Consider the following 57,533-nt stretch of genomic DNA (forward strand, 5'->3'; position numbering starts at 1 on the left):
GCGCACAGAGCGCGGTCAGCAGCAGATAGATGAACCAGAGCGCCTTGGCCGTTTCGGCGATGCGCGGCGTCACCTTGGTATCCTTTACCGGCCCCGGGATCTCGGCACGATAGAGCTGCATGCCCCCGATACCCAGCAGTGGCAGAATGGCCACCGCCAGTACGATGATCCCCATCCCCCCCAGCCACTGCAGCAGCTGGCGGTAGAACAGAAACGCCTTGGGCAGGTTATCGAGCCCGGTCAGTACCGTTGCCCCTGTGGTGGTCAGGCCGGAAAAAGATTCGAAGAAGGCCTCCGAGACCGACATGTCCGGCACATCGCTCATGATGAAGGGCACAGCCCCCACACTGCCCAACACGGTCCAGAACAGCACCACAATCAGAAAGCCCTCTTTCGAGCGCATCTCCTTCTTGTGGTAGCGATTGGGAAACCAGAGCACCACGCCGAGCAGCAGGGCGATCAGAAAAGAGCTGACGAACTCGGCACCACCACCATCCCGATAGCCAAAGGCCACCAGTGCAGGCAACAGCATGGTCGAGCTGAACAGCGCAACCAGCAGGCCAACAATGCGAATAATGCTCAGAATGTGCATTACAGCTCCCTTTCCCCAATTAAAGAGCGATGGATTCTAGCCATCTAAGGGGCTGAGGGATACCCGCCCATGAGTCCGGTCGGTCAATTCACGGTCCACCTGAGCCCAAACCGAGGACTCCCACGCCACCTGCAAGGTGACCTGCTGACCGTAATCCGCCGCCAGCAATTCGCCATTGTGACTGCTGATCAGCGACTCGACCGTCCCCATGTCACCGTAATCGCAGTGAATAAGAGAGGGAGTGCGTGGCACCTTGAGCAGGGTGGGCAGTTGCTTGAGGGCGGCACCGACGCCGCCCCCATAGGCTTTGACCAGTCCACCGGTACCAAGCTGGATGCCGCCGTAGTAACGCACCACCACGGCGCAGATTTCACCGAGCCCCGAGCCCATCAACTGGGCCAGGATCGGCTTGCCCGCGGTACCGGACGGTTCGCCGTCATCGCTGAAGCCATAAACCTGACTATCTTGCGGCGCGCCCGCCACAAACGCCCAGCAGTGATGGCGAGCGGCCGGATGTTGGCGTTTGATCTCGTTGACCCACCCCTTGGCCGCCTCGACGGTCGGGGTGTGGGCGATCAGGGTAATGAAGCGACTCTTCTTTATCTCTTCGGTCAACTCCAGCGGGACAGCCGGAATGGAGTACGCTGCCGCCATCAGAGCCCTGCTTGTCTGGTCATGTTCTCCACCCCGTTGGCGTGCAGCACTATGTTGTCTTCGATGCGGATGCCGCCAAATGGTCGCAACGCCTCCACCTTGTTCCAGTTGACCCGTTTGCCCTGTTCGCCCTGACGCAGCGGCTCCAGCAAACTGTTGATGAAGTAGAGCCCCGGCTCGATGGTGAACACCTGACCCACCTCCATCACCCGGGTACAGCGCAGATAGGGAAACAGCTCGGGCGCCGCCAGATGGGTGCCGCGCTCATCCTGCATGAAACCGCCCGCATCGTGCACCTGCAAACCGAGGAAGTGGCCGAGGCCGTGAGGGAAGAAGACGTTGGTCACCCCGGTGTTGATCATCTCGTCCACCGACATATCCACCAACTCGGTCGCTTGCAGCAGGCGCGCCAGCTTGTGGTGCATCTGCAGATGCAGCTCGCTGTAGCGACGACCCGGTTTGATCTCCTTGATGATCTCCTGCTGCTGCTCGTCGAGGGCTGCAATCAGATCGGCAAACTCACCGCGCCGCCACGCCCAGGTACGGGTGATGTCGGAGGCATAACCATGAAAATCGACGCCGGCATCGATCAGGAAGGAGTGGCGCTCCGCATCGGGCACCCGCAAGGCGGACAAATGGGTGTAGTGAAGGATGGCCGCATTGCGGTTGATGGCGACGATATTGCCGTAGGGTGCCTCATTGGCCCCCTGCCCGACCGCCTTCATGTAGGCCAGATTGATCTCGAACTCGCTCGCCCCCGCCATAAAAGAGTCCTTGGCGGCGATATGGCCGCGAACCCCGATCCGGTTCGCCTCGCGCAGACACTCCAGCTCGTAGGGGGTCTTGTAGGCACGGTGATAGTGCAGGTAGTTGAGCACCGCCTCCGGATTGGGCTGGGTCAGCCCCAGCAGTTCAGCCACTTCCAGATGGCCACCCAGATAGGCCCACTCCTGCTTGTTGGCAGGTAGATGGTCGGCCACCTGTTCCGGCCGGGTCAGGAAACGGATATCGAAGAACTCGACCCAGAAGGCATTGGGCAGATCCGCCACTTTGTGCCAGAAATCCACCGGGCGGTAGAACAGCAGGATTGGTTTGTTCACCCCGTCCACCAGCAGCCAGCAGTGGGGATTGTCCAGTACCGGCAACCAGGCCTTGAAGTGGGGGTTTACCTTGAACGGGTAATCCTGATCATCGAGGAAGATGCGGTGAGTCTGGCCGGAGTGGATGGCCAGTCCGCTGAGCCCCTGTTGTTGCAGAATGTCGCGGGTGCGCTGCTGCAAGGTATCGAGGTGCTGGGCAAAAAGTTGGCTGTAGCTGCTCATGGCGTCCTGCTCCGAGGTGAATGTGATTGCAGCATAACATCAAGCGCTTGGCGGCTCGACCCGTCAAGCTGCCGCTTCGTGAGGTAACGCATACGTTACAAACGTGTTTGTTATCAACACAAAACCAATTATTAACAAATCAAAAACAATTCAATACACTGCCGGTAGATACATGAAGTCAGGGATTACTCATGGACAACCTCTGCCTGTGGCAACCGGATCCGCTCGGGATGCAGCAATCCAACCTCTACCGTTTTATGGCGGAGGTGAACCGTTTCCACGGCTTGCAGTTGCAGAACTACCCGCAGCTTTATCAATGGTCGGTGGAGAAGACCACCCGTTTCTGGCCGCTGGTATGGCAGCACTGCGGCGTCAAGGGCGAGCTCGGCAACATAGTGGCGGAGAACCGTCAGGATATGCAGCGCACCCGCTGGTTTCCCGACAGCCGTCTCAACTTCGCCGAAAACCTGCTGCGCCGCCAGGACGAGAGCCCGGCCATCATCTCCCGCATCGAAGGTAGCCCAAGCCGCATCCTGAGCTGGGGTGAACTGGGGGAACAGGTTGCCCGGCTGGCGCAGTGGCTGCGCAATCAGGGGATTGGTCGTGGCGATGTGGTTGCCGCCTATCTGCCCAATATCCCGGAAACCGTGGTAGCCATGCTGGCAACCACCAGTCTGGGGGCGATCTGGACATCCACCAGCCCCGACTTTGGCGAGGCCAGCGTGGTAGAGCGCTTCGGCCAGACCCGGCCGCGGGTGCTGTTTGCGGTGGATGGCTATCGCTACAACGGCAAAGCTATCGACATTCAACAGAAGGTCGCCAGCGTGGTGAGCCAGATCGGCAGCATAGAGCAAACGGTGATGATCCCCCTGCTCGGCAACCCGCTGCAGCTTGGCCACAACTGGCAACAACTGCTGGCGAGCCAGCACGATGCCCAGCTCACCTTCGAGCCGATGGCTTTCAATGACCCGCTCTATATCCTCTACTCCTCCGGCACCACCGGCAAACCCAAGTGCATCGTGCACGGCATCGGCGGCACCCTGCTGCAACACCTGAAAGAGCATCAGCTGCACTGCGACATCAAGCCGGGGGAACGGATCTTCTACTTCACCACCTGCGGCTGGATGATGTGGAACTGGCTGGTGAGCGCCCTCGCCTCCGGCGCCACCCTGGTGCTCTATGACGGCTCGCCGTTTTACCCGGATGGCAACGTGCTGTGGGATCTCGCCCGTGACGAGCAGGTCAGCTTGTTCGGCACTTCGGCCAAGTATCTCGATGCGTTGCATAAACAAGGCTATGCCCCTATCAAGACCCACGACTTGCCGCACTTGCGGATGATCTGCAGCACCGGCTCCGTGTTGTCGCCGGAGGGGTTCGACTACGTCTACCAGCAGATCAAGCAGGATGTGCAGCTCAGCTCCATCTCAGGCGGCACCGACATCTGCTCCTGCTTCGTCATCGGCAATCCCCTCAGCCCTGTCTATCGCGGCGAGAGTCAGGGGCGCGGCCTCGGTCTCGCGGTGCAGGTATTCAACGAAGCGGGTCAGCCGGTGCAGGGGGAGAAAGGCGAGCTGGTCTGCACCAAGCCGTTCCCGGCTCAGCCCATCTACTTCTGGGGCGACGAAAATGGCGACAAATACCACGCCGCCTACTTCGAACGGTTCGACAACATCTGGTGTCACGGCGACTGGATCGAGCTGACCCCGACCGGCGGCATTCTGTTCTATGGCCGCTCCGACGCCACCCTCAACCCGGGCGGCGTGCGCATCGGCACCAGCGAGATTTACCGCTATGTCGAGCAGCTGGACGAGGTGGAGGAGAGCATTGTCATCGGCCAGCAGTGGCAGCAGGACGAGCGGGTGGTGCTGTTCGTCAAGCTCAAGGCGGGTTACAGGCTGGACGAACCGCTGCGCGAGCGCATTCGTCAGCAAATAAAGCAACACTGCACCGCCCGCCACGTGCCCGCCCGCATCCTGCAGGTGGATGCCATCCCCCGCACCAAGTCCGGCAAGATCGTCGAACTGGCGGTGCGGGAAGTGGTACACAATCGGCCCGTCAACAACACCCACGCCCTCGCCGACCCCGAGGTGCTTAACCAGTATCGCAACCGGCCGGAACTGGCCAGTTGATAACAAACTCATATTCATCCGAGGCGCCACAAGGCGCCTCTCTTTTGCCCGTTTTGTGATGAGGAGCTTTTACTCGAGAACTGTTAAACAAATGTTTTAAATAGGTGTTGAAAATGTCTCCTTTTGGATCAATAGTGAGCCTCGCCCCCTGCTGGGGATTAAGGAGCACCACTCCCCACTGAGTGGGAACAAGGAGACACTCTCATGATCTACCAAGGCGAAACCCTGTCGGTCAGCTACCTCGAAAACGGCATTGCCGAACTGAGGTTTGATGCCCCGGGTTCATCAACAAGCTGGATCGCGCTACCCTGCTCTCCCTGAGCGAAGCGATCGCCGCATTACAACAAGAACGTGAACTAAAAGGTCTGATCCTCACCTCCGGCAAAGACGCCTTTATCGTCGGTGCCGACATTACCGAATTCCTGGAACTGTTCGATCTGCCGCAAGAAGATCTGCTCGGCTGGCTGAAAAAGGCCAACGACATCTTCAATGCCATCGAAGATCTGCCGGTTCCGACCCTCTCCGCCATCAAGGGCCACGCTCTGGGCGGCGGCTGCGAGACCATTCTCTCCACCGACTTCCGTCTGGCCGACACCAGCGCCAAAATCGGCCTGCCCGAGACCAAACTCGGCATCATGCCGGGCTTTGGCGGCACCGTCCGTCTGCCGAGGGTGATCGGCGCTGACAACGCGCTCGAGTGGATCACCACCGGCAAGGATTACCGTGCCGATGACGCCCTCAAGGTGGGCGCCATTGACGCCGTGGTCGCCCCGGACGCACTGCAGAGCGCTGCGCTGCAGATGATCAAGGACGCCATCGCGGGCAAGCTGGACTGGCAAGGCCGCCGCGCCGCCAAGAAAGCGCCGCTGCGCCTCTCCAAACTGGAAGCCATGATGAGCTTCACCACCGCCGCCGGCATGGTTGCCGCCGTGGCGGGCAAACACTATCCGGCGCCGATGACTGCGGTGAAAACCGTCGAAGCCGCTGCTGGCATGGGCCGTGACGAAGCGCTGGTCGCTGAGGCGCAGGGCTTTATCAAACTGGCCAAGACCGATGTCGCCAAGGCGCTGGTCGGCATCTTCCTGAATGATCAGCACATCAAGGCGCTGGCCAAGAAGGCGGCCAAGCAGGCGAGCAAGGCCACTGGCCATGCTGCTGTACTGGGTGCCGGCATCATGGGGGGCGGCATCGCCTACCAGTCTGCCAGCAAGGGCATTCCGGCGGTGATGAAGGACATCAATGAGAAGGCGCTGGCACTTGGCATGGGCGAAGCCACCAAGCTGCTCAACGGCCAGCTCGAGAAGGGCCGCATCGACGGCATCAAGATGGGCCAGGTGCTCTCCGCCATCACTCCGACTCTCAGCTATGACAACGTCAAGCATGTGGATGTGGTGGTCGAAGCCGTGGTCGAGAACCCGAAAGTGAAGGCCGCCGTACTGGGCGAAGTGGAAGGGATCATTGGCGAAGACGCAGTGCTCGCCAGCAACACCTCCACCATCCCAATCTCCCTGCTGGCCAAGGGGCTGAAGCGCCCGCAGAACTTCTGCGGTATGCACTTCTTCAACCCGGTGCACCGCATGCCACTGGTGGAGATCATCCGCGGCGAGCAAACCTCCGATGAAACCATCAACCGCGTGGTGGCCTATGCCGCCGCCATGGGCAAGTCCCCGGTGGTGGTCAACGACTGCCCGGGCTTCTTCGTCAACCGCGTGCTGTTCCCCTACTTCTTCGGCTTCAACAAACTGGTTGCCGATGGCGCCGACTTCGCCGCCGTCGACAAGGTGATGGAGAAAGAGTTCGGCTGGCCCATGGGCCCCGCCTACCTGCTGGACGTGGTCGGCATCGACACCGGTCACCATGCCGGTGACGTGATGGCGCAGGGCTTCCCGGCACGCATGAGCAAGGAAGGCCGCACCGCCATCGACGTGATGTACGAAGTGAACCGCTTCGGTCAGAAGAACGGCAAGGGCTTCTACGCCTACGAGCAGGACAAGAAGGGCAAGCCGAAGAAGGTGGCTGACGCCGCCAGCTACGAGCTGCTGGCCCCCATCGCCAAGCCGAAACAGGATTTCGACAAGGACGCCATCATCGCCCGCATGATGATCCCGATGATCAACGAGGTGGTGCTCTGTCTGGAAGAGGGCATTGTTGCCACGCCAGCCGAAGCCGACATCGCACTGGTCTACGGTCTGGGCTTCCCTCCCTTCCGCGGCGGCGTGTTCCGCTATCTGGACACTATCGGTCTGGATCGCTACGTGGCCATGGCCGACCAGTATGCCGACTTGGGCCCGCTCTACCGCGTCAGCGACCGCTTACGCGAGATGGCTGCCCAGGGCAAAACCTTCTACTGATTGCGGAAAGGAGATCCATTCATGAAAGACGTAGTCATTGTCGACTGTATCCGGACCCCGATGGGCCGGTCCAAGGGCGGCGCCTTCCGCAACGTGCGTGCAGAAGATCTGTCCGCGCACCTGATGAAGTCCATCCTGCTGCGCAACCCCAACCTCGACCCGAACGAGATCGAGGATATCTACTGGGGCTGCGTGCAGCAGACCCTGGAGCAGGGCTTCAACATCGCCCGCAACGCCGCGCTGCTGGCCGGTATTCCGAAGCAGGTAGGGGCGGTTACCGTCAACCGCCTGTGTGGCTCCTCCATGCAGGCGCTGCACGACGCCTCCCGCGCCATTCAGGTGGGTGATGGGGATATCTTCATCATCGGCGGCGTCGAGCACATGGGCCACGTGCCGATGAGCCACGGCGTTGACTTCCACCCCGGCATGGCCAAGTCGGTGGCGAAAGCCTCCGGCATGATGGGGTTGACCGCCGAGATGCTCGGCAAGCTGCACGGCATCAGCCGCCAGCAGCAGGACGAGTTTGCCGCCCGCTCCCATCGCCGCGCTCACGCCGCCACAGTGGAAGGGCGCTTTGCCAAGGAGATCGTCGGGCTGGAAGGCCATGACGCCAGCGGCGCCCGCTTCTTCTACGACTACGACGAGGTGATCCGTCCGGAGACCACGGTTGAAACCCTGAGCCAGCTGCGCCCGGTGTTCGACCCGGTCAACGGTACCGTCACCGCCGGCAGCTCCTCGGCCCTGTCCGATGGCGCCGCCGCCATGCTGGTGATGAGCGCGGATCGCGCCAAGGCCCTCGGCCTCACGCCGCGCGCCAAGGTACGTGCCATGGCCATCGCCGGCTGTGACGCCGCCATCATGGGTTACGGCCCGGTGCCGGCGACCCAGAAGGCGCTCAAACGTGCCGGTCTGACTGTCGGTGATATCGACCTGTTCGAGCTGAACGAGGCGTTTGCCGCCCAGTCTCTGCCTTGCGTGAAGGATCTGGGTCTGCAGGATCTGGTGGACGAGAAGGTCAACCTGAACGGCGGCGCCATTGCGCTGGGTCACCCGCTCGGCTGCTCCGGCGCCCGCATCTCCACCACCCTCATCAATCTGATGGAGGAGAAGGATGCCACCCTGGGGGTTGCCACCATGTGTATCGGTCTGGGTCAGGGCATCGCCACCGTATTTGAACGGGTGTGATAACCAGCCGGATCGACGGGATGCACTACTGAGAGTTGTCCCTTTTCGGGGCCAGTCTGACTGGCCCCTTTTCAAGTCTGTGACGATCGCCACACGGGGTGCTCGTCAGTGGTCAGAAGCTGTCTGTTGGCCGTCCCGTTTGGGTCGGCCTTTTTTCGTTTTAATCTTATCAATAGGCTGTTATTGCCTTAAACCTCACATTAGATAGGGGGCTTGCTTGCTTTTTACTCCCCCGACAGGTTCAATCTGCACAAAAAAATGGGTGGATGCACATACATATGTCAATGAGCAAACAACTGCTGATCGTCGATGACGACCAAGAGATCCGCGAGCTGCTCAATGAGTACCTGACCCGGGCGGGCTTTCAGGTATTGACGGCGGCGGAGGGCAACGAGATGCGTCAGCAACTCGCCCAGCACAGCCCGGACCTGATTATTCTGGACATCATGATGCCCGGCGAGGACGGTTTTACCCTCTGCCAGCAGATCCGTCGTGACTCCCAGGTGCCCATCATCATGCTGACCGCCGCCTCCGACGAAGCGGATCGGGTGATCGGTCTGGAACTCGGCGCCGACGACTATATCGCCAAGCCGTTCAGCCCCCGCGAACTGCAGGCCCGCATCAAGGCGCTGCTGCGCCGCGCCGAATTCCGCCAGCCGGAAAAAGAGAAAGAGCCGAGCCGCCGCCTGCGTTTTGCCGAGTGGACCCTCGACACCCTGAGCCACCAGCTGACCCATGATGATGGCAGCCTGCTGGATCTCTCCGGCAGCGACGCCATGCTGCTCGGCATGTTCCTGCAACAGCCCGGCGTGGTGCTGGATCGGGACACCATCTCGGATGCCACCCGCGGCCGCGAAAGCCTGCCGATGGAGCGCGGTATCGACGTACAGATCAGCCGTCTGCGCCAGAAGCTGGGCGACAACGGCAAGAGCCCGCGCATCATCAAGACCATTCGCGGCAGTGGCTACATGCTGATCGCCGAGGTGCACGAGCTGCCATGAGCAACAAGTGGTCCTGGGGGGCGCTGGTGCCCCGCTCCCTGTTGTCACGGATGATCCTGCTGCTGTTGCTGGCCATCCTGCTCTCCCAGACCATTCTGACCGGCATCTGGATGCAGCAGATCCAGAAGCGGGAACTGGAGGGGATGCTCAGCACCACCCGCAACCTCGCCATGTCTGCCGCTTCCACCGTCAACTTCTTCAAATCCCTGCCGCTGCAGTATCGCCATATCGCGCTGGACCAACTGCGCAACATGGGGGGCAGCCGCTTCTTCGTCTCGCTCAACGAGGAAGAGATCCACATCAACGCCATCCCCGACAGCGAACGCAAGACGCAGGTGCTGGAGGAGGTTCAGGGAGTGCTGACCCGCAAGCTCTCCGATGCCATGGCGATCAAGGTGGATTTCTCCCGACCCGATGACCTCCACGTCTTCAACAACGACACCTTGCTGGCAGATCTCCCCTCCTCCTGGGCCCGCTACACCCTGTCGCTGGAACCGCTCAATCCACCGGTGCTGGTGACCCAGATCGAGATTGAAAAGGGGGAGTGGCTCTATCTGGCGGCCCTGCTGCCCGCCCCCTACATGACCCTCGACGATACCGTGATGCCGAGCAACCAGGTGCGTTTCATCGCCCTGATGACGGTGTTCCTCTGCTTCTTCACCTTTATGCTGGTGCGCTGGCAGACCCGCCCGCTGCGCCGTCTCGCCAAGGCGGCGGTCAATCTGGGCAAGGATATCGACCAGCCTTCGCTCAAAGAGGAAGGGGCGTCGGAAATCGTGGCGGCCACCCGCGCCTTCAACATCATGCAGCACCGCATTCGCCGTTATATCGATGATCGGGAACGGCTGTTCAGCTCCATCTCCCACGACCTCAAGACCCCCATCACCCGGCTGCGACTGCGGGTCGAACTGCTCGACGACGAGGTGCAAATCGCCAAGTTCAACAAGGATCTCGACGAACTGGAGCTGATGGTGAAAGGAGCGCTGCAGACGGTCAAAGAGACCGACATTCACGAGAATATCGAGGAGATCGATATCAACGCCCTGCTTGAGCAGATGGCGGAGTCGATGAACCTGCACGACGAGCGGCTGACCATCGAAGGCCACTGCAAGTGGCCCTATCGCGGCAAGCTGCTGGCGCTCAAACGCTGCATCGGCAATCTGGTGGACAACGGCATCAAATATGGCCAGCGGGTGCGCATCATCATCATGGATGACGAGGAGATGCTGATCCTCTTCATCATGGATGAGGGCCCCGGCCTGCCGGACGATCAGTTCGAGCGCATCTTCGAACCCTATTACCGGCTCAGCACGGATCAGGCTGGCACCGGCCTCGGCCTTGGCATCGCCCGCAACATAGCCCACGCCCACGGCGGCGATCTGGTGCTGGAAAACCGTCCGCAAGGTGGCCTGCAGGCCACGCTCTCCCTACCAAGGCAGTAACCTTATGAAGTGGTTGTCTTTTTCTGTCATCGCCCTGCTCTCTGCTCCCGTTGCCGCCTCCCAGGTGGAGGTACTGCACTGGTGGACGTCCGGCGGCGAAGCGAAAGCGGTCGAAGTGCTCAAATCCGAGTGGACCAAACAGGGCAACCAATGGAACGACTTTGCAGTGCAGGGCGGCGGCGGCAAGAGTGCCATGACGGTATTGAAAAGCCGGGCACTGGCCGCCAACCCGCCCGAAGCGGCCCACCTCAAGGGCTATGAGCTCAAGGAGTGGGCCGGGCTCGGCTTTTTGCGCGATCTCAGCCCGATGGCCGAACACCTCGGTTGGTACAGCCAGATGCCGCCCATGGTGCGTGCCACCCTCAGCCAGAATGGCGCCCTGATGGCGGTGCCCACCGGCATCCACCGGGTCAACTGGCTGTGGCTCAACCGCAAGATCTTCGAGCGCAACAAGCTGACTCCACCCACCGACTGGGCCCAGTTTGTCACCGTCGCCGACCAGCTTAAAAAACGGGGCATCACCCCGCTCGCCATCGGTAACGAGCCCTGGCAGCTGGCGGTGTTGTTTGAAACAGTGGCGCTCGGTGAGGGCGGTAAAGAATTCTATCGCAAGGCGTTCCTCGAGCAGGACAGCGCCACCCTGACCGGCCCCGACATGGTGCGGGTGCTGACCCGTTTCCAGCAGCTGCGCGCCTATGTGCCGCAAAAATACGCCGGTCTGAAGTGGCATCAGGCCACCAATCTGCTGGAGAGCGGTGGCGCCGCCATGCAGGTGATGGGGGACTGGGTGAAAGGGGAGCTGAGCGCGGGCAACTACCGGCCGGGTGAGGATATCGCCTGTCTGCCGAGCCCGGGCAGCTCCGGACTGTTCAGCTACAACCTCGACTCCATCGCCATGTTCAAACAGCGGGATCCGGCCCAGCTGCAGGCGCAAGGGGATCTTGCCCAGCTGCTGATGACGCCGCAATTCCAGGCAGAGTTCAACCGGGTGAAGGGATCGATCCCGGCGCTGACCAATCCCGACATGAGCAAGTTCGACCGTTGCGCCGTCCGCTCCTATCAGGATTTCCTGCTGGCGGAAAAGCAGGACAACCTGCTGCCCAGCATGGCGGAAGGGATGGCGACGCCGACCAATATGCGGCAGGCGATCCTCGATGTGCTGAGCAACTTCTTCAACGACCCCAAGGCCAACCCGGAGCAGACGGCGCTGCATCTGGAGCGGGCGATGCGCTCGACCCGCTGATCCGGGCACATTACCAAACGGCAGAAATGACAAAGGCGGAATTGCTCCGCCTTTGTTGTTGAATCGTCATCCGATTCAGGATTGATCGTTCTCGTCCTCATCCTCGTCATAGTAATCGCTGAGCTCGATCCAGAGCCCCAACCCGACCATCACCATGGAGCCGAACCAGGTACCGGTATTCCCGATCGGACTGCCCATCACTATCATGGCGAAGGACAAGAACCCCATGCCTGCATAGGCCTGTAATCTGCCGTAGGAGACCTGCATATTCACCTCCTTGTTGAATATGGTTCAATTTTTATATTACTCGTCCGGCGCAAGCTGGATAGGGTTGAATAACATTTCGGTTACATATGCTGGTGAATGGGTCGTTTGTTTGATTATTTTTTAGCCCTGAGTATCATTGGCAGCCGAATAGGTTGAAGGTTGATAATAGATGAGTGATTTATTCTGCGGCGCAACTCACGAGTTGGACGCAATCGGGCTTCGTTGCCCGGAACCCGTTATGATGGTTCGCAAGAAAGTGCGGCTGATGGCGGATGGCGAGACCCTGCTGGTCAGTGCCGACGATCCTTCAACCACCCGCGACATCCCCAGTTTCTGCCGCTTTATGGATCACACCCTGGTCGCCAGCGAGACAGAGCAGGCCCCCTACCGCTATCTGATCCGCAAGGGTCAATAAGCCCCCGTACCGGAGCACTCCATGACAACCATTACCCGAATCGGCACCACCCAGCGTTGGTCAGACGTGGTCATCCACAATGGCACCCTCTACGTGGTGGAAGTGCCCGTCAGCGAAGAGGCCGACATCCACAAGCAGACCCGCGAAGTGCTGGCAAGCCTGCAGCGCCTGCTGGAAGCCAACGGCTCCGGCGTCGACAAAATCCTGATGGCCAACATCTATCTGAAAGACATTGGCGATATCGCCGCTTTCAACGAGCAGTGGGATGCCTGGATCCCGGCTGGCACCGCCCCCGTACGCGCCTGTGTACAAGCCCGTCTGGCCCACGAAGGCTACAAGGTCGAAGTACAGCTGACAGCGGCTGTCTAAGAGGCGCTTATCCCCCTCATCCCCGCCCCTTCTCCCACGAGGGGAGAAGGGAGCAAACAACAAGGCGTCATTGCTCGCCACGGCTCCAATAGAAAGGCCCCGCCATTACTGGCGGGGCCTTTTCGTTACCGAGACCTGAACGACTTAGGCGGTCGGGGTCAGGGTAATGGTCACGCGGCGGTTTTGGGCTTTGCCAGCGGCGGTGCTGTTGGTAGCAACCGGCTGATCCGGGCCTACGCCGGTGGTGGAGATGCGGCTACCTGCTACGCCCTGACCAATCAGCTGGGCGGCAACGGCATCGGCACGATCGCGGGAGAGCTTCATGTTCAGATCGCGGGAACCTGTGCTGTCGGTGTGACCGACCACGTTCAGGCGGGTCTTGTCGAACTCGGCAACCACCATGGCCACGCCGGAGAGGGTGTTGGCACCGGCCGCTTTCAGCTGGGAGCTGGAGCTGTCGAAGGTCACGTTGTTCGGCATGTTGAGGATCAGCTCATTGCCATTACGGGTCACGCTGACGCCGGTGCCCTGCAGCTTCTCGCGCAGCTTGGCTTCCTGCACGTCCATGTAGTAGCCGATACCGCCACCCAAGGCCGCGCCGGCAGCAACGCCGGTCAGGATGCCCTTCTTGCGGTCACCCTTGCTGGAGGAGAGCGCACCTACGGCCGCACCGGCAGCGGCGCCAGCCAGCGCGCCCCAGGCACCTTTGGAGGTCTGGGATTCACCTGTGTAGGGGTTGGTGGTACAGCCGCTCAGGGCAACGGTCAGTGCCAGAGCAGGCACCAGGATCTTGGCTCGCATGAAAAAACCTCTGTGAAAACAATCCGGCACCATGCCGGGGGCCGGATTGTAACGCGCTGGCACGCCATTGTCTGACGCAAGCCTGAACAGATGGCGAGAGTGGTGTTTTTTTGGCCAATCGGCGGGCTGTCAGCGCGGTAATTGACACTCGGCGTGGCAAGGACAGCTGACCAGATGATCGTTCACCATCCCCACCGCCTGCATAAAGGCGTAACAGATGGTGCTGCCGACGAAATTGAAGCCAAGCTTTTTGAGCGCTTTCGACATGGCATCCGACTCCGGCGAAGTCGCCGGAATATCGCCGTTGCCCTGCCGCTGGTTGACGATGGGGGCACCGCCAACAAAGCCCCACAGGTAGTCGGCGAAGTCGATCCCCTGCTCCTGCAGCGCCAGATAAGCGCGGGCATTTCTGATGATCGACTGCACCTTGAGTCGGTTGCGGATGATGCCGCTGTCCTGCATCAGCCGCTCCACATCCTGCTCATCGAACTGCGCGATGCGCACCGGATCGAAGTCGGCATAGGCGCGGTAATAGCTCTCGGTGCGCTTGAGGATGGTGATCCACGACAGCCCCGCCTGCTGGCCGTCGAGGCAGAGCTTGGCAAACAGCTCGCGAGCGTCATAGACTGGCCTGCCCCACTGTTTGTCATGGTATTCAATGTATTCCGGGTCCTTGGTCACCCAGGCGCAGCGCAGTTCCATTTCCTCTCCCTCGTTATTTCAGCGGTTTGCCCGACCCTGCCCACTCTACAGGCGGCACTGCTCACATCATATACCGGACATCCCGCCCGACCAGCCAGGGCGCAGCGCAATCCCGCGAATCCGCTGCAATTTCGCCTATTATCCGACCATGCCAGACGGTATACTCCCTCGGTTCACATTCAGCAAATCTTGCTCTGATTTTCATTTCGCGCGAAAAAAATTATGCAAAAATTCGATGTCAAAACCTTTCAGGGCCTGATCCTGCAGCTGCAGGACTATTGGTCCCGCCAGGGCTGTACCATCATTCAGCCGCTGGATATGGAAGTGGGTGCCGGTACTTCCCACCCCATGACCTGTCTGCGTGCCCTGGGCCCGGAGCCCATCGCCTGCGCTTACGTGCAACCGTCCCGCCGTCCGACTGACGGCCGCTACGGTGAAAACCCGAACCGCCTGCAGCACTACTACCAGTTCCAGGTGATCATCAAGCCTTCCCCCGACAACATTCAGGAACTCTATCTGGGCTCCCTGAAAGAGCTGGGTATGGATCCTGAAATCCACGACATCCGCTTCGTGGAAGACAACTGGGAAAACCCGACGCTGGGTGCCTGGGGTCTGGGTTGGGAAGTGTGGCTGAACGGCATGGAAGTGACCCAGTTCACCTACTTCCAGCAAGTTGGCGGCCTCGAGTGCAAGCCGGTTACCGGCGAGATCACCTACGGTCTCGAGCGTCTGGCCATGTACATTCAGGGCGTGGACAGCGTCTACGATCTGGTCTGGTCTGACGGCCCGCTGGGCAAGACCACCTACGGCGACGTGTTCCACCAGAACGAAGTGGAGCAATCCACCTACAACTTCGAACACGCCGATGTGGAGTTCCTGTTCCACTGCTTCGAGCAGTACGAGAAGGAAGCCCAGAATCTGCTGGCACTGGAAAAACCGCTGCCGCTGCCTGCCTACGAGCGCATCCTCAAAGCCGCTCACTCCTTCAACCTGCTGGATGCCCGCAAGGCCATCTCGGTCACCGAGCGTCAGCGCTACATCCTGCGCATTCGCACCCTGACCAAGGCCGTGGCAGAGGCATACTACGCCTCCCGCGAAGCGCTGGGCTTCCCTATGTGTCAGCGCAGTGAGAACAAGCAAGGTTAAGGAACGGACATGGCACAACATACATTTCTGGTAGAGATCGGTACTGCTGAGCTGCCGCCCAAAGCCCTGCGCTCCCTGGCCGAAGCCTTTGCCGACAACTTCAAAGCCGAACTGACCAAGGCCGATCTGGCCTTTGGCGACGTCGAGTGGTTTGCCTCACCGCGCCGTCTGGCGCTGAAGGTAAGCGAGCTGGCTGGCGAACAGCCGAGCAAGAGCGTCGAGAAGCGCGGCCCGGCCGTGTCTCAGGCGTTCGATGCCGAAGGCAAGCCGACCAAGGCTGCCGAAGGCTGGGCCCGTGGCAACGGCATTACCGTTGAGCAGGCCGAGCGTCTGGTCACCGACAAGGGTGAGTGGCTGGTTCACACCGCCAAGGTCGAAGGCCGTCCGGCTGTCGATCTGCTGGGTGAGCTGGTTAGCCAAGCACTGGCCAAGCTGCCCATCCCGAAAATGATGCGCTGGGGCGACAAGACCATCCAGTTCGTGCGTCCGGTCTTCACCGTGACCCTGCTGCTGGATGGCGAGCTGGTGCCCGCTCACATTCTGGGTATCGACTCTGCCCGCACCATCCGCGGCCACCGCTTTATGGGCGAGAGCGAGTTCACCATCGACAACGCCAGCCAGTACCCGCAGATCCTGCAGGAGCGCGGCATGGTGATTGCCGACTTTATGGCGCGCAAGGCCAAGATCAAGGCTGACGTCGAAGCGGCCGCAGCCGCCTTTGGTGGCGTGGCCGATCTGGACGACGCCCTGCTGGAAGAAGTGACCGCACTGGTCGAGTGGCCGGTGGTGCTGACTGCCAACTTCGAAGAGAAGTTCCTGGCCGTGCCGGCTGAAGCGCTGGTGCACACCATGAAGGGTGACCAGAAGTACTTCCCGGTCTACGACAAGAACGGCAAGCTGCTGCCGAAGTTCATCTTCGTCACCAACATCGAGTCCAAAGACCCGAGCCAGATCATCAGCGGCAACGAGAAGGTGGTTCGCCCCCGTCTCTCTGACGCCGAGTTCTTCTTCAAGACCGACCTCAAGCAGACCCTAGCCTCCCGCCTGCCGCGCCTTGAAACCGTGCTGTTCCAGCAACAGCTGGGCACCGTCAAGGCCAAGGTCGAGCGCATCGAGACCGTCGCCGGCTTTATCGCCGAACGTATCGGTGCCGACGTGGCTCAGGCCAAGCGTGCCGGTCTGCTCTCCAAGTGTGACCTGATGACCAACATGGTCGGCGAGTTCACCGACACCCAGGGTGTCATGGGGATGCACTACGCCCGTCACGATGGCGAAGACGAAGCAGTGGCCGTGGCCCTCAACGAGCAGTACATGCCGCGCTTTGCCGGCGATGCCCTGCCGTCCGGTCTGGTTGCCTGCGCCGTCGCGCTGGCCGACAAGTTCGACACCCTGGCCGGTATCTTCGGCATCGGCATGCTGCCGAAGGGTGACAAGGACCCGTTCGCCCTGCGTCGCGCCGCCATCGGTGCCCTGCGCATCATGACCGAGAAGCAGCTGGATCTGGATCTGGTTGAACTGGTTGAAGAAGCGGTACGCGTCTACGGCGACAAGCTGACCAACAAAACCGTCGTTACCGACGTGGTCGACTTTATGCTGGGCCGCTTCCGCGCAGCCTATCAGGACGAAGGCATCGGTGCCGACGTGGTGCTGGCCGTACTGGCCCGCCGCCCGACCCGTCCGCTCGACTTCGATCGTCGCGTCAAGGCCGTCAGCCACTTCCGCACGCTGGATGCCGCACTGGCACTGGCTGCCGCCAACAAGCGCGTGAGCAACATTCTGGCCAAGGTCGAAGGCGAATTGCCGACTGCCGTCAAACCGGAACTGCTGGTCGATGCCGCCGAGAAGGCGCTGGCCACCCAGGTTGCCGAACTGCAAGCCGAACTGGCTCCGCTGTTCGCTGCCGGTGACTATCAGGCTGCCCTCACCCGTCTGGCCGCCCTGCGCGAGCCGGTCGATACCTTCTTCAACGAAGTCATGGTGATGGCCGACGACGAAGCCCTCAAGGCCAACCGTCTGGCACTGCTGAACAACCTGCGCAACCTGTTCCTGCAAGTGGCGGATATCTCCCTGCTGCAGTGATCTTGGTTGGGTGAGTGATATAAAAAACGGCGCCGTAAGGCGCCGTTTTTCTGACTATATTACCTTCAATACTATGGTTTCATTCATCAGTATCTTTGGTATCTTCTTTTTCATTTTGTTGTCTAGTCGGTTGGCGCTCAAGAATTGAATTTGCCCCACCCCAACTTTTTTTAATTACATCATCATCATCATGCTGTGAAACCATATATTGAATTGTCATAGCTCATTCCTTTTTCGCACTATCATTGCTCTCTGGTACTTTTTTGGTATTGTTTGGTTGTGACAAAATTGCATTTGCGCCCTCCCAACTATCCCCAATAAAAATTTTCTTCGTTACATTCACTTCTGTCCCTTTGTTATTCTCACTTGATTTTTTATCTGTCATTTCGACCTCCTCCTTAATATTACGCTTGACGTTATTAATCGATACATTTGCAGAAGCACATAAAGTCAAAAAAAATCCCTATCGAAAAAGTAATCTTAGCAACTAAATCTAGCTTTGTAAGTTTACTGCCATCAGCATCAGGATTCGCAATATATGAAGCGTTCTCATCAAAAATCCATAATATAGCAACGATACAACTTAGGAAAAAAAATGCTGCGAGAATAAATATTAACAATGTATAAAAATCTTTTATATGTGAGCTGGTCAACAAGGTTACTATTAATCCAAGTCCAGCAGTAGATAACGCAAGAATGCTTTTATCTGTTTCAAGCCTTGTAGTGCAAAACAATTCAAAACGCATTAGCATTTCACTTGATGGGCCTTGCTCGCTGCTATTGTTCTGTTGTGACTCACTCACATAAACACCTTTTAATTAAACATTAAATTACAATAACATACCTCTTAATAAGTTTGTTAACAACTGTCAATTTTTAGCTCGTAGGTTCGATTAGCCGTCAGGCGTAATCGGACGTTCGCGTAAATGGTTTCTCCCGCCATAACAGCCAGCCGCATTTCTCCCTCCGGCTGGCCACCTTTGCTACGCGGCAACAACCGCAACCAAAGCCTCTCGTTCGTCCGATTACGCTGCGCTAATCGAACCTACAGGACGGTGGCTGGCGCTCTATGCCGGTTGATCAAGATCGGCCATTGCCCCTTGCGGGTGGTGGACGGGCCAATTAGCGGCATCAGGACACACAACAAGCATGCATAAGTAAAAATTGGGTCATGATCCGAAAACCCATAAATTCTGTTTATGCCGACTACCTTGGCGGAGTTGGCGGCCACCAGCGGTGTTTACGGGTGCCTGCGGGGCATCGCCCGATCTCTGGCAAACAAGCGAGGCCATCCGCGCCAGTCCTTGCCGTATATCTTGCAGAAAACGGGGTAACGTTTGGTACCTCAGGGGGAGTGGCTGCGTATTACCGGGAAAAAACCCTGCCGACTGAGCCGAGCTGTTGTCATTTGAGACAGTCCCCAGCGCCGCCACGCCCCGAGAGGAGAGTCATGGATATACCTGCCGCCCCGTCCCCCGCCATCTGCCAGCTGTGTCAGGAGAAAGCCGATCTCGATTTCGACTTCACCATGGCTTTTCAGCCCATCGTCGATTGCAGCAAGCGCACCATCTTCGGCTATGAGGCGCTGGTGCGGGGGCTCAACAACGAGCCGGCGCAGAGCGTGATTGCCCGGGTCAACGACGGCAATCGCTACCGCTTCGACCAGTTGTGCCGGATCAAGGCCATCGCGCTGGCCGCCCGCCTCGATATGCGGGGCATGCTGAGCATCAACTTTCTGCCCAATGCGGTCTACCGCCCGGAGCGCTGCATCCGCACCACCCTGCAGGCGGCCCGTGAGCATCTCTTTCCCATCGAGCAGATCATGTTCGAGTTCACCGAGGTGGAGCAGGTGCTGGATAACCGCCATATTCGCGGCATCGTCGATCACTATCAGGCGCTCGGCTTCAAGACGGCGATCGATGACTTTGGCGCCGGTTACTCGGGCCTCAGCCTGCTGGCCGATTTTCGCCCCGACATCGTCAAGCTCGACATGCACCTGCTGCGCGGCATCGACCATGACCCGACCCGGCAAGCCATAGTGCGCCACAGTCTGGCCCTGCTTGCCGAGTTGCAGATCACCCCGCTGGCGGAGGGGACCGAAACCCGCGAAGAGATGGCCTGCCTGCGGGAGATGGGCATCAGCCTGATGCAGGGCTATCTGTTTGCCCGCCCCGGCTTTGAAACCCTGCCCGAAGTGGATTTCGCCAGCCTGTAAGCCAGTCGGTCTGCACTGCCCCCCTCAACCCACACCCGCCCGAATAAGAAAACGGACACCCGAGGGTGTCCATGTGCATACCCTGTGACCTTGCGCCATGGTTACACAGTCACCCTCCCCGGTTAATGGGTCAGCTGTGGCAACAGTTGCAGCAGGTGAGCCCGTATCGCCAGCGGCGTCTGGCTAACCCAGATCTCCAGCAGGCCATACGCGAGCAACGGCAGCACCAGCAGCAACAGGCAGAGCAGCCCCAGCAAACGGCTTGGTGCAAGCCGCTTCACCTTGCTGCCAAGGTGCAGGGCCTCGACCCGCTTGGGGCAGGCGGCCACGCAGCTCAGGCAGCCGGTGCACTCCAGGCTGCGTACCGCAATAAGCTGGTGCACCGCAATGCGCGATGGACAGGCCCGGCTGCACTTGTCGCAGTCATGACCCTGGCTTCGCAGGCAGCGGGCCGGGTCACGGCGAATGCGCAGCGGCGTCAGTAGCCCCAGCAGGGCGAGCCAGGCGCCATAGGGGCAGAGGTAGCGGCAGAATCCCTGACGAAAGGTCGCGGTAAGCAGCAACACCCAGCCGAGGCACAGACCCGAGATCAGGGTCAGGTTGAAGAAGAAGGCCCCCATCTTCATATCCGCCGCCTGATGGTAGGGGCTGGTGAAGTAGCCGGGCAGGGCAGCAGCCGGCACCGCCAGCAGGATGATGAAGAGCAGAAAGCCGAGCACCAGAAATTTCTGGGTGCGCAGGGCAAGATCCAGCCAGCGCGGCGGGCTCCACTCCCCCGGCAGCAACCGGTGGCGCAGGCCATACAGCCATTCCCCCACCAGCCCGAGCGGACAGAACCAGGCACAGAACGCCCGCCCCAGCAGCAGGGCCGACAGGGAGAGTACCAGTACGGTGACGGTGGCCGCCGGATGGTGGGGATCCACCAACCCCTGCGCGAACCAGGCCCGCAGCCCGAGGCCACCGGCGATGGGCAGGAAGGCATCCACCACGTCCGGACGCACCAGCCAGGGGCTCATCCCCTGTCCCAACTGCCAGATATGCAGGCTGTATTGCACTGTGACCAGCCCCCAGCAGAGCAGCAGCAGATGGCGAGTGCCTGCCCGCAACTGCTGACTGTCGATCGCCCCGAACACGGGCAGCGGCCGCCTCTGATGCCGGAGGGCAAGCACGGCGGTGACCGTCCCCAGTGCGAGCCAGAGCAGGCTGTCGGCCGCCAGCAACCAGACCAGCCCCAGCAGGCCGAGCGCAAGACGCCCCGGCCAGCCGGTGCGCACCTGCCACGCCAACAACACCAGATAAACCATACCGGCCACCATGGTTATCGCTTCAATCACGCTCATGCATCCCCCACTGCCTACATCCGGATCCGGCAGCAAGGATAACTAACATTTGAGTTGATTATTTTGATCTGCATGGGCCGAGGGAGGAGTTATGGCCAATGCCTCCCTCGCAGGCTCTCCCCTCTTTCAACGACACGCTGCCTCATCAGCCAGGCACTAGCCGCGGGCACGGTGGAGGTGGTAGTCAACGTGATAGTCGTTGGCATTACGGAACATGATGGAGTAGTTGAGGAACTCTCCGCTCTCGCTGTATGAGAGCGAGGTGAGCCGCAGGATAGGGGCCCCCTGCTCGATATGGAGCAGCTCGGCAGTAACCCGATCCGCCAGCACGGCACTGAAGCACTCATAGTTACCCGCAATCGCGATGCCGCACTCCCGTTCGATGTAGTCGAATTTGGACCCTTCCAGATGGGCGACCGACAGATTGCGAAACAGTCTGACCGGCATATAGCTCTCTTCCAGCAGCAGAGCCCGACCATCCACCGAGCGGATCCGGCTGGAGTAATAGACGGGCTCATTCACCTTCACCCTCAGCTGACTGGCGATGGCCGGTGGCGCAGGCATAGTGCGAAACTCCAACACCTGGCTGGTCAACGTGCGCCCCTGCTCGCGCATCAGTTCGGTAAACCCGCTCAGCCCTTTGGTCTCATGCTGGACATCCTTTTTCGTCACATAGGTGCCGCTGCCGTGGCGCCGCTCGACCAATCCCCACTCGATCAACATGTCTACCGCTTTGCGAATGGTCATGCGGGAGACGCCATACTGTTCTGCCAGCGCTTTTTCGCCCGGCAACACATCTCCCACCCGGCACTCGGCACCGTTTACCCTGATCCTGAGTCGATCAGCCACCGATTTATAGATCACTGCTAGACATCTCCTGTGGTCACAACGCCAACCATCTTATTCTTAATCAAGTGGCTAAATTGCTTAAAAACAATAACTTAACTTTCAACTAAAGCTGCAAGAACATCACGAAACCAAGAGGTACAACAATATCGCAAAAGTTAGACATCTTTGTCTAAATAACTGCATGCGTCAGATCACATTATTCCAAGATATTTCATGAGGTCTCTTTTTATCGTTGCTAATTTGCATCTGGCAACACCGGCAAGGATTCGATTAGGGAAGGTGCGAATAAGCGGGGAAATTCTTCTCGGCTGACGCAGTCATTTCATTTCTTCATGTTTGAGCCGATTTTTTCTCCCGTAAATGCCTTGAATCAGCCTATTTAGACCGTTTCTTCGCCATTTAAGGCGTTATTCCCAGTTTTTAGTGAGATCTCTCCCACTGACGTATCATTTGGTCCGCCCGAAACAGGTTGGCCAGCGTGAATAACATCGCCAGTTGGTTATCGTTTTTCAGCAACCCCTTGTATCTGGCTTTCACGAAGCCGAACTGTCGCTTGATGATGCGAAATGGGTGCTCCACCTTGGCCCGGATGCTGGCTTTCATGTATTCGATGTTGATGGCCGTTTTGTTCTTGCGTGGATGCTGTTTCAAGGTTCTTACCTTGCCGGGGCGCTCGGCGATCAGCCAGTCCACATCCACCTCGGCCAGCTCCTTGCGCTGTGGCGCCCCTTGGTAGCCGGCATCGGCTGAGACAAATTGCTCCTCTCCATGCAGCAGATTACCCAGCTGATTGAGGTCATGCTCGTTGGCCGCGGTGGTGACTAGGCTGTGGGTCATGCCACTCTTGGCATCGACACCAATGTGGGCCTTCATGCCAAAGTGCCACTGATTGCCTTTCTTGGTCTGATGCATCTCCGGATCGCGTTGCTGCTCTTTGTTCTTGGTCGAGCTGGGTGCCTCAATGATGGTGGCATCGACCAAGGTGCCTTGGGTCATCATGACGCCTGCTTCGGCCAGCCAGCGATTGATGGTCTTGAACAATTGGCGGGCCAGTTGATGCTGCTCCAGCAGGTGGCGGAAATTCATGATGGTGGTGCGGTCCGGCAAGGCGCTATCCAGGGATAACCGGGCAAACAGACGCATGGAGGCGATTTCGTACAGAGCATCTTCCATCGCGCCATCGCTCAGGTTGTACCAATGCTGCATGCAGTGAATGCGTAGCATGGTTTCCAGCGGATAAGGTCGCCGGCCATTACCAGCCTTGGGGTAAAACGGCTCGATGACTTCCACCATGTTTTGCCATGGTAGAATCTGCTCCATGCGGGACAAGAAAATCTCTTTTCTGGTCTGACGGCGCTTACTGCTGAATTCACTGTCGGCGAAGGTGAGCTGATGACTCATGATGAACCCTGTTCCATGGCTCCAGATGACAAACATGATCTCATATCAGGGACTTGTTCGCACCTTCCTTAGCTATTTCAACCAAGGGACAATATATGCTCAGTCAAATTCAACGTTTTGGCGGAGCAATGTTCACTCCTGTACTGCTTTTTCCTTTTGCAGGTATGGTAGTAGGCATTGCAATTATGCTGAAAAACCCGATGTTTGTCGGTGAATCACTGGCAAACCCACAAGGATTATTCTTCCAGATCATCCATATTATTGAAGAGGGTGGCTGGACAGTATTCAGAAATATGCCGCTCATATTTGCGATTGGCCTGCCAATCGGTCTGGCAAATAAGGCACAAGCCAGAGCTTGTCTGGCTGTATTGGTCAGTTTCATGACCTGGAACTATTTTATCAACGCCATGGGAATGACCTGGGGCAGTTATTTCGGGGTCGACTTCAGTCAGGATGTGGGGGGTGAAAGTGGCCTCGCCATGGTGGCGGGGATCAAAACCCTGGATACCAGCATCATAGGGGCCATCGTCATCTCCGGCATCGTGACGGCACTGCACAACCGCCTGTTTGATCGCCAACTGCCGGTCTTTCTCGGCATCTTTCAGGGCAGCTCCTTTGTCACCATTGTCGCCTTCTTCGTGATGATCCCCTGCGCCTGGCTGACCCTGCTTGGCTGGCCAAAAGTACAGATGGGCATCGCCTCCCTGCAGAATTTCATGCTGGTCTCGGGTCCGGTCGGGGTGTGGGTATACACCTTCCTCGAGCGGATTTTGATCCCGACCGGCCTGCATCACTTTATCTACGGCCCATTCATCTTCGGCCCAGCGGCAGTAGAGGGGGGCATTCAACTCTACTGGGCGCAGCACATGCTGGAGTTCAGCCAGAGCACTCGCCCGCTGATTGAACAGTTCCCTCAGGGTGGTTTTGCCCTGCACGGCAACTCGAAGATTTTCGGTGCCATGGGGATTGCTCTGGCCATCTATGCCACGGCAGCCAAAGAGAACAAGGCCAAGGTGGCAGGCCTGCTGATCCCGGCCACCCTGACCGCTATTCTGGTCGGCATCACCGAGCCGCTGGAGTTCACCTTCCTCTTCATCTCGCCGTTGCTGTTTGCCATCCACGCCCTGCTGGCAGCCACCATGTCGACTGTGATGTACCTGTTTGGTGTGGTCGGCAACATGGGTGGAGGTCTGCTCGACCAGTTCCTGCCGCAGAACTGGATACCCATGTTCCACAACCATGCGGGAATGATGTTCACCCAGATCGCTATCGGGTTGGTCTTTACCGGCATCTGGTTCCTGATATTCCGCGCGCTGATTATCAGGCTCAATCTTAAAACACCGGGGCGGGAAGAAAGTGAAATAAAGCTTTATTCAAAATCAGATTATCAGGCAGCCAAAAACCAGCGTGGCAGTGATAGTGCAACACAAATTATCGAGGCGCTTGGTGGAGTCAAAAACATACGCAGTCTGAATAACTGCGCCACCCGCTTAAGAATATCGTTGGTTAACAGCAAGCTGGCAGCAGCAGATGAGGAGTTTATTAAATTGGGTGCCCATGGGGTCGTCCGCCATGGCGATAGTATCCAGGTAATTATCGGTCTGCATGTACCTCAGGTACGTGAAAATATGGAATCGATTATGAACAACAGTCATCAACAATCGTCTTTAGTAATGGAGTCATGATCATGAAAAAATTCTCTGTAGTCATTGCCGGTGGTGGCAGCACTTTTACTCCTGGTATCGTTCTGATGTTGCTGGAAAATCAACATCGCTTCCCGCTCAAGGAGATCAAATTCTACGACAACGATGGTGCCCGTCAGGAGATCATCGCCGAAGCCTGCAAAATCCTGCTGAAAGAGAAGGCTCCCGAGATCGCCTTCAGCTATGGCACCGACCCCAAAGCAGCGTTTAGCGATGTAGATTTCGTCATGGCCCATATCCGGGTTGGCAAATATCCGATGCGCGAGCTGGACGAGAAGATCCCGCTGCGTCATGGGGTGGTCGGTCAGGAGACCTGCGGCCCGGGCGGTATCGCCTACGGCATGCGCTCCATCGGCGGAGTGCTGGAGCTGGTCGACTATATGGAGCAGTACTCACCCAATGCCTGGATGCTCAACTACTCCAACCCGGCCGCCATTGTGGCCGAAGCGACCCGTCGCCTGCGTCCCAACGCCAAAATCCTCAACATCTGCGACATGCCGATCGGGATCGAGGGGCGCATGGCCCAGATTGCCGGTCTCAAATCCCGCAAAGAGATGCGGGTACGCTATTACGGCCTCAACCACTTTGGCTGGTGGACCCGCATCGAGGATCTGGAAGGTAACGACCTGATGCCGAAGATCAAGGAGCACGTCGCCCGCCACGGCTATGTGCCCAATAGCGCCAGCCATGCCGAAGCAAGCTGGAACGATACCTTCGCCAAGGCAAAGGATGTGTGGGCGCTCGACCCGGATACCCTGCCCAACACCTATCTGAAGTACTACCTCTACCCGGACTATGTGGTGGCCCACTCCAACCCGGAACACACCCGCGCCAACGAGGTGATGGAGCACCGCGAGAAGCAGGTCTTCACCGCCTGTAGCGACATCGTCAAGGCAGGCAATTCAGCAGCGGGCGAGCTGGAGATCGATGAACACGCCTCCTATATCGTTGACCTGGCAACCGCCATCGCCTTCAACACTCAGGAGCGGATGCTGCTGATCGTTCCCAATCGCGGCGCCATCCCCAACTTTGACCCGGAAGCCATGGTCGAGATCCCCTGCCTGGTCGGCAGCAGCGGGCCAGAGCCGCTACAGGTGGGCAGCATCCCGCTGTTCCAGCAGGGCATGATGGGTCAGCAGGTCGCGGTCGAGAAACTGGTGGTCGAAGCCTGGGTCGAGCACTCTTACCAGAAGCTGTGGCAAGCCATCACCCTCTCCAAGACAGTGCCCAGTGCATCGGTGGCCAAGTCCATTCTCGATGACTTGATAGAGGCCAACAAAGCCTACTGGCCGGAACTGAAATAACCCGCCCATAAACAAAAACCCCCTCGTGACAGAGGGGGTTTTTCGTGTTGGCAACGGGTGCGGATTAACGCAACGGTTTGACCGAGCGACGGACGATCAGCTCCGGCTGTACCGTCATCGATTCCACTTCCAGCTCCTTGTTGCGGATCCGGCTGACCAGATGCTTCACCGCCAGCTGGCCCAGTTCGGCCTTAGGGTGACGGATGGTGGTCAGCGGCGGGCTGGAGAAGCGCGCCATCTCCACATCGTCGTAGCCGATGATGGAGATATCGTCCGGCACCTTGACTCCCGCTTCCCAGGCAGCGCAAATCGCGCCGATCGCCATGGGGTCATCGAAGGCAAAGACCGCAGTCGGACGAGGCTGCAGGGCCAAGATGCGCTGCATGGCATCGAAGCCGCTCTGGCTCTCGTAGTCCCCTTCAAAGACCTGTTCATCTTTGAGGGTCAGACCGTGTTCGCCCAGCGCATCACGTACCCCATCCAGTCGCTGCTGGGTGGTCGGCTTGGAGAGCTGGCCAGTGATGCAGACGATGTCGCGGTGCCCCAGCTCCAGCAGATGGCGTACGGCCATGCGGGCGCCGATGCGGGCGTTGTCGTTGATGACGTTGGCGAAATCGCACTCCGTCCCCCAATCCAGTACCACCTGCGGCACGTTCTTGTGGATGCGCAGCATGTCGCGCAACGGAGTGTCGATATCGGTCCCCAATACCAGCAGACCATCCACCCGTTTTTCCATCAGCATTCTCAGGTAATGCTGTTGGCGAGGCGGCTGGTTTTCGGTGTTGCAGAGGATTAGGCTGTAGCCCTGTTCGAAGCAGTACGCTTCAACCCCTTGCACCACTTCCGCGAAGAAGGGGTTTACGCTGGTGGTCACCAGCATGCCAATGGTCTTGGTCGAATTTATCTTAAGACTGCGCGCTACCGAGTTGGGCGCGTAGTTGAGTTCTGCCACCGCCTCAATCACTTTCTGGGTCGCGTCTTCGCTGACCCGCCGAGTGTGGTTGAGCACATGTGAGACGGTGGAGATGGATACGCCTGCGCGCGAGGCGACATCCTTGATAGTGGCCATCTCTGTCTCCTGACTGTCAAAGGCGGAACATTAGCAGATTTCCCGAATAAAGGCTTGGTTTTAACGGGCTCTGCCACGGAATTGTCAATGCCGGCTAATTTAGGCGCTCATTTCTGTTTGCGCAAACGATTAATGGTCAAAATGGGAGCACCATCAGAGTAAAATATCACCAGACTAATCCTCTGTGCTTCATCATAATCACCTCTGGTTACCAAGATGTTAAGGCGAACAATCGATACTAAATTCCAATTAAACACAAATAATAGGTCATTTATTTCAAAATAAGCCCACCCCACCCCCTCTGGTTAGTATCTTTAACAGCTTGTTATTGCCCCGTGAGGAATGATAGAACCATACCTATAGCCGGATGCACGGGATGTCGATCCGGAATGGCACTCGTAAATGAAACAATCCACTGATTAAGGGACGAATCAATGCATAAGTTGAGCAAAATTACAGTAAGCGCAGCGGTTTCTTTGGCTCTGTTTGGATCGATCTCCATCGCACACGCGGCAGACACCATCAAGATAGGTATCGCAGGCCCGCTCACCGGCCCGGTTGCCCAGTACGGGGACATGCAGTTCACCGGCGGCAAGATGGCGGTCGAGCAGATCAACAAGGCTGGCGGCATCAATGGCAAGCAGATCGAAGCCGTCATCTATGACGATGCCTGTGATCCCAAGCAGGCGGTAGCCATCGCCAACAAGGTGGTAAATGATGGCGTCAAGTTCGTGGTCGGTCACCTCTGCTCCGACAACACCCTGCCCGCCTCCGACATCTATGAAGACGAGGGGATCCTGATGGTTACCCCCGCCTCCACCAACCCCAAGATCACCGAACGCGGTTACCAGCTGACCCTGCGCACCATCGGTCTGGATAGCGATCAGGGCCCGACTGCCGCCAAGTACATCATCGAGCAGGTCAAACCCCAGCGCGTGGCCGTTATCCACGACAAGAAGCAGTACGGTGAAGGTATCGCCTCCAGCGTCAAAGCCGCACTCGACAAGGCTGGCGTGAAGGTGGTGGCCTATGAAGGGATCACCGCCGGTGACAAGGACTTCTCCGCCCTGATCGCCAAACTGCAGAAAGAGAACGTCGATTTCGTCTACTACGGCGGCTATCACCCTGAGCTGGGCCTGATCCTGCGTCAGGCTGGCGAGAAGGGGCTGAAAGCCAAGTTCATGGGCCCGGAAGGGGTGGGTAACAAGGATATCTCCGCCATCGGCGGCCCGGCTTCCGAAGGCCTGCTGGTGACCCTGCCGAGCAAATACGATCTGGTACCTGCCAACGCCCCGCTGGTCGCAGCGTTCAAGGCCAAGGGTCAGGACTCCTCCGGCCCGTTCGTCTGGACCACCTATGCCGCGGTGCAGAGCCTGGCTGCCGGTATCGCCAAGGCGGGTGAAGATGACCCGGCCGCCGTTGCCGCCGCCATCAAGGCCGCACCGATCGATACCGTGATGGGCCCCCTGACCTGGGCACCTAACGGTGACCTGAAAGGCTTCGAATTCGGTGTGTTCCAGTGGCACGCTGACGGTACTTCCAGCCAAGTCAAATAATCTGCCGATCGGGGGTGAGTACGCTCACCCCCTCCTCTCTTTGCGGGCAAGTACAGGGAACGCAGTATGTCCGAACACCTCCTTTATCTCGTTCAGCAACTGCTGAACGGATTAACCATAGGCAGCACCTATGCGTTGATCGCCATTGGCTACACCATGGTCTATGGCATCATCGGCATGATCAACTTCGCCCACGGCGAGGTTTACATGATCGGCTCCTATGTCGCTTTCATGGTGATGGCGGGGCTCATGATGATGGGCATCGACAGCACCTTTCTACTGCTGGGGGGCGCCTTCCTGGTCAGTATCATCATCACCGGCACCTATGGCTGGAGCATCGAGCGGGTCGCCTACCGGCCACTGCGCGGTGGCAACCGGCTGATCCCCCTTATCTCCGCCATCGGTATGTCGATCTTCTTGCAGAACATGATGCGGATGGCACAGGGCTCGCGGGATATCGCCATGCCCAGCCTGATCTCCGGTGGCTGGACCCTGGGGGGTGAGGATGGTTTTCAGGCCAGCCTCTCCTATATGCAGCTGATCATCTTCGTGGTGACTTTCATCACCATGCTGGCGCTGACCCAGTTCATCGGCCGCTCCCGCATGGGCCGCGCCTGCCGCGCCTGTTCGGAAGATATCAAGATGGCCAACCTGTTAGGGATAGACACCCATGTAGTCATCTCCATCACCTTCGTGCTGGGGGCCGCGCTGGCCGCCGTCGCCGGGGTACTGCTCGGCATGTATTACGGCGTCATCAACCCCTACCTCGGCTTTATGGCCGGTCTGAAGGCCTTCACTGCCGCAGTGCTGGGCGGTATCGGCAGCATTCCGGGCGCCGTACTGGGCGGCCTGCTGTTGGGGGTGGTTGAAGCGCTCACCGCCGGTTATCTCAGCACCGAGTACAAGGATGTGATGGCGTTTGCCCTGCTCATTTTTGTGCTGCTCTTTATGCCGACCGGCATTCTGGGTCGTCCGGAAGTGGAGAAAGTGTGATGAAACATCAATTTATCCACGCCTGTATCGCCAGCCTGGTGCTGCTGGTGCTCTCTTTCTGGCTGCTCGGCTTCAAGCTGGAGACCGATGGCTCCAGCCTGCAGGTAGTGAGCCGCCTCGATGTATCGCTGGCCTGGCTGCTGGGGGGCGCCACCCTCGTTTTCTGGTTCCAGATGCTGCGCGGCCAGATCGCCAAGCTGTTTCAGGCCTCCATCAGCGGCTTCTCGGTCGGCTTCACCAAGCTGGTGCTACCGAGCCCGGAAGAGGCGCCCAAGCTCTATAACCTCACCGCCGTGCTGGTGCTGCTGTTTGCGGTGAGCTGGCCCTTTATGGCCTCTCGCGGCGCCATCGATCTCGCCACCCTCACCCTGATTTACATCATGCTGGGGCTGGGGCTGAACGTGGTGGTCGGCCTCGCCGGTCTGCTCGATCTCGGCTATGTCGGCTTCTACGCGGTCGGAGCCTACAGCTATGCCCTGCTCAACACCTACTTCGGGCTAAGCTTCTGGGAGTGCCTGCCCATCGCCGGGCTGATGGCCGCCACCTTCGGCTTCCTGCTCGGGTTCCCGGTGCTGCGGCTGCGGGGGGACTATCTGGCCATCGTCACTCTGGGTTTTGGCGAGATCATCCGCATCCTGCTCAACAACATGACCACCCTGACCGGCGGCCCGAACGGGATCTCCGGCATCCCCAAGCCGACCCTAGGGGGGCTGGAATTCAACCGCACCGTCAAGGATGGGGGCTTTGATACCTTCCATAACTTCTTCGGCATTACCTACAACGCCAACCACAAGGTGATCTTCCTCTACCTGATGGCGCTGGTGCTGGTGGTGGTGACCCTGTTCGTCATCAACCGCCTGCTGCGCATGCCACTGGGCCGCGCCTGGGAAGCGCTGCGGGAAGACGAGATCGCCTGCAAATCGCTGGGGCTCAACCCCACCATCATCAAGCTGACCGCCTTCACCATAGGCGCTACCTTCGCGGGCTTTGCCGGCAGCTTCTTTGCCTCGCGGCAGGGCTTTATCAGCCCGGAATCCTTCGTCTTTATCGAGTCGGCCATCGTGCTGGCGATTGTGGTGCTGGGGGGCATGGGCTCCCAGATCGGGGTGGTGCTAGCCGCCATCGTGATGACGGTACTGCCGGAGCTGGCCCGCGAATTCAACGAGTACCGCATGCTGATGTTCGGCCTCTTGATGGTGTTCATGATGATCTGGCGGCCACAAGGATTGCTGCCGATGACCCGTCCGCATCTGGAGTTGAAGAAATGAGTACACATCAGAAGTTAATGGAAGTATCTGATTTGTCGATGCGCTTCGGGGGCCTGCTGGCCGTCAACGGGGTAAAACTGGATATCGACAAGGGCGAGGTGATCTCCATCATCGGCCCCAACGGCGCGGGCAAGACCACCATCTTCAACTGCCTGACCGGTTTCTACTGTCCGAGCGGCGGCACCATCCGCTACAAGGGTGAGGAGATCCAGGGGCTGCCCGGCCACCTCATCGCCCGCAAGGGGATTGTGCGTACCTTCCAGCACGTGCGGCTGTTCAAGGAGATGACGGCGGTGGAGAACCTGCTGGTAGCCCAGCACCAGCACCTCAACACCAGCTTTATCGCAGGTCTGTTCAAGACCCCAGCCTTCCGCCGGGCGGAGCAGGAGGGGCTGGAGCGGGCCGCCTTCTGGCTGGATAAAGTGGGGCTCAAGGATCTCGCCAACCGCGCCGCCGGCAACCTGGCCTACGGTCAGCAGCGCCGCCTCGAGATCGCCCGCTGCATGGCGACCCGTCCCGAGCTGCTGATGCTGGATGAACCGGCCGCCGGCCTCAACCCGAAGGAGACCGACGAGCTGGATGAGCTCATCATGAGCCTGCGGGACGAATTTGGGGTCTCGGTGCTGCTGATCGAACACGATATGAAGTTGGTGATGGGTATCTCCAACCGCATCTTCGTGGTCAGCCAGGGCACCCCGCTGGCCCATGGCAAGCCGGATGAAATCCGCAATAATCCGGCAGTGATCAAGGCCTATCTGGGCGAGTCGTAAGGACAAAAAGATGTTAGAACTTCGCAACGTATCGACCCACTACGGCAAAATTCAGGCACTGCACGATGTCAGCGTCGAGGTGAAAGAGGGTGAAATCGTCACCCTGATCGGTGCCAACGGCGCAGGCAAAACCACCCTGCTGATGACCCTCTGCGGCGAACCCAAGCCCAGCAGCGGCTCCATCTGGTTTGAGGGGGAACAGATCAGCTCCCTCACCACCGCCCGCATCATGCGCAAGGATATCGCCGTGGTGCCGGAGGGGCGCCGCATCTTCGCCCGCCTGACGGTGGAAGAGAACCTGCTGATGGGCGCCTTCTTCGTCGACAAGGCCGAGCAGCATGGCCTGCTGGATCAGGTGTTTACCCTGTTCCCGCGCCTGCACGAACGCCTGCAACAACGGGCGGGCACCATGTCCGGCGGCGAGCAGCAGATGCTGGCCATCGGCCGCGCCCTGATGAGCAAACCGCGCCTGCTGCTGCTGGATGAACCCTCGCTGGGGCTGGCCCCCATCGTCATCCAGCAGATCTTCGACACCATCGAACAGTTGCGGCAGAAGGGGATGACCATCTTTCTGGTGGAGCAGAACGCCAACCAGGCGCTCAAGCTGGCCGACCGCGGCTATGTGCTGGAGAACGGCCACGTGGTGCTGCAAGACACGGGCGCCGCCCTGCTGGCCAACCCGGCGGTGCGGCAGGCTTATCTGGGCGGTTAACCCACTCACCCGCATGCCATATCAACAAGGGAGCCGCTGGCTCCCTTATCTTTTGTGGGGTTAGTTTGCGCCACAGCTTGCGGTACACTGGCCCGTAATCAACCTATTCGCAGGACATCCCGATGGACCAGTTTGCCCATATCAATGCCCATGATGCCCACCAGAAACTGAGCGCGGGTGAAGCCCGTCTGGTGGATATTCGCGACCCGCATTCCTTTGAAGCGGCCCACGCGGTCGGCGCCTTCCACCTCACCAACGGCACCCTGGTGCGCTTTATGAACGAAGTGGATTTCGATACCCCGGTCATCGTGATGTGCTATCACGGCAACAGCAGTCAGGGGGCGGCCCAATACCTGCTGCAACAGGGTTATGACGAGGTCTACAGTCTGGATGGCGGCTTCGAAGCGTGGCGCCGGGAGTTTCCCATCGAGGCAGGCGAGGCATGATCCAGCTGCTGGTGCTCGACAACGCCCGCATGGCACAGGCGCTGGTGGACTATCTGGCGACCCTGGGCATCTCCTGCGAGCTGACCCAGTCCGAGCTGGGGGTCACCATCTGGCTGGCGGACGAGCAACGCCTCGCTCAGGCCCAGCTGGAGGTGAAGCGCTTTCTGGCCGAGCCGGGCCACCCGCGCTACATGGAGGCCTCCTGGCAATCCGGCCGCGCCGATGCCCGCATCGACTACAGCAAGGGGATGACGGATCCCATCACCGACTTCCTCCATCAGGCGGGGCCACTGACGCTGGTGGTCATCATCGCCTGCCTCGCCATCTACGGGATCGAGGCCATCGGCCTGCCCATCTACGATGAACTGGCCTTCCACCCGACACTGGCCCAGTTCACCGACTGGCAGGCGTGGCGCTATTTCACCCCCGCCCTGATTCACTTCTCGGTGCTCCATCTGGTGTTCAACTTGCTGTGGTGGTGGTATCTCGGCGGCCAGATCGAACAGCGCCTCGGCAGCGGCAAGCTGCTGATCCTGCTGCTGGTGGGCGCCGCCCTGCCCAATATCGCCGAGTTCTTCGCCAGCGGCCCGCTGTTTGGCGGCCTCTCCGGCGTGGTCTATGCCCTGCTCGGCTACTGCTGGCTGCGCAGCAAGCTGCAACCGGCCTGTGGCCTGACTCTGCCACCGGCGCTGATGGGCTTTATGCTGTTCTGGATGGTGCTCGGCTTCTTCGACATGCTCGGAACCAGCACCGCCAACATCGCCCACCTGACCGGTCTGCTGGTCGGCCTGCTGCAAGGCTGGCTGGATCGCAACCACCAGCCGACCTGATTATTCAGCAGTTTCAGAAACGAGAACGCCGCCCCGAAGGGCGGCGTTTGCTTATGGTCTGCGCAGTTACTGCTTGAGCAGGGTGTCGTCAGTCACCTTGACCGCCGCACCGCCACTCATAAAGAAGCTGGCGAACTGGGTCTGGCTCTCGGTGGTGACCGCGCCAGTCGGATCAAAGTTCTCGTCAGGGGCCAGCAGCGAGCTATGGCCCCCTTTCAGGAAGCGCGCAGCATGGTGACCCGCCGGGAGCACGCCGGAACCCTTCAGCTCTTGCAAACCCAGTACCCGGAACAGCGGCTCGGTACCACCCAAAGGCGCGGAGGCGATGCTGTTGGGGATCACCTGATCCGGTAAGCTGAGCGCCCCATCACCAACAATTTCGGTGGCGAACAGCGGGAAGCTCTTGGCGACGCCACTGCCCAGATTGATCGGGTCGGCAGAGTCCAGCACTGACTGGGCGGCAAAGGTATAGCTCTGCAAGGTGCTCGCAGCCCCCGCCTGAGTAGCCGCATCCAGACTGGGCAGGAACTCGTTCACGAAACAGGTCGGCACCGCCGTCTGGCAACCGGGAGCATAAGCCTCAAACCCGGCCTTCAACTCAGGACTGCCCGAGGTGAGCACGCTCATCTTGATGGTCGGCCCGAAGCTCGGCGAGTTGAGCAGCAGCGGGGCGATGCCGCCACCCGGCATCGACAGACCACCGGTTGAAAACTCGAACATGCTATCAGCGGCGTTACCCATTTTCTGGTTGGCCACCGCCAGCAGATTGGCCCCGGTAATGGCACCGAGTGAGTGACCGAGGAAATGCACCTTCAGACCAGCACCACCCAATTGGCCACCCAGCCCCTTGGCATTGGCCAGACCGACAGCTAGCCGAAGGCCAAGCAGATCGGCCACGCTCTGTTTCAGGTTGTCTCGCGCCACCGTCAGATAACCCAGATTCAGATAGGGAGTCGGATTCCCGGAGGTGGTGACGGTATCCATGCTGCCGCTCAAGGCGTAGCCACGTTCGCCGTGCAGCGGATGATCGATCACCACCACAGCGACCACCTTGTTCACTGATGGGTCTAACCCAGCACCTATCTGGCCCAGCGCCAGCGCATAGGCGTTCTCCTTGATGGAGGTGACTCCGTGCTGATAGATGATCACATCAGTGACAGTGCTCAAGTTGGTCGTCGGTGCGAAGATCCGCAGCGGTACCGATTGTACTTCTGTCAGGGTCGGCAACGGGTTGAAACGGCCGATATTGCGCTCGGCATCGAGCGGCTTGCCGCCGGAAGTGAGACTCACCCCGATCAGCTGGCTCGCCTCATCGAGCAGTTCGCTCTGGCGGGTCGGGTCAGCGATCAGTGCTGCTAACTTGGCCGGCTCAACACCAGCGCCAATCAATCCACTAACCACTTCGCTATCACCCGCCTTCATAGCATTGGCGATGGCATAGAGGCTGGGAATAGCGCCGTGCCAGGATTGGGTCTTGGCATTGTCCCAGGAGCCAGCCACCGCAGGCGTAGAGAGGAAGTAAGGGAGTTTGACGGTACCGGTATACACCTTGGTCACCGCTGCAACTCCGTTTAGGGTGCCATTAGCCGCCACAGCGGCAGCAATCGCATCACGATCTTTCTGCGGCAAGAATTGCTCATTCGCCAGCTGGGTCAGAAAATCCACCCCGCCATTAAGACCGTTGATGGTATAGGTTGCCGGCAGGCTGGTGTTGCCCCTGGCGTCCTGTTTCCAGACGAACGCAGCATCCAGACCATTTTCGACTACCTTAGCTGCAGCCCCCTTCACCGCCAGCAGCACATCGGCACCAGATTGGGTGGCAAACCAGTCGGAGAAGATCACCCGATCGCTGGTGATCCCGGTGGCCGCCTTGAACAGACCTTCCTGCAGCGAGATCAGGCCGTTGATGGTCTGCTCCTGAGTGGTTGCGCCAGCTGCCGATTTGAAGCTGCTGTAATCGCCTCCCGCCTTGAGCGGTGTGCCGCGACTGTCCTTGAGGGCATCGGTCGCCACGATCATGTAGTAAGAAGAGGGATTGAGCGGCTTGAGCGGAACCAGATTAAGCTTGCCGTCCCCGCCGGTGACCACAAAGTCGGTCCCATAAACCAGTGGCTTGCCGCCCTTGACTCCGTTGGGTTGCAGAGTATCAGGATCCAGCGTGAGCTCGAGCAGGTAGAGGGGCGCAACGGCAGAGGCATACTCGCTGGCCCCCGGTGCCGGCACAGAGACACCGGTCACGGTCGCCGTTACCAGCTGGACGGGTTGGGTGGTTGACCAGCCATCCAGGGTAGAGAGAGCAGATACCGGGTTCGACAAATCTGCCGTTTCTGTCGAAAACTTCAGGGTACCATCGCTGGCACGGGGAGCCAGTACACTCGGGCGAAGACCACTGGCACCACTCAGGGCATAATCGAGGGAGCTGGTGGTGTCTCCCTTGTTGTCATCTCCACCACATCCGGCCAGCAGGGCGCTGACAACAGCTGCATAAATTAGCTTCTTCTTCATTTTTTATTCTCTTTTTATAAGGTTGTTATCCATCACAAGCCAACGGGGTCATCACGACCTCGACTGCAAGACGTTAACATAAAACCAACATCACATAAGACTCATGCCGGACAGTTCCGGCTCAGCTTTGTGGTGCATGTCATGGTTTCAGGTTAACAAAGGGGCGCAAGGGTAGCAGTTGTGGCCCCATCACCAGACCCGACCAGCCAGCGGGCACCATCACGACTAAAAAGCCGCCGCGATCTCGGCAAAGTGAGGGAATTGTCGGTAGAATGTCCGCCAACGCTTAAGGAGGACATCATGATCGACCCGAAGAAACTGGAAGAGATCGCCAAGCAGGTGCACAACTCCCTGCCGCCCGGCATCCGCAGCATGGGTGAAGAGGCCGAGAAGAAGATGCGTCAGGTACTGCAAGCCCAGTTGGGCAAGCTGGATCTGGTCAGCCGCGAAGAGTTCGACGTACAGACCAAGGTGCTGCTGCGTACCCGTGAAAAACTGGCCGCCCTCGAAAGCAAGCTGGCTCAGCTCGAGCAACAGCTCGGCGCCAAAGGCGAATAACGAAAACCCCAGCTCGGCTGGGGTTTTTGCTTTGAATTGAGCCTGTAAAAACCATCACACCTGAAGCAGATACCAAGCTCGCTTGCCGCGCGCCTTGGCCTCATACATGGCACGGTCGGCCACCTCCAATGCCTGCCGGAAGCTCAATGGCTCCTCCTCCCACAGGGCGATGCCGATACTCAGCCCCACCCGTTGCGGGCAACCGGGTTTGGGCACATAGCCGTGCATCCGGCTGATCAGGGCGTCAGCCAGTTGCGCCAGGCCATGGCTCGACACATCCCGGTGCAGATGCACCACAAACTCGTCGCCGCCGTAACGGCCGCATAGCGCCGAGCCCGGCATGATGAGGCGCAACCAGTCCGCCATCTGCTGCAACACCAGATCGCCGCAAGCGTGCCCAAGCTGGTCGTTGATCCCCTTGAAATCATCCAGATCGATAAAGAGCAGCGCCCCCGCTCCTTGCGGCTGCAGCTGGGCAAACGCCTTGCCAAACCCCTGCCGGTTGAGCAAACCGGTCAGCGCGTCGCTGTTGGCACGCTCCGCCAGTCGCTGCTCATAAGCCTTGCGTTGGGTGATATCGATATGGGAGCCCATGATCCTCAGCGGCTTGCCATCGCCATCCCGATCGACGACCCGGCCCCGATCCCACAGCCAGGTGACCTCGCCTTGCGGGTTGATGGTGCGGTATTCGGCTTCATAGAAGGGGGTTTTCCCCTCAAGGTGGGCAAAGTAGCTGCCCATGGCATGGGCGCGATCGTCGGGATGGCTTAGCGCTCCACTGATCGAAATGAGGGGCCATGTCACCGGCCTGAAAGTTCTGCAGGTTGAAGACCCGCAGCTCGCCAGTGGGAATAGTGCCCTGCCAGAGACAGATGCCGGTGCCATCGAGGGCGGCATTGAGCTTCTCCTGCAACAGGCCGTTTTCATGCTTCAAAGCAGCGATCTCTGCCTGCAAACGGGCTATTTCACCGCCATGAGGGCACGGGATCAGCGTTGCGACCCGCTCGACAGAGCCGGGCTCTCCCCTGTCATCCTCCGCAGATGCCCTGCCCTCTTCACTCAACACTGCGCCTCCTTGTGCTTGCTCTATGGATTCTCTTGTCAATCCCCCACAAAGATGCCATCAGCTAGGCTCGATTAGTAGCCATTCATAGCCAATATATTGAAAAATAATGGGATAACGCCGCGATAATCCAACTCTTCGGTACGATCCGGTACTGCGGGAGCCACAAAAACAAAAGCCCCCGGCAAAACCGGGGGCTGCGTCATCCAAGCGGGGATCCCGTCAGATAAATTCGTAGGCATCACCAAAGATGCGCTCAGGCTCGGCGCCGAGGATCTTGAACTCCTCCCGCGCGGCACCCGCCATCTCGAAACGGCCGGCGACATAGATGTCGTAGTCGTGGAGGCTGACGAAGTCATCCATGATCGCCTTGTGCACCAGCCCGCTCTTGCCGGTCCAGTCAGCCTCAGGCTCCTGCACCACCGGAATAAAGGTGAGCGGTGCATAGTCACGCTCCCACTGCTGCATCTGCTCCAGCTCATAGAGCCAGTGAGCCTGACGCACACCCCAGTAGAAGAACACCGGACGCTTGCTGCCCGTGTCGATCAGGTACTCCAGAATGGAGCGGGCGTAAGAGAAACCGGTGCCGCCCGCCATCAGGATCAGCGGACGGGGGGATTCATCGCGCAGGAACGCCTTGCCAGCCGGCAATTCGACCTCGATCTCCCCCTGCTCGCGCATGCGGGCCAGCACCTGACCGGCGTAGGCGTTCTCGGGAGTAGCACCGATTTGCAGCTCCAGCACGCCCGGGCGGGTCGGCGAGTTGGCGATGGAGAAGGGGCGCTTGTCCGAATCGCTCATCACCACCAGCAGATACTGGCCCGGCTTGAAGCTGATCGCTTGCTGCGGCGCCAGGGCCACATGCCAGATGGTGTCGACATATTCGCGCAGTTCCTCTACGCGGCATTTGATACGTTGCATTCTTGTCCTTGTGGCGGGTTCGCTCGACCCGCTTCGCTCATTGTTTCACTGTCAGGTGATGACCAGCACTGCTGGCCCCATTCGTCGAGGATACCCAAATCGCTGCGGATCTCATCCATTTTTGCAGCAAACGGGCCATTTTCGCCTCAACCGAGGATATTCAACTCATCCCAGATGGCATCGATCTTCTGCTTCACCGCCTCATCCTGCACGATGGGCTGACCCCACTCGCGATTGGTCTCCCCCGGCCACTTGTTGGTAGCATCCAGCCCCATCTTGGAGCCGAGGCCGGAGACCGGCGAGGCGAAATCCAGATAGTCGATCGGGGTGTGTTCGATCAGGGTGGTATCACGGGCCGGATCCATCCGGGTGGTAATGGCCCAGATCACATCCTTCCAGTCGCGGGCGTTGACGTCGTCATCACACACCACCACGAACTTGGTATACATGAACTGGCGCAGGAAAGACCAGACCCCCAGCATCACCCGCTTGGCGTGGCCCGGGTAACGCTTCTTGATGGTGACCACCGCCATCCGGTAGGAGCACCCCTCCGGCGGCAGATAGAAGTCCACGATCTCGGGGAACTGCTTCTGCAGCAGCGGCACGAACACCTCGTTCAGCGCCAGACCCAGCACCGCCGGCTCATCGGGCGGACGGCCGGTATAGGTGCTGTGATAGATGGCATCCTTGCGCATCGTCATGTGGGTGATGGTAAAGACCGGGAACTCGTCCACCTCGTTGTAGTAGCCGGTGTGGTCGCCATAAGGGCCTTCCGGCGCCATCTCGCCCGGCTCCAGATAGCCTTCCAGCACGATCTCGGCGCTGGCGGGCACCTCCAGATCACAGCTGATGGCCTTTACTACCTCGGTACGGCTACCACGTAGCAGACCGGCAAAGGCGTATTCGGAGAGGGTATCCGGCACTGGCGTAACAGCACCGAGAATGGTCGCCGGATCGGCACCAAGCGCCACCACCACCGGGAAGCGCTCGCCCGGATGGGCCTCCTGCCACTCGCGAAAATCGATGGCTCCACCACGATGATCCAGCCAGCGCATGATCAGCTTGTTCTTGCCGATCTTCTGCTGGCGGTAGATGCCGAGGTTCTGCCGCTTCTTGTAGGGGCCGCGGGTGATGGTGAGACCCCAGGTAACCAGCGGCGCCACATCACCCGGCCAGCAGTGCTGGATCGGGATCTGGTCGAGACCGACCGCATCTCCCTCCTGCACCACCTGCTGGCAGGGGGCGGAAGAGAGGCGCTTGGTCGGCATGTTGAGCACCTGCTTGAAGATCGGCAGCTTCTCCATCAGCTCCTTGAATCCCTTGGGCGGCTCGGGCTCCTTGAGATAGGAGAGCCAGACCCCGACCTGACGCAGGGCGCCCACATCGGGCTGGCCCATGCCCATGGCAACCCGATCCGGGGTACCGAACAGGTTGGTCAGCACCGGCATGGTGTAGCCTTTGGGATTTTCGAACAGCAGAGCCGGGCCACCCGCACGCAGGGTGCGGTCGCTGATCTCGGTCATCTCCAGATAGGGATCTATCTCGCGGGTGATGCGCTTGAGTTGTCCGTTTTGTTCCAGCTGCGCGATGAAATCACGCAAATCCTTGTATTTCATGCAAGTTCCCAACCGGGTTCAGGAGGTCACGCATTATAACCCTGGCTGCCCATCGGGTGTACCCGAATCGGGTAGCAGACTCGGTGCAATGGGTGGCATGTCACGCTGGCCGAGGCGTCTGGCCAGCGCAGAGAGCAGCTGGGGCTCGTCCACCTCCATCAACAGACCGGCCACCAGCGCCCCGTATTGACGGTTGGAGAGTTCCGCCAGCAGGTATTTCTGGGCCTGCGGCGGCAAGGGCGAGAGCGCGCTCAGTTGGCGCAGGGCGGCCCCCTTCAACCCCTCGTTGCCACTGGCGGCAATCAGCAGATCGCTGGCAGCACTGCCGTGATGGAAGCGATTGATGGTAGAGAGTGCACGCAGCGCATCCTGATCTGCTGGCCGCCGCCACAGCATGCTATAGAGCGCCGGTTCCCCGGTGCGCTGCAACAGATGGAACAACAGGTGATTGTCGGGCAGATAGATATTCTGGCTGGCCAGCACTTGCGCCTCCCGCATCCAGATCGGTTGCGGCAAGGTGTCGAGGGCCAGCAACAGGGCTTGCTGCTGCATGGCGAGATCGGGGTTACTGCTGTAGTAGATGGACTTTAGCTGGAAGCTGCCCTGGGCAAGCTGCTGCCGATAGCGCTGCATCAGTGATTGCAGCTGCCACTCCCCCAGCAACTGACGGGCTTGCGCGGCAAAATCATAGACAGGTTGCTGCACCAGAAAACCGTCTACCAGCTGCTCCTGCAGCCACTCTGGAGCCTTGTCGGCCTGTGCCTCGACCCAGCGTTGCAACGCGGGGGACGCAGGAGCGGTAACCGGAATATCCCGCAGCAGCTGCAACAGCAGGAACTCCCGCTGCTCGCGGCTCAGGGTCGCCAGCAGAGAGTCGATGGCGGCAAATTGTCCTTGCTGCAGACGGCTCGCCAGATAGTGCCGATGCGTCTGCAGCGTCTCGGCTGTCGCCGTAGCCGGAGCACTCTGCGCACAGACTGGCATTGCACTCAGCAATCCCAGCAATAACCAGACAACAGGCTTCATGACGTCTCCATCCATGCGACATCGGGATCTCATACTACTAGGGCAACCGGAAAACAGATAAACAAAAACCGCGACCAAGGCCGCGGTTTCGTCATTTTCTGACCGGACTTACTTCTGCTGGCGCCGCATGGCGTCGAAGAACTCGTCGTTGGTCTTGGTCATCGCCAGCTTGTCGATGAGGAACTCGATACCGTCGATCTCGCCCATCGGGTGGACAATCTTGCGCAGGATCCACATCTTCTGCAGCTCGTCACCAGTGGTCAGCAGCTCTTCCTTGCGGGTGCCGGAGCGGGTGATGTCGATGGCCGGGTAGACACGCTTCTCGGCAATCTTGCGCGAGAGGTGCAGTTCCATGTTGCCGGTACCCTTGAACTCTTCGTAGATGACTTCATCCATCTTGGAGCCGGTATCGATCAGCGCGGTGGCGATGATGGTCAGGCTGCCGCCCTCTTCCACATTACGCGCGGCGCCGAAGAAGCGCTTGGGACGGTGCAGGGCGTTGGCGTCCACACCACCGGTCAGTACTTTGCCGGATGACGGGATAACGGTATTGTAGGCACGGGCCAGACGGGTGATGGAGTCCAGCAGGATCACCACGTCTTTCTTGTGCTCGACCAGACGCTTGGCCTTCTCGATCACCATTTCAGCAACCTGAACGTGACGGGAAGCAGGCTCGTCGAAGGTGGAAGCGATCACTTCGCCCTTCACCATGCGCTGCATCTCGGTCACTTCTTCCGGACGCTCGTCGATCAGCAGAACGATCAGTTCACAGTCTGGGTGGTTGTAGGCGATGCTCTGGGCGATGTTCTGCAGCAGCATGGTCTTACCGGCCTTGGGCGGCGCCACGATCAGGCCACGCTGGCCTTTACCGATGGGGGAAGCCAGGTCCAGTACACGGGCGGTGATATCTTCAGTAGAGCCGTTACCCCGTTCCATACGCAGACGTTCGTTGGCATGCAGAGGGGTAAGGTTTTCAAACAGGATCTTGTTGCGGGAGTTTTCCGGGCGGTCGTAGTTGACCTCGTTGACCTTGAGCAGTGCGAAGTAGCGTTCGCCCTCTTTCGGTGGCCGGATCTTGCCGGAGATGGTATCGCCGGTACGCAAGTTGAAGCGGCGGATCTGGCTCGGGGAGACGTAGATATCGTCAGGGCCTGCCAGATAGGAGCCGTCTGCACTGCGCAGGAAGCCGAAACCATCGGTCAGGATTTCCAGCACACCGTCGCCAAAGATATCTTCACCACCCTTGGCGTGCGCCTTGAGGATGGCAAAAATGATGTCTTTCTTGTGCGCCCGAGCCAGATTTTCCAACCCCATGGATTCGCCAAGCTTGACCAGCTCGGACACAGGAGTGTTCTTTAATTCAGTCAGATTCATAGTGGTGAAAGTCTGTAAGCAAGGATTGAAATGAGGAGACAGTCTGCTGGATTGATGCTGATCGGATTTGATTGCCAGGCTGTGGTTAGCAAAGAGTCAGGCAAAAAGGTTAGCAAACGAGCGATAAACTAGCACCAATCGGGATGAGCGTCTAGGTGATAAAACACAAGGAGCGCATTATTGCAATGCGCTCCTCTTTAATTATTACAGGTTGCCGTCCAGGAACTCTTTCAGCTGAGTCTTGGACAGTGCACCGACCTTGGTCGCTGCCACTTCGCCATTCTTGAACAGCAAGAGGGTCGGGATACCACGAATGCCGTACTTGGGCGGAGTATCAGAGTTATGGTCGATGTTCAGTTTGGCTACGGTCACGCGACCTTCGTACTCTTGGGCAACTTCTTCCAGGATCGGGGCAATCATCTTGCACGGACCACACCACTCGGCCCAGAAGTCGACCAGAACGGCGCCATCGGCTTTGATTACATCTGCCTCGAAGCTGGCATCGCTCAGCTGAACAATCTTGTCACTCATCTCCAACTCCAGTCAGTAATTAAGGCTTTATTGACATATCAACAAAGGCAATAGTTGCCCTATTTGAAATGATCCTGTTTATTATTGCAAGCCTAACCTGATAACCTACCGCCATGAGCAAAACACACTTAACGACCGACAAATTCGCCCAAATGGGCCTCGAACCCGAAGTTCTGGCTGGTCTGGAATCAAAGGGATTTCACTATTGCACGCCCATCCAGGCACTGTCTCTGCCACTGCTGGTAGAGGGCCATGACCTCGCCGGGCAAGCACAGACAGGCACCGGCAAAACCATCGCCTTTCTGGCCGCCACCTTCAACTATCTTCTTACTCACCCGCTGACCAAGCCCCGTCTGGTTAATCAACCCAGAGCCATCATCATGGCACCCACCCGGGAACTGGCAGTACAGATCTATAACGATGCCGACAGCATCGCCGCCTCTACCGGCCTGAAACTCGGCCTCGCCTACGGTGGCGAAGGTTACGACAAGCAGCTGGCCGTGCTGGAGCAGGGCGTCGACATCCTGATCGGCACCACTGGCCGCATCATCGACTACTTCAAGTCCAAGGTGATCGATCTGAGCAACATTCAGGTCGTGGTACTGGACGAAGCGGATCGCATGTTCGATCTGGGCTTCATCAAGGACATCCGCTTCCTGTTCCGCCGCATGCCGCCCGCGACCGAGCGTCTGAGCATGCTGTTCTCCGCCACCCTCTCCCTGCGTGTGCAGGAGCTGGCCTACGAACACATGAACCACCCGGAACATGTGCAGGTAGAGCCGGAGCAGATGACCGGCGTGCGGATCAAGGAGGAGCTGTTCTACCCCTCCAATGAAGACAAGATGTTGCTGCTGCTCTCCCTGATGGAAGAGGAGTGGCCGGAAAAAGCCATCGTCTTCGCCAACACCAAGCACGTCTGTGAAGACGTCCATGCCTGGCTGGAAAACGACGGCCACCGCGTCGGTCTGCTGACCGGTGACGTGCCGCAGAAGAAGCGGATGAAGATCCTCGAGGATTTCACCAAGGGTGCGCTCGATATTCTGGTCGCCACCGACGTGGCCGCCCGTGGTCTGCACATCCCTGACGTGACCCACGTCTTCAACTATGACCTGCCCGACGACGCCGAAGACTATGTACACCGTATCGGTCGTACCGGTCGTGCCGGCAAGAGCGGTCACTCCATCAGCCTGGCCTGTGAAGACTATGCCTTCAACCTGCCGGCCATCGAGGAGTACATCCACCACGCCATTCCGGTCAGCAAATATGATCGCGAAGCGCTGCTGGATGACGTGACCCCGCCGAAACGGGTGTTCCGCAACCGTCAGCCGGTGAACCGCAACATGCGGGATCGCCAGGGCGGTGGCAACAGCAACAACCGTCGTCGTCCGCCGCGCAAAAGCTAAAGGATAGGCCCGTTGCACAACTCGCCTCTCTATGCCGCTATCGACCTCGGCTCCAACAGCTTTCATATGCTGGTGGTGCGCGAGGTCGCCGGTGCCCTGCGCACCGTCGCCAAGGTCAAGCGCAAGGTTCGCCTCGCAGCCGGGCTCGATCCGGAATTTCGCCTAAGCCGTGCCGCCATGGAGCGGGGCTGGGACTGTTTGCGTCTCTTCTCCGAACAGTTGCAGGACATTCCGGCCGACAATATCCGGGTGGTGGGCACCGCAACCTTGCGGCTTGCTACCAACGTCGACGAATTCCTCAGCGAAGCGGAACGGGTACTCAACCACAGCATCGAGATCATCTCGGGCGAGGAAGAGGCCAAGACCATCTATGAAGGGGTCTCCTGGACCTCTGCCGGGGAAGGCAACCGGCTGGTGATAGACATCGGCGGCGCCAGTACCGAACTGGTGATCGGCGAACATAGCGAAGCAAAACTGCTCAACAGCCTGCACATGGGCTGCGTTACCTGGCTCAACAATCACTTCGGTGATGGCGAGCTCTCCGAAGCCCGTTTTGAGCAGGCGATTGCTGCCGCCAAGGCGGTGCTGGAGAAGGTGGCGGATGATTACCGTGCCCTTGGCTGGCGTACCTGTGTCGGCGCCTCCGGCACGGTGCAGGCGCTGCAAGAGATCATGCTGGCGCAAGGGAAGAGCGAACGGGTCACCCTGCCGAAACTGCAGGAGCTGATGGGTCAGGCCATCGCCTGCGGCAAGCTCGACCGGCTGCAGCTTGAAGGACTGGCGGCCGAGCGGCTGACCGTGTTCCCCTCCGGCCTCGCCATCCTGATCGCCATCTTCGAAACCCTCGATATCGAGAGCATGACGCTGGCGGGTGGCGCCCTGCGTGAAGGACTGATCTACGGTCTGCTGGGCAACAATCACGACTGTGATGCCCGGGATCGTACCGCCGACAGCCTGATCAGCCGCTATCAGCTGGATAAAGAGCACGCCGAACGGGTGCGCGATACCGCTGTCGAGGCGTTCAACCAGCTGCAACCGGCTTGGCGACTCTCCAAACGCTACGGTCGCCCAATCTTGCGTTATGCCGCCCTGCTGCACGAGATCGGCCTCTGTATCGAGTACAAGAAGGCGCCGCAACACGCCGCCTACATCATCGACAACATCGACATGCCGGGCTTTACCCCTGCGCAAAAGAAGCTGTTGTCGGCCCTGCTGTTCAACCAGCGGGACGAATTCAAGCTGGAACCGCTGGAAAAGCAGGGTGCAGTCACCGGTCGTCAGGCGATCCGGCTGGCCCGTATCCTGCGCATCGCGCTGATCCTCTGCATGCGCCGCACCCAGGGCACAGTGCCCAGCTTCACCCTGCAGGCAGAAGAGGAGTCACTGACCCTGACCCTGCCCAAGGGCTGGATGGATGAACACTACCTGCGCGCCAGCGAGCTGCGCTTTGAAGTGGAACGCCAGCAGAAGATGGGCTGGCCGACCCGCGTACAGGAAGCCTGACTCAGCAACTTGGCTGTTTTGGAGCCGATCATGCCGGATTATCAACCCATCAGCTGCGATCTCTACGACTGGCTCGAAATTGCTGCCAGCTGGCAACTGCCGGTGACCCTCACCAGCCGCGATAGTCGCCAGCGGGATGACAAGATCCGCACCATCGAAGCCAGCGAAGGGGTCGAGTATCTGCTGCTGTACAGTGGCGAGCGGCTCAGTCTGGCAGAACTGGCGACCCTGCGCCTGAACTGGCAAGGGGAAGAGAAGCTGATCCGCTTCGCGCCAACCGACTGAATCCAATACGAAAAAGGAGGGCCAACATGACGTTGGCCCTCCTTTTTTGCATCTGCGACTCGCACCGACCGTTAACTCGCCGCCAGCGCCGCCATCACATAGACATCGAAGCGGTTGCTCTTGGTTTCGATGGCCATGCTCGGCTTCTGTTCATTGAGCCAGCCGGCGTAGTCGGGTCGTTTCACCACCACCCGCTTCTCTGCCATTTGAAGCGCAGCTGGCAGCAGAGCATCAGCATCAAGATCCGGTCCCACCAGCGACTGAAACACCCGCATCTCTTTTTTCACCAGCGCCGACTTCTGCTTGTGCGGGAACATAGGGTCGAGGTAGATCACCTCGGGCCGCTCCGGCAGCGCCAGCAGATTGTCCACCGCCGGGCCTTGCAGCAGGTGCATCCGCTCGCTGACCCAGGGGCCAATCTCGGGATCCTGTGCCGCCCGCGCCAGCCCATCCTGCAACAGAGCAGCCACCACAGGGCTGCGTTCGATCAGGGTCACCTTGCAACCGAGGGAGGCGAGCACGAAGGCATCACGCCCCAGCCCGGCAGTGGCATCCACCACGGTTGGTGTAGCACCGGCCTTGAGCCCCACTGCCTTGGCGATGGATTGACCGCGACCACCACCAAACTTGCGACGATGTGCCACCGCCCCTTCCACGAAGTCCACATAGACGGCACCCAGCTTGGGCTCATCCAGCTTGCGCAGTTCCAGCCTCTCTTCAGTCAGTACCAGCGCAAACGGAGCCGGAAACTCCACGTTGGCAAGGCGTAAACGCAGGGCGTCGAGCTCGCCATCACGGGCGGGGACTTCACTGAAAACCTGAATATGGGGCATAGGGGACAGACTCATGGCACGTACAGAAGCGGCCATGATAACAGAAGCGGTGGATCAGCTCACGACGGTGAGGTTCATCCCCTGACGGTTAAGGGCGAGGTAATCGATGAGATCGTCATAGGCCAGCGGGCGGCTGAGCAGATAACCCTGGGTGAAGGCACACCCTTTCTGGCAGAGGAAGTTGAGCTGCTCACGGGTCTCTACCCCCTCTATCACCACCTGCATGCCGAGGTTGTGCACTATGTTGATGATGCCGTCGAGCAGCATCCTATCCTGCTCGTTGAAGGGGATATGGCGCACGAAGGAGCGGTCGATCTTGACCAGATCGACCGGGAAAGTACGCAGATAGTTGAGGGCCGAGTAGCCGGTACCAAAATCGTCGATGGCCAGCTTGCAGCCCGCCTCGCGCAGGGCATCGATCCGCACTCTGTGCTGATCGCTGCTCTCCATCAGCAGAGATTCGGTGATTTCGATGACGATGTCGGCAGGATCGAGCCCGAAGTGCTGGATCACCTTGAGCCACTCGCTCGCCTCGGGGTCGATGGTCTGGAACTCCATGGTGGAGCGGTTGATCGACATCTGCAGATCCGGGAAACCGGACTGCTGCAACCGCGCCAGATCCCGGCACGATTGCCACAATACCAGCGCCCCCAGCCCCTGAATCAATCCCGCCTCTTCCGCCAGCGGAATAAACTCGGCAGGGGAGACCTGTCCCCAGTGGGGGTGATACCAGCGCACCAGCGCCTCCAGCTTGGCGACCCGTCCGCTGCGATTGTCCCAGATGGGCTGGTAGGCCATGGTCAGCTGCTCCAGCTTGATCGCTTCGGCCAAATCCTGCTGCATCTGGTGGCGCTGGCGCACCTCTTCCCGCATGGATGAGCAGTAAGCACCAAGCAACCGCCCCTGCCGCTTGGCCGCAAACAGCGCCTGTTCGGCATTGCGCAGCAGCTCATCGCTCTCGCTGCCGTCGACCGGACAGAGAGTCATGCCGATGGTCGCGGTCACATAGAGGTGCTGGTTGGCCAGCATAAAGGGGCGGGCAAAGCTGCCGATCACCTGCTTGGCAAACACCTCGGCCTGACGGCGGGTGACGATGCCGGGCACCAGAAACGCGAACTCGTCGCCACCGATACGGGCCACCAAATCTTCGGTGCGCACCCGGCTCACCAGTCGATCCGACACCTCCCGCAGCAGGGCATCGCCAGCATGGTGATCCATGCTGTTGTTGACCGCCTTGAAGTTGTTGAGGTCGAGCACCATGAGCGCGAAGCGCTCACCCCGCTCGCAGAAGCGGGTGAGGCAGCGGCCAAACAGCCAGCGGTTGGGCAGGCTGGTGAGATTGTCGTAGTTGGCCTGGGTAGCGATCTTCTGCTCGGCCACCTTGGTCTGGGAAAGATCGCTGAAAATGGCGATATATTGCTGGATTTTGCCGGCTTCGCGCAGGGTGCTGATCATCAGCTGCTGCGGATAGAGCTTGCCGTTCTTGCGCTTGTTCCACACCTCGCCACGCCACACCCCCACCCGCTCCAGCGCATGGTACATGTCGGCATAGAAGGTCTGATCGTGCAGCCCGGACTTGAGCATGCTGGGACGCTGGCCCCGCACCTCGTCGCTGCTGTAGCCGGTGATCTGCTCGAAGGCCGGGTTGACCGAGATGATGCGGCTGTCGGCATCGCACACCAGAATCGCTTCGGAGAGGTTGTCGTAGACCCGGTGAGAGAGCTTGAGCTGCTCCGCATGACGCTTGAGGGGATCGATATTCTCCAGCAGCACCATCAGGTAGTCCGGCTGCTGCTGCTCGTCGCGGATCAGGGTGACAGTTACCCGCCCCCACAGGATCTCGCCCCCCTTGCAGAAGTAGCGCTTCTCCTGGGTGAAACTGCTGCGCTCGCCGCGCCGGATCTCTTCGTAGCACTCAAGGCTGCGCTGCCAATCCTCCGGGTGATTTATGTCGGAAATGGAGCGATGAAGCAGCTCGTCGAGGGGATAACCCAGCATCTTCTCGATGGCCGGGTTGGCCCAAAGAATGCGGCCGGTGAGATCGAGTTTGCCGATCCCCACCGGGGCCTGAAACAGCATGCTCTGCAGCACATGAGGGGTATCAGGCAAGAGCTGTGGCAGCTGGCGTTGCAGCATCAGCGCCAGTTCACGACCGGCCAGCGGCCCCAGCAACCGGAGCAGCCCCATCACCTTGGTCATATTGGCCTGCGGCTGACGATAGAGCAGGCAGCAGATACCTATGGTCTCGCCATCCGCATCCTTGAGGGCGATCCCGGCGTAGGCCTGGGCTTGCCACGCATCGGCAAGCGGCATCGCGGGGAACAGCTGCAACAGACGATCGCTGAACCAGGCTTCCCCCTCCTGCCAGGTAATGGCATCGGGAGAATCAGTGATTGGCAGCGTCAGGGTATCAGGGTCAAGAGAGGAGGGATGGGCAGCCTGAACCGTAAGATGGGAAGCATTTGATTCCCTGCTGGCGATCAGGACGACATCAGCCATCACAGCAGCGGCGATTTCACTCACAAAGGTATCGAAATATCCCTGGCCGCTCGAATGAGCCAGACTGGAGATGATTTGATAGACGGAATCGAGTGCTCGCCTCATGGCAAGTGGCTTTCTCTCCTTGAAGGTTAGAACACGACTCTACTGAAGAGCCGTGGGCAGTGCAAATATGCAATCAGCAAGATATTAAAAAGCCTTGAAAAAAGGGACCAAAAGGTCCCTTTTTGTCGCAGAAATCACGACTCGATCCCACTATGCCGCAAAACAGTGTACCTGCTTGAAGCTCACACAGGCTGCGGGTCAGGAATCTCAGACGGCAATACCGCTGTGTCGCAACAGCGCATCCACCTTGGGTTCACGGCCACGGAAGGCTCGGAACAGCTCCATCGGCTCCTTCGAGCCCCCCTTCTCCAGAATATTCTTCAGGAAGGATTGGCCGGTCGCCGGGTTGAAGATCCCCTCCTCCTCGAAGCGGGAGAAGGCATCGGCAGAGAGCACCTCGGCCCACTTGTAGCTGTAGTAGCCCGCCGCATAGCCGCCCGCGAAGATGTGGGAGAAGCTGTGCTGGAAGCGGTTGAACGCCGGTGGCGTCATCACGGCTACCTGACTGCGCACCTCATCCAGCAGCGCCGGAAGCTGCGCCGGATTGGCCGGATCAAACTCCTGATGGAGACGGAAGTCGAACAGAGCGAACTCCAGCTGGCGCAGCATCTGCATGGCGGCCTGGAAGTTGCGGGCGGTCAGCATCTTCTCCAGCAGATCGGCAGGCAACGGCTCGCCGGTCTCGTAGTGGCCGGAGATAAAGGCCAGCGCCTCGGACTCCCAGCACCAGTTCTCGAGGAACTGGCTCGGCAGCTCGACCGCATCCCAGGCCACGCCGTTGATACCGGCCACGCCGGCCACATCGATGCGGGTCAGCATGTGGTGGATGCCGTGGCCAAACTCATGGAACAGGGTGACCACTTCGTTGTGGGTGAACAGCGCTGGCTTGCCATCCACCGGGCCGTTGAAGTTGCAGGTCAGGTAGGCCACCGGCTTTTGCAGCGAGCCATCCTGACGGTAGCGACGACCCAGACAGACATCCATCCAGGCCCCGCCCTGCTTGTGCTCACGGGCGTAGAGGTCTAGGTAGAAGCTGCCGCGCAGCTCGTCGTCGGCATCGAAGATATCGTAGAAGCGCACGTCCGGGTGCCAGGTGTCGATGCCGAGACGCTCGCGCACCTTCATGCCGAACACCCGCTTCACCACTTCGAACAGCCCCTTCACCACCTTGCTGGCAGGGAAGTAGGGGCGCAGCTGCTCATCGGAGATGGAGAACTTGTGCTGCTTGAGCTTCTCGGCGTAGTAAGCGAGATCCCAGGCTGCCAGCTCGCTCTGACCATGCTGCTCGGCGGCGAAGGCGCGGATCTCCTCCAACTCGGCCTTGCCTTGCGGCAGGGATTTGGCCGCCAGATCGGTGAGGAAGCTCACCACCTGTTCGGTCTTGTCCGCCATCTTGGTGGCCAGGGAGAGCTCGGCATAGTTGGCGAACCCCAGCAACTGAGCCAGTTCACGGCGCAGGGTGAGCAGCTCGCTCATGATAGCGGAGTTGTCCCACTTGCCCGCATTGGGGCCCTGATCGGAGGCGCGGGTGGTGAAGGCCTCATACATCTCGGCGCGCAGTTCGCGGTTGTCCGCGTACATCATCACCGGCAGGTAGGAAGGGATATCCAGCGTGAACAGCCACCCCTCCTTGCCTTTAAGTTCAGCCATCTGACGGGCAGCGGCACGCACACTGTCAGGCAGACCGGCCAATTCGGCTTCATCGGCCACCAGCTTGTGCCAGCCCTGGGTGGCATCCAGCACGTTGTTGCTGAAACGGGAGGCCAGCTCGGAGAGGCGGGCCTGAATTTCGCCGTAGCGCTGCTGCGCCTCGGCAGGCAGACCGATACCGGAGAGGCGGAAGTCACGCAGGGTATTCTGGATCTCCTTGCGCTGGGCGCCGCTCAGCAGCGGGAAATCATCGCTCTGGGAGAGGGCCAGATAGGCCTGATAGAGCCCTTCATGCTGACCGACATAGGTCTGGAATTCGGAGAGCAGCGGCAGGCAGGCATCATGGGCCTCGCGCAGTGCTTCGCTGTTGAGTACGGAGTTGAGGTGGCTGACCGGTGACCAGATCCGTGACAGACGGTCATTTACCTCTTCCAGCGGGGCAATCAGGCTATCCCAGGTATGGGGATCACGCTGGGCCAGCACATCGCTGATCTTCTGCTTGCAGTCAGCAATCGCCTGAATCACGGCAGGCTGAACCTGCTCCGGCTTGATCTGGCTGAAAGGGGGCAGCGAATCCATTGTCAGCAAAGGGTTATTCATCCCGGTTACCTCTTGTTTGGTCTTGAACAGACCGCTTTAGCAGCTCTGTATGGCTTTCTAACATGTGGCCAAGCCACGCAATAATCAAGCGGGAATCCGCCACAACCCTGTACTTTTCCAGCCATTGCGACCCGGATCTCTGCCGTTGCTGCAGTTTTGCCATCAACAGCCAGTAACAGAATGAATCTGTGGGCCTTTTTTGGCTCTTACCGCTACTTTCAAGGGGCAAAAAGTCGCCATTTACCGGCGCCACAGCTGCCAGCCAAGTACCGTCATGCTCAATCATGGAAACGGACAAAATGTGGTGACTGTAACAAATTATCAATATTTTTCAGTTAATTAGAATCAAAACCAACTATTGATTAATTTATTTTCAAGCATCTATCATAGGCAACCTGCCATGCAGGTCACTTGATTCTCTGTGCTGCACAGAAATCGGGTGAAAAAGGCAAAGTGACCCGAAAGGGCGCGACGCAAAGCCACCGGTCTAAGGGAAAACACCTATGACAGCGGGGCTGCCCCCGGGGACGTCCGATCACAATCGACGCCCCATTTGCACCGTACGGAGAGACGATGAACAAACTCAAATTATCCCTGCTTGGCTGCCTGCTCGGCATGGGCGCCCCCATGGCATATGCCGCCAGTGCCGGTCAGGCGATGATCAACCCCCAGTCCGGCGTAGTGGTCGGCTACTGGCACAACTGGTGTGACGGCTCGGGCTACAAGGGCGGTATCGCCCCCTGCGTCAAGCTCGATCAGGTCAACCCGCAATACAACGTGGTCGATGTCTCCTTCATGAAGGTCTATGGCAGCGATCCCATCCCCACCTTCAAGCTCGACCCAGCCATCGGCATGAGCGAAAGCCAGTTTATCGAGCAGATCGCCGAGCTGAACCGTCAGGGCCGTGCCGTGCTGCTGGCGCTGGGCGGTGCCGATGCGCACATCGAGCTGCGCAAGGGTCAGGAGCAGGCCTTTGCCGACGAGATCATCCGTCTGGTGGAGACCTATGGCTTCGACGGGCTGGATATCGATCTGGAACAGGCCGCCATCACCGCCGCTGACAACCAGACCGTTATCCCGGCGGCCCTGCGTCTGGTCAAGGATCACTACCGCGCCCAGGGGAAAAACTTCCTCATCACCATGGCGCCGGAGTTCCCCTATCTGACCCAGACTGGCGCCTACATCCCCTATATCCGCAATCTGGAAGGGTACTACGACTGGATCAATCCCCAGTTCTACAACCAGGGTGGCGACGGTATCTACATCGATGGCATCGGCTGGATTGCCCAGAACAACGATGCCCTGAAAGAAGAGTTCATCTACTACATGGCGGATTCGCTGAGCAACGGAACCCGCGGCTTCTACAAGATCCCCCATGACAAGCTGGTGTTCGGCATTCCGACCAACATTGACGCCGCCGCCACCGGCTATGTGCTGGATCCGCAGAAGCTCTACAACGCCTTCAACCGCCTGAAGAGCGAGGGGCAACCACTGCGCGGCGTGATGACCTGGTCCATCAACTGGGACATGGGCCGCAACGCCGCCGGTCAGTCCTACAACGAATCCTTCATCAAGAGCTACGGCCCCTTCATCCACGATCAGGAGATCACGCCCCCGGTCGACAACGGCAAGCCGGTGTTCAGCGGCCTGAGCGATACCCGCATCAAGCAGGGCACCGCCTTTGATCCGCTGGCCGGTGTCAGCGCCAACGACAAGGAAGATGGCGACCTGACTGGCCAGATCCAGGTGGAAGGCTCGGTAGACAGCCAGCGCATCGGCCTCTACCCCCTCACCTACAAGGTGAGCGATCGCGACAACAACGTCACCGAGCAGGTACGTACCATCGAGGTCTACAGCATGAAGCCGGTGTTCAGCGGTGTCACCGACACCACGCTGGAGCTGGGTACCGCTTTCGATCCGATGGCTGGCGTCAGCGCCCATGATGAAGAAGATGGCGACCTGACCGCCCAAATCAAGGTCAGCGGCAGCGTCGACAGCAGCAAGGTCGGCCGCTACACCCTCACCTATCAGGTAAGCGACAGCGCCGGTCAGCAGGTAACCCAGCAGCGCAACGTGACCGTCAGGGAGCAGGGCGCCGTCTGTGAAAACAGCTGGGATGCCAAGAAAGTCTACGTGGGCGGCGACATCGTCAGCCACAACGGCAAGAGCTGGCTGGCAGGCTGGTGGACCCAGAACGAAGAGCCGGGCACCACGGGTGACTGGGGCGTCTGGCGCGTACAGGGCGACAGCGACTGCGGCGGCACAACGCCACCCGCCGAAGGCAGCAGCGACTTCACCGTCAGCGCCATGGCGAGCGAGTACACCATAGTCAACGGTCAGGTCAGCATCCGCTTCAACCTGACCACCGCCAACCCGGTACAGATCACCGCGACTCTTGAGCAGAGCGGCCACAGCCACGGTACCACCAGCAGCCAGGTGAACGGCAACAGCACCCTGGTGCTGCAGGGCAGCAATGTGACCGATGGCAGCTACGAAGTGGTCATCACCGGTCTGGCTGATGGCCAGCAGCCGGTGGTGCAGCGCTTCCCGGTTGCGCTGACCGAAGAGAGCAGCGGCGGTGGCGAGGGTGACTACCCGGCCTACGCCCCCAACACCGGCTATCAGGCCGGTGATCGGGTCAGCAATGCCGGTGGCAACTACGAGTGCAAACCCTGGCCGTACAGCGGTTGGTGTGGCGGCTCGACCAGCCACTATGCACCGGGTACCGGCTCTGCCTGGAGCGATGCCTGGATCAAACTCTGACCTTGCCCCAACCACTAACAGAGGCCGACAGGCCCCCGCCCATATCCTGCCCGTCGGCCACGCTGCCGATGGGCAGGATGCACTGACCCGGACGGGTTAGCCCCTCTCTTTTACATGCTTGCCAAGCACCAAAAAACGTCCAACAACAACCAAGATAAGGAAATCACCATGCCAAGAACCACCAAGCTTGCCACCCTGCTCGGACTGCTGCTGTCGGCCCATGTCGTGGCCGATGAGCGCGAACAAGCCTATTTCAAACAAACCTATCAGGAGCACTACGAGCAGATGACGGCGCGTCTCGCCGCGCTGCATCAGAGTGCGGCTGACGAGCAGAACGTGATCATCAAGGATGGCAAGCGCCACCTTACCATCAACGGCCTGCTCTACCCGCTGACAGCGGATAACCACATCCTGTTCGATCTGCCCAAACCCCACTTTTTCGACGAAACAGCCATTCGTAACGTCTTTGATTTCTTCGATGAGGAGTGGGAGCTGACCTGGTACGACGGTGGGGTCGTAGCGGTCAACAAGCGCTTTGGCAACTATGACTACGGCAACGGCTGTCTGCTGGAGTACTTCCCCCACGGCCAGATCCAGAATGGCGAACGCACCCGGGTGGTGATGGAGACCAGCTCCTGCAGCGTCAACTCGTTTGCCACCTCGCTGCAATATCTGGACAAAGGCGAGGAACTGACGGCCGACCAGCTGGGGCTGGACGCCAGCCTGATCACGGCGGTCGAGCGCTATCAGGATCGGCTCTATGTCAGCCAGAACGGCAATCCGGGCCATGTGGCCATTATCGATATCCCGAGCCGCCAGCAGATTGGCGAGATCCACGGTACCGAAACCGGCAGTGCCACGGCCTACAACCAGGTCAGTGAACTGTTTGTCCGCAACAACCTGCTCTACGTGGTCTCGCGCTACTCGCACCGGGTCGATATCTTCGATCTGGCCGATGAACATCGCCATGTCACCACCCTGGGAACCGGTCGGGATTCCGGCAGCAACAGCCTGCACCGCGCCCAGGCCGTCTTTGCCAATCAGGATTACGTGCTGGTGGCCGATGCGCTGAGCGAGATCAAGGTCTACCGCCAGCAGGATGTGACGCCGGAGAACAGCCTCAAGACCCCCATCGCCGGTCGGCTCGCCTTTGAAGGAAAATACAGCCACCGTCTGGTGCAACTCCATCAGGTGGGTGACTATCTCCTGGCCCACACCGCTGGCAAAAACTACTACATCTATGACTTGCGCAAACTGGCTGATGCCATCGCCAGCAACACACCGCTGGCGCCTGAGCAGGTGATCGCAGACAGCAATCTGCAAAAAATCGACATGGATGACGATCGGCTGGTGGTGAACTTCAAGGACCGCATCGAGTGGCATGATGCCGATACCCTGATCGCCAACGACTTTCAGTTCAAGAACCCGACCTTTAGTGTTCGGGAGATCAACCAGCAGCCCGTGGCGGCGCTGAAAGATCTCCAGCTGGCGGGCTCGGCGCTTGTCACCGCCAACGAGCGTGGCCTGGGTTTCAACCAGCTGCTGAGCAAGGAGATCAGCTTTACGGCCGACGAGCAGTTGCCGGCTCGCCCGCTGATCTTCGATCAGCTGATGCCGGCCGCAGTCAGCTACATACTGCGTAATGACGAACCCTACGAGGTGCTAATCGATCGCGCCCAGCGTTCGGTCAACATCAATTCGCTGGTCAAGACCGAGCTGCTTGATAACGACACAGTGCGCATCACCAACTATGCCGCCAGAGAGCTGCATGACATCAATACCGAGTCACGCCTGAACGGTATCAACAAGTGGCTGATCCTGGGCCAGCTCGATCGCCTGCCCGCCTATGCCCAAATCACCCTGCCACTGAGCGCCTTTGGCGAACAGGGACGCTTCAACAGCGCCAGTCGCGATGGTGTGTTTGATCTCAACAACCTGCTCGACAACAGCATCAATCTGCCTGCCCAGTTCGAGCACAGGTTCAGCTCCAACTCGGATCCGTTTGCCCAGAAGCTGGCACGCCTCAAGCCAAGCTGGAACGTGCGCTTCGCCACCAACACCAGTGGCTCCTGGCGCCCCATCAATGCCCTCTACGCCCGCGAGTGGCTGATCATCGCCACCAACCTGGCCTACATGGTCTCGAC

At 59.3% G+C, this 57,533-nt stretch carries 49 protein-coding genes, 1 pseudogene and 1 riboswitch (2 of these 51 running past the window's edge); of the genes and pseudogenes, 26 read left to right on the top strand and 24 right to left on the bottom strand.

Annotated features, from left to right (window positions below; genetic code table 11):
- The 3 genes in view from ACTG2G_RS10495 to pepQ are tightly spaced (at most 36 nt apart) and all read right to left on the bottom strand, a layout consistent with a single transcriptional unit that may run on beyond the window.
- A protein-coding gene (locus tag ACTG2G_RS10495; RefSeq protein WP_439985402.1) for a TrkH family potassium uptake protein crosses the window boundary here: on the bottom strand, positions 1-592 show its beginning. Its footprint begins 866 nt before the window's first position; the window shows 592 of its 1,458 coding nt (coding positions 1-592); the start codon lies at positions 590-592; its stop codon lies off the left edge, out of view.
- Between the two features lie 36 nt (positions 593-628).
- Complete coding sequence (locus ACTG2G_RS10500; protein WP_335813142.1) at positions 629-1,246, bottom strand: YigZ family protein; 618 nt, start codon at positions 1,244-1,246, stop codon at positions 629-631.
- Positions 1,246-2,568, bottom strand: coding sequence for a Xaa-Pro dipeptidase (gene pepQ / locus ACTG2G_RS10505; protein WP_040069888.1), 1,323 nt, complete (start codon positions 2,566-2,568; stop codon positions 1,246-1,248). Before pepQ ends, ACTG2G_RS10500 begins: the two co-directional genes overlap by 1 nt.
- Positions 2,569-2,759: 191 nt before the next feature.
- Between pepQ and ACTG2G_RS10510 the strand changes: the two genes are divergently transcribed.
- The 6 genes and pseudogenes from ACTG2G_RS10510 (at position 2,760) to ACTG2G_RS10535 (ending at position 11,919) form a co-directional block, all read left to right on the top strand.
- Entirely contained in the window at positions 2,760-4,697 is a 1,938-nt protein-coding gene (locus ACTG2G_RS10510; RefSeq protein WP_439985403.1) for an acetoacetate--CoA ligase, read from the top strand.
- A gap of 204 nt (positions 4,698-4,901) precedes the next feature.
- Positions 4,902-7,048: pseudogene (fadB, locus tag ACTG2G_RS10515) on the top strand (fatty acid oxidation complex subunit alpha FadB).
- Between the two features lie 21 nt (positions 7,049-7,069).
- Positions 7,070-8,233, top strand: a complete 1,164-nt coding sequence (fadA, locus tag ACTG2G_RS10520; RefSeq protein WP_005342451.1) for an acetyl-CoA C-acyltransferase FadA — start codon at positions 7,070-7,072, stop codon at positions 8,231-8,233.
- A gap of 278 nt (positions 8,234-8,511) precedes the next feature.
- Positions 8,512-9,234 carry a response regulator gene (locus tag ACTG2G_RS10525; RefSeq protein ID WP_005339475.1) on the top strand — a complete coding sequence of 241 codons (723 nt, stop codon included), beginning with the start codon at positions 8,512-8,514 and terminating at the stop codon, positions 9,232-9,234.
- The gene (locus ACTG2G_RS10530) at positions 9,231-10,676 is read left to right on the top strand and encodes an ATP-binding protein (RefSeq protein ID WP_005339474.1); all 1,446 of its coding nucleotides are present in this window, start codon (positions 9,231-9,233) and stop codon (positions 10,674-10,676) included. The genes ACTG2G_RS10525 and ACTG2G_RS10530 overlap by 4 nt, the downstream gene beginning before the upstream one ends.
- A gap of 4 nt (positions 10,677-10,680) precedes the next feature.
- Positions 10,681-11,919, top strand: a complete 1,239-nt coding sequence (locus ACTG2G_RS10535; protein ID WP_439985404.1) for an ABC transporter substrate-binding protein — start codon at positions 10,681-10,683, stop codon at positions 11,917-11,919.
- A gap of 75 nt (positions 11,920-11,994) precedes the next feature.
- On the opposite strand, the gene ACTG2G_RS10540 is transcribed toward ACTG2G_RS10535, so the two are convergent.
- Positions 11,995-12,186, bottom strand: coding sequence for a hypothetical protein (locus ACTG2G_RS10540; RefSeq protein ID WP_005339471.1), 192 nt, complete (start codon positions 12,184-12,186; stop codon positions 11,995-11,997).
- Positions 12,187-12,355: 169 nt separating this feature from the next.
- Between ACTG2G_RS10540 and tusA the strand changes: the two genes are divergently transcribed.
- Positions 12,356-12,601 (top strand): sulfurtransferase TusA, encoded by a 246-nt coding sequence (gene tusA / locus ACTG2G_RS10545; protein WP_005339470.1) that lies wholly within the window; start codon positions 12,356-12,358, stop codon positions 12,599-12,601.
- Between the two features lie 21 nt (positions 12,602-12,622).
- Positions 12,623-12,970, top strand: coding sequence for a RidA family protein (locus ACTG2G_RS10550; RefSeq protein WP_429205768.1), 348 nt, complete (start codon positions 12,623-12,625; stop codon positions 12,968-12,970).
- A gap of 144 nt (positions 12,971-13,114) precedes the next feature.
- On the opposite strand, the gene ACTG2G_RS10555 is transcribed toward ACTG2G_RS10550, so the two are convergent.
- Positions 13,115-13,771 (bottom strand): OmpA family lipoprotein, encoded by a 657-nt coding sequence (locus ACTG2G_RS10555; RefSeq protein ID WP_005339468.1) that lies wholly within the window; start codon positions 13,769-13,771, stop codon positions 13,115-13,117.
- Positions 13,772-13,900: 129 nt separating this feature from the next.
- Entirely contained in the window at positions 13,901-14,473 is a 573-nt protein-coding gene (locus ACTG2G_RS10560; protein WP_439985405.1) for a DNA-3-methyladenine glycosylase I, read from the bottom strand.
- Between the two features lie 222 nt (positions 14,474-14,695).
- On the opposite strand from ACTG2G_RS10560, the gene glyQ reads away from it, so the two are divergent.
- Together glyQ and glyS are read left to right on the top strand one after the other, a co-directional pair.
- The gene (glyQ, locus tag ACTG2G_RS10565) at positions 14,696-15,619 is read left to right on the top strand and encodes a glycine--tRNA ligase subunit alpha (protein WP_005339464.1); all 924 of its coding nucleotides are present in this window, start codon (positions 14,696-14,698) and stop codon (positions 15,617-15,619) included.
- A gap of 9 nt (positions 15,620-15,628) precedes the next feature.
- Entirely contained in the window at positions 15,629-17,698 is a 2,070-nt protein-coding gene (gene glyS, locus ACTG2G_RS10570) for a glycine--tRNA ligase subunit beta (protein WP_439985406.1), read from the top strand.
- 79 nt (positions 17,699-17,777) lie between these two features.
- On the opposite strand, the gene ACTG2G_RS10575 is transcribed toward glyS, so the two are convergent.
- Genes ACTG2G_RS10575 through ACTG2G_RS10585 form a run of 3 tightly spaced genes read right to left on the bottom strand, consistent with a single transcriptional unit; the run spans position 17,778 to position 18,501 of the window.
- Positions 17,778-17,918: a hypothetical protein gene (locus tag ACTG2G_RS10575; protein ID WP_162516126.1), complete on the bottom strand. Its 141-nt coding sequence runs from the start codon at positions 17,916-17,918 to the stop codon at positions 17,778-17,780.
- A gap of 3 nt (positions 17,919-17,921) precedes the next feature.
- Positions 17,922-18,083 (bottom strand): hypothetical protein, encoded by a 162-nt coding sequence (locus ACTG2G_RS10580; RefSeq protein ID WP_439985407.1) that lies wholly within the window; start codon positions 18,081-18,083, stop codon positions 17,922-17,924.
- A gap of 34 nt (positions 18,084-18,117) precedes the next feature.
- Positions 18,118-18,501, bottom strand: coding sequence for a hypothetical protein (locus ACTG2G_RS10585; RefSeq protein WP_439985408.1), 384 nt, complete (start codon positions 18,499-18,501; stop codon positions 18,118-18,120).
- Between the two features lie 647 nt (positions 18,502-19,148).
- Between ACTG2G_RS10585 and ACTG2G_RS10590 the strand changes: the two genes are divergently transcribed.
- Positions 19,149-19,913 carry an EAL domain-containing protein gene (locus ACTG2G_RS10590; protein ID WP_439985409.1) on the top strand — a complete coding sequence of 255 codons (765 nt, stop codon included), beginning with the start codon at positions 19,149-19,151 and terminating at the stop codon, positions 19,911-19,913.
- 122 nt (positions 19,914-20,035) lie between these two features.
- On the opposite strand, the gene ACTG2G_RS10595 is transcribed toward ACTG2G_RS10590, so the two are convergent.
- From ACTG2G_RS10595 to ACTG2G_RS10605, 3 genes are all read right to left on the bottom strand, one after another.
- Positions 20,036-21,253, bottom strand: coding sequence for a 4Fe-4S binding protein (locus tag ACTG2G_RS10595; protein ID WP_421387651.1), 1,218 nt, complete (start codon positions 21,251-21,253; stop codon positions 20,036-20,038).
- Between the two features lie 156 nt (positions 21,254-21,409).
- The gene (locus tag ACTG2G_RS10600) at positions 21,410-22,117 is read right to left on the bottom strand and encodes a GntR family transcriptional regulator (RefSeq protein ID WP_421313497.1); all 708 of its coding nucleotides are present in this window, start codon (positions 22,115-22,117) and stop codon (positions 21,410-21,412) included.
- A gap of 405 nt (positions 22,118-22,522) precedes the next feature.
- The gene (locus ACTG2G_RS10605) at positions 22,523-23,503 is read right to left on the bottom strand and encodes an IS5-like element IS5 family transposase (protein ID WP_232093577.1); all 981 of its coding nucleotides are present in this window, start codon (positions 23,501-23,503) and stop codon (positions 22,523-22,525) included.
- Positions 23,504-23,598: 95 nt separating this feature from the next.
- Between ACTG2G_RS10605 and ACTG2G_RS10610 the strand changes: the two genes are divergently transcribed.
- Both ACTG2G_RS10610 and ACTG2G_RS10615 read left to right on the top strand, forming a co-directional pair.
- Positions 23,599-25,188, top strand: a complete 1,590-nt coding sequence (locus tag ACTG2G_RS10610) for an alpha-glucoside-specific PTS transporter subunit IIBC (protein WP_421387671.1) — start codon at positions 23,599-23,601, stop codon at positions 25,186-25,188.
- On the top strand, positions 25,185-26,510 hold the full coding sequence (locus ACTG2G_RS10615; RefSeq protein WP_206665121.1) for a 6-phospho-alpha-glucosidase: 1,326 nt from the start codon (positions 25,185-25,187) through the stop codon (positions 26,508-26,510). Before ACTG2G_RS10610 ends, ACTG2G_RS10615 begins: the two co-directional genes overlap by 4 nt.
- A 64-nt stretch (positions 26,511-26,574) precedes the next feature.
- Here ACTG2G_RS10615 and ACTG2G_RS10620 read toward each other — a convergent pair whose 3' ends face one another.
- Positions 26,575-27,579 carry a substrate-binding domain-containing protein gene (locus tag ACTG2G_RS10620; RefSeq protein WP_005355925.1) on the bottom strand — a complete coding sequence of 335 codons (1,005 nt, stop codon included), beginning with the start codon at positions 27,577-27,579 and terminating at the stop codon, positions 26,575-26,577.
- A 434-nt stretch (positions 27,580-28,013) separates the two neighbouring features.
- Here ACTG2G_RS10620 and ACTG2G_RS10625 point away from each other — a divergent pair, with 434 nt between their 5' ends.
- The 7 genes from ACTG2G_RS10625 (at position 28,014) to glpG (ending at position 34,154) form a co-directional block, all read left to right on the top strand.
- Positions 28,014-29,135, top strand: coding sequence for a branched-chain amino acid ABC transporter substrate-binding protein (locus tag ACTG2G_RS10625; protein WP_439985410.1), 1,122 nt, complete (start codon positions 28,014-28,016; stop codon positions 29,133-29,135).
- A 66-nt stretch (positions 29,136-29,201) separates the two neighbouring features.
- Positions 29,202-30,128, top strand: a complete 927-nt coding sequence (gene livH / locus ACTG2G_RS10630) for a high-affinity branched-chain amino acid ABC transporter permease LivH (protein WP_005339439.1) — start codon at positions 29,202-29,204, stop codon at positions 30,126-30,128.
- Positions 30,128-31,396 carry a high-affinity branched-chain amino acid ABC transporter permease LivM gene (locus ACTG2G_RS10635; protein WP_005355922.1) on the top strand — a complete coding sequence of 423 codons (1,269 nt, stop codon included), beginning with the start codon at positions 30,128-30,130 and terminating at the stop codon, positions 31,394-31,396. The genes livH and ACTG2G_RS10635 overlap by 1 nt, the downstream gene beginning before the upstream one ends.
- Complete coding sequence (livG, locus tag ACTG2G_RS10640) at positions 31,393-32,166, top strand: high-affinity branched-chain amino acid ABC transporter ATP-binding protein LivG (protein ID WP_005339435.1); 774 nt, start codon at positions 31,393-31,395, stop codon at positions 32,164-32,166. Before ACTG2G_RS10635 ends, livG begins: the two co-directional genes overlap by 4 nt.
- A gap of 10 nt (positions 32,167-32,176) precedes the next feature.
- Positions 32,177-32,878, top strand: a complete 702-nt coding sequence (locus ACTG2G_RS10645; protein ID WP_005342433.1) for an ABC transporter ATP-binding protein — start codon at positions 32,177-32,179, stop codon at positions 32,876-32,878.
- Positions 32,879-33,000: 122 nt separating this feature from the next.
- Positions 33,001-33,324, top strand: coding sequence for a thiosulfate sulfurtransferase GlpE (glpE, locus tag ACTG2G_RS10650; protein ID WP_199416331.1), 324 nt, complete (start codon positions 33,001-33,003; stop codon positions 33,322-33,324).
- On the top strand, positions 33,321-34,154 hold the full coding sequence (glpG, locus tag ACTG2G_RS10655) for a rhomboid family intramembrane serine protease GlpG (protein ID WP_005339431.1): 834 nt from the start codon (positions 33,321-33,323) through the stop codon (positions 34,152-34,154). The genes glpE and glpG overlap by 4 nt, the downstream gene beginning before the upstream one ends.
- A gap of 66 nt (positions 34,155-34,220) precedes the next feature.
- On the opposite strand, the gene ACTG2G_RS10660 is transcribed toward glpG, so the two are convergent.
- Positions 34,221-36,659 (bottom strand): VolA/Pla-1 family phospholipase, encoded by a 2,439-nt coding sequence (locus ACTG2G_RS10660; protein WP_439985411.1) that lies wholly within the window; start codon positions 36,657-36,659, stop codon positions 34,221-34,223.
- 300 nt (positions 36,660-36,959) lie between these two features.
- On the opposite strand from ACTG2G_RS10660, the gene ubiK reads away from it, so the two are divergent.
- Positions 36,960-37,217, top strand: coding sequence for a ubiquinone biosynthesis accessory factor UbiK (ubiK, locus tag ACTG2G_RS10665; RefSeq protein ID WP_005339429.1), 258 nt, complete (start codon positions 36,960-36,962; stop codon positions 37,215-37,217).
- Positions 37,218-37,271: 54 nt separating this feature from the next.
- On the opposite strand, the gene ACTG2G_RS10670 is transcribed toward ubiK, so the two are convergent.
- From ACTG2G_RS10670 to trxA, 7 genes are all read right to left on the bottom strand, one after another.
- The gene (locus tag ACTG2G_RS10670; RefSeq protein ID WP_439985412.1) at positions 37,272-37,958 is read right to left on the bottom strand and encodes a sensor domain-containing diguanylate cyclase; all 687 of its coding nucleotides are present in this window, start codon (positions 37,956-37,958) and stop codon (positions 37,272-37,274) included.
- Positions 37,933-38,283 (bottom strand): hypothetical protein, encoded by a 351-nt coding sequence (locus ACTG2G_RS10675; RefSeq protein WP_439985413.1) that lies wholly within the window; start codon positions 38,281-38,283, stop codon positions 37,933-37,935. Before ACTG2G_RS10675 ends, ACTG2G_RS10670 begins: the two co-directional genes overlap by 26 nt.
- A 219-nt stretch (positions 38,284-38,502) precedes the next feature.
- Positions 38,503-39,201: an NAD(P)H-flavin reductase gene (gene fre / locus ACTG2G_RS10680; protein WP_069556155.1), complete on the bottom strand. Its 699-nt coding sequence runs from the start codon at positions 39,199-39,201 to the stop codon at positions 38,503-38,505.
- A gap of 146 nt (positions 39,202-39,347) precedes the next feature.
- Positions 39,348-40,817: a 4-hydroxy-3-polyprenylbenzoate decarboxylase gene (ubiD, locus tag ACTG2G_RS10685; protein WP_203120084.1), complete on the bottom strand. Its 1,470-nt coding sequence runs from the start codon at positions 40,815-40,817 to the stop codon at positions 39,348-39,350.
- A 33-nt stretch (positions 40,818-40,850) separates the two neighbouring features.
- Complete coding sequence (locus tag ACTG2G_RS10690; RefSeq protein WP_439985414.1) at positions 40,851-41,843, bottom strand: hypothetical protein; 993 nt, start codon at positions 41,841-41,843, stop codon at positions 40,851-40,853.
- 108 nt (positions 41,844-41,951) lie between these two features.
- A complete protein-coding gene (rho, locus tag ACTG2G_RS10695) occupies positions 41,952-43,217 on the bottom strand; it encodes a transcription termination factor Rho (RefSeq protein ID WP_005342418.1) in 1,266 nt (421 codons plus the stop codon).
- A gap of 204 nt (positions 43,218-43,421) precedes the next feature.
- Positions 43,422-43,748, bottom strand: coding sequence for a thioredoxin TrxA (trxA, locus tag ACTG2G_RS10700; protein ID WP_005339416.1), 327 nt, complete (start codon positions 43,746-43,748; stop codon positions 43,422-43,424).
- Between the two features lie 113 nt (positions 43,749-43,861).
- Here trxA and rhlB point away from each other — a divergent pair, with 113 nt between their 5' ends.
- Genes rhlB through ACTG2G_RS10715 form a run of 3 tightly spaced genes read left to right on the top strand, consistent with a single transcriptional unit; the run spans position 43,862 to position 46,939 of the window.
- Positions 43,862-45,151 (top strand): ATP-dependent RNA helicase RhlB, encoded by a 1,290-nt coding sequence (rhlB, locus tag ACTG2G_RS10705; protein ID WP_005339414.1) that lies wholly within the window; start codon positions 43,862-43,864, stop codon positions 45,149-45,151.
- A 12-nt stretch (positions 45,152-45,163) separates the two neighbouring features.
- On the top strand, positions 45,164-46,654 hold the full coding sequence (gene gppA / locus ACTG2G_RS10710; protein WP_005342413.1) for a guanosine-5'-triphosphate,3'-diphosphate diphosphatase: 1,491 nt from the start codon (positions 45,164-45,166) through the stop codon (positions 46,652-46,654).
- A gap of 30 nt (positions 46,655-46,684) precedes the next feature.
- Entirely contained in the window at positions 46,685-46,939 is a 255-nt protein-coding gene (locus tag ACTG2G_RS10715) for a Rho-binding antiterminator (protein ID WP_421307292.1), read from the top strand.
- A gap of 71 nt (positions 46,940-47,010) precedes the next feature.
- On the opposite strand, the gene ACTG2G_RS10720 is transcribed toward ACTG2G_RS10715, so the two are convergent.
- The 3 genes from ACTG2G_RS10720 to prlC all read right to left on the bottom strand — a co-directional run bounded on the left by ACTG2G_RS10720 (position 47,011) and on the right by prlC (position 52,626).
- A complete protein-coding gene (locus ACTG2G_RS10720) occupies positions 47,011-47,772 on the bottom strand; it encodes a class I SAM-dependent methyltransferase (protein WP_421387669.1) in 762 nt (253 codons plus the stop codon).
- Positions 47,773-47,826: 54 nt separating this feature from the next.
- Positions 47,827-50,376, bottom strand: coding sequence for a putative bifunctional diguanylate cyclase/phosphodiesterase (locus tag ACTG2G_RS10725; RefSeq protein ID WP_216947628.1), 2,550 nt, complete (start codon positions 50,374-50,376; stop codon positions 47,827-47,829).
- 207 nt (positions 50,377-50,583) lie between these two features.
- A complete protein-coding gene (prlC, locus tag ACTG2G_RS10730) occupies positions 50,584-52,626 on the bottom strand; it encodes an oligopeptidase A (protein WP_429205747.1) in 2,043 nt (680 codons plus the stop codon).
- 437 nt (positions 52,627-53,063) lie between these two features.
- Positions 53,064-53,149: riboswitch (cyclic di-GMP riboswitch) on the top strand.
- 50 nt (positions 53,150-53,199) lie between these two features.
- On the opposite strand from prlC, the gene ACTG2G_RS10735 reads away from it, so the two are divergent.
- Together ACTG2G_RS10735 and ACTG2G_RS10740 are read left to right on the top strand one after the other, a co-directional pair.
- A complete protein-coding gene (locus ACTG2G_RS10735) occupies positions 53,200-55,389 on the top strand; it encodes an immunoglobulin-like domain-containing protein (RefSeq protein WP_429205745.1) in 2,190 nt (729 codons plus the stop codon).
- 168 nt (positions 55,390-55,557) lie between these two features.
- Positions 55,558-57,533, top strand: the 5' portion of a protein-coding gene (locus tag ACTG2G_RS10740; protein ID WP_439985415.1) for a hypothetical protein. 1,531 nt of this gene lie beyond the right edge of the window; the window shows 1,976 of its 3,507 coding nt (coding positions 1-1,976); the start codon lies at positions 55,558-55,560; the stop codon falls past the right edge of the window.

It is taken from the genome of Aeromonas sp. 55A (genome assembly GCF_051919665.1).
Lineage (GTDB): Bacteria > Pseudomonadota > Gammaproteobacteria > Enterobacterales > Aeromonadaceae > Aeromonas > Aeromonas veronii.

Excerpts from the sequence above, each read along its gene's own strand:
- tusA (WP_005339470.1), top strand. The coding sequence starts at position 12,356 with ATGAGTGATTTATTCTGCGGCGCAACTCACGAGTTGGACGCAATCGGG.
- ACTG2G_RS10625 (WP_439985410.1), top strand. The coding sequence starts at position 28,014 with ATGCATAAGTTGAGCAAAATTACAGTAAGCGCAGCGGTTTCTTTGGCT.
- ubiD (WP_203120084.1), bottom strand. The coding sequence starts at position 40,817 with ATGAAATACAAGGATTTGCGTGATTTCATCGCGCAGCTGGAACAAAAC.
- rhlB (WP_005339414.1), top strand. The coding sequence starts at position 43,862 with ATGAGCAAAACACACTTAACGACCGACAAATTCGCCCAAATGGGCCTC.
- ACTG2G_RS10540 (WP_005339471.1), bottom strand. The coding sequence starts at position 12,186 with ATGCAGGTCTCCTACGGCAGATTACAGGCCTATGCAGGCATGGGGTTC.
- fre (WP_069556155.1), bottom strand. The coding sequence starts at position 39,201 with ATGCAACGTATCAAATGCCGCGTAGAGGAACTGCGCGAATATGTCGAC.
- glyQ (WP_005339464.1), top strand. The coding sequence starts at position 14,696 with ATGCAAAAATTCGATGTCAAAACCTTTCAGGGCCTGATCCTGCAGCTG.
- livG (WP_005339435.1), top strand. The coding sequence starts at position 31,393 with ATGAGTACACATCAGAAGTTAATGGAAGTATCTGATTTGTCGATGCGC.
- ACTG2G_RS10660 (WP_439985411.1), bottom strand. The coding sequence starts at position 36,659 with ATGAAGAAGAAGCTAATTTATGCAGCTGTTGTCAGCGCCCTGCTGGCC.
- ACTG2G_RS10720 (WP_421387669.1), bottom strand. The coding sequence starts at position 47,772 with ATGCCCCATATTCAGGTTTTCAGTGAAGTCCCCGCCCGTGATGGCGAG.
- glpE (WP_199416331.1), top strand. The coding sequence starts at position 33,001 with ATGGACCAGTTTGCCCATATCAATGCCCATGATGCCCACCAGAAACTG.
- prlC (WP_429205747.1), bottom strand. The coding sequence starts at position 52,626 with ATGAATAACCCTTTGCTGACAATGGATTCGCTGCCCCCTTTCAGCCAG.
- ACTG2G_RS10530 (WP_005339474.1), top strand. The coding sequence starts at position 9,231 with ATGAGCAACAAGTGGTCCTGGGGGGCGCTGGTGCCCCGCTCCCTGTTG.
- ACTG2G_RS10535 (WP_439985404.1), top strand. The coding sequence starts at position 10,681 with ATGAAGTGGTTGTCTTTTTCTGTCATCGCCCTGCTCTCTGCTCCCGTT.
- pepQ (WP_040069888.1), bottom strand. The coding sequence starts at position 2,568 with ATGAGCAGCTACAGCCAACTTTTTGCCCAGCACCTCGATACCTTGCAG.
- ACTG2G_RS10555 (WP_005339468.1), bottom strand. The coding sequence starts at position 13,771 with ATGCGAGCCAAGATCCTGGTGCCTGCTCTGGCACTGACCGTTGCCCTG.
- fadA (WP_005342451.1), top strand. The coding sequence starts at position 7,070 with ATGAAAGACGTAGTCATTGTCGACTGTATCCGGACCCCGATGGGCCGG.
- ACTG2G_RS10590 (WP_439985409.1), top strand. The coding sequence starts at position 19,149 with ATGGATATACCTGCCGCCCCGTCCCCCGCCATCTGCCAGCTGTGTCAG.
- ubiK (WP_005339429.1), top strand. The coding sequence starts at position 36,960 with ATGATCGACCCGAAGAAACTGGAAGAGATCGCCAAGCAGGTGCACAAC.
- ACTG2G_RS10735 (WP_429205745.1), top strand. The coding sequence starts at position 53,200 with ATGAACAAACTCAAATTATCCCTGCTTGGCTGCCTGCTCGGCATGGGC.
- ACTG2G_RS10550 (WP_429205768.1), top strand. The coding sequence starts at position 12,623 with ATGACAACCATTACCCGAATCGGCACCACCCAGCGTTGGTCAGACGTG.
- trxA (WP_005339416.1), bottom strand. The coding sequence starts at position 43,748 with ATGAGTGACAAGATTGTTCAGCTGAGCGATGCCAGCTTCGAGGCAGAT.
- ACTG2G_RS10725 (WP_216947628.1), bottom strand. The coding sequence starts at position 50,376 with ATGAGGCGAGCACTCGATTCCGTCTATCAAATCATCTCCAGTCTGGCT.
- glyS (WP_439985406.1), top strand. The coding sequence starts at position 15,629 with ATGGCACAACATACATTTCTGGTAGAGATCGGTACTGCTGAGCTGCCG.
- ACTG2G_RS10500 (WP_335813142.1), bottom strand. The coding sequence starts at position 1,246 with ATGGCGGCAGCGTACTCCATTCCGGCTGTCCCGCTGGAGTTGACCGAA.
- ACTG2G_RS10610 (WP_421387671.1), top strand. The coding sequence starts at position 23,599 with ATGCTCAGTCAAATTCAACGTTTTGGCGGAGCAATGTTCACTCCTGTA.
- ACTG2G_RS10645 (WP_005342433.1), top strand. The coding sequence starts at position 32,177 with ATGTTAGAACTTCGCAACGTATCGACCCACTACGGCAAAATTCAGGCA.
- ACTG2G_RS10560 (WP_439985405.1), bottom strand. The coding sequence starts at position 14,473 with ATGGAACTGCGCTGCGCCTGGGTGACCAAGGACCCGGAATACATTGAA.
- rho (WP_005342418.1), bottom strand. The coding sequence starts at position 43,217 with ATGAATCTGACTGAATTAAAGAACACTCCTGTGTCCGAGCTGGTCAAG.
- livH (WP_005339439.1), top strand. The coding sequence starts at position 29,202 with ATGTCCGAACACCTCCTTTATCTCGTTCAGCAACTGCTGAACGGATTA.
- glpG (WP_005339431.1), top strand. The coding sequence starts at position 33,321 with ATGATCCAGCTGCTGGTGCTCGACAACGCCCGCATGGCACAGGCGCTG.
- ACTG2G_RS10635 (WP_005355922.1), top strand. The coding sequence starts at position 30,128 with ATGAAACATCAATTTATCCACGCCTGTATCGCCAGCCTGGTGCTGCTG.
- ACTG2G_RS10670 (WP_439985412.1), bottom strand. The coding sequence starts at position 37,958 with ATGGGCAGCTACTTTGCCCACCTTGAGGGGAAAACCCCCTTCTATGAA.
- ACTG2G_RS10615 (WP_206665121.1), top strand. The coding sequence starts at position 25,185 with ATGATCATGAAAAAATTCTCTGTAGTCATTGCCGGTGGTGGCAGCACT.
- ACTG2G_RS10580 (WP_439985407.1), bottom strand. The coding sequence starts at position 18,083 with ATGACAGATAAAAAATCAAGTGAGAATAACAAAGGGACAGAAGTGAAT.
- ACTG2G_RS10690 (WP_439985414.1), bottom strand. The coding sequence starts at position 41,843 with ATGAAGCCTGTTGTCTGGTTATTGCTGGGATTGCTGAGTGCAATGCCA.
- ACTG2G_RS10605 (WP_232093577.1), bottom strand. The coding sequence starts at position 23,503 with ATGAGTCATCAGCTCACCTTCGCCGACAGTGAATTCAGCAGTAAGCGC.
- ACTG2G_RS10620 (WP_005355925.1), bottom strand. The coding sequence starts at position 27,579 with ATGGCCACTATCAAGGATGTCGCCTCGCGCGCAGGCGTATCCATCTCC.
- ACTG2G_RS10595 (WP_421387651.1), bottom strand. The coding sequence starts at position 21,253 with ATGAGCGTGATTGAAGCGATAACCATGGTGGCCGGTATGGTTTATCTG.
- ACTG2G_RS10525 (WP_005339475.1), top strand. The coding sequence starts at position 8,512 with ATGTCAATGAGCAAACAACTGCTGATCGTCGATGACGACCAAGAGATC.
- ACTG2G_RS10715 (WP_421307292.1), top strand. The coding sequence starts at position 46,685 with ATGCCGGATTATCAACCCATCAGCTGCGATCTCTACGACTGGCTCGAA.
- ACTG2G_RS10510 (WP_439985403.1), top strand. The coding sequence starts at position 2,760 with ATGGACAACCTCTGCCTGTGGCAACCGGATCCGCTCGGGATGCAGCAA.
- ACTG2G_RS10575 (WP_162516126.1), bottom strand. The coding sequence starts at position 17,918 with ATGACAATTCAATATATGGTTTCACAGCATGATGATGATGATGTAATT.